At 36.3% G+C, this 52,962-nt stretch carries 51 protein-coding genes and 1 pseudogene; 27 read left to right on the top strand and 25 right to left on the bottom strand.

All coding sequences use genetic code 11. The features are described 5' to 3' along the window. Positions 1-88: 88 nt before the first annotated feature. Together HMPREF2937_RS07850 and HMPREF2937_RS07845 are read right to left on the bottom strand one after the other, a co-directional pair. The gene (locus HMPREF2937_RS07850; RefSeq protein WP_002480451.1) at positions 89-295 is read right to left on the bottom strand and encodes a hypothetical protein; all 207 of its coding nucleotides are present in this window, start codon (positions 293-295) and stop codon (positions 89-91) included. Between the two features lie 20 nt (positions 296-315). Continuing rightward, the gene (locus tag HMPREF2937_RS07845; protein WP_002480452.1) at positions 316-522 is read right to left on the bottom strand and encodes a TM2 domain-containing protein; all 207 of its coding nucleotides are present in this window, start codon (positions 520-522) and stop codon (positions 316-318) included. 162 nt (positions 523-684) lie between these two features. On the opposite strand from HMPREF2937_RS07845, the gene HMPREF2937_RS07840 reads away from it, so the two are divergent. Next, the gene (locus HMPREF2937_RS07840) at positions 685-1,248 is read left to right on the top strand and encodes a GNAT family N-acetyltransferase (RefSeq protein WP_070864346.1); all 564 of its coding nucleotides are present in this window, start codon (positions 685-687) and stop codon (positions 1,246-1,248) included. A 42-nt stretch (positions 1,249-1,290) separates the two neighbouring features. Here HMPREF2937_RS07840 and HMPREF2937_RS07835 read toward each other — a convergent pair whose 3' ends face one another. Continuing rightward, positions 1,291-2,229, bottom strand: coding sequence for a 1,4-dihydroxy-2-naphthoate polyprenyltransferase (locus HMPREF2937_RS07835; protein WP_002480454.1), 939 nt, complete (start codon positions 2,227-2,229; stop codon positions 1,291-1,293). A 240-nt stretch (positions 2,230-2,469) separates the two neighbouring features. Here HMPREF2937_RS07835 and HMPREF2937_RS07830 point away from each other — a divergent pair, with 240 nt between their 5' ends. The 5 genes from HMPREF2937_RS07830 to HMPREF2937_RS07810 all read left to right on the top strand — a co-directional run bounded on the left by HMPREF2937_RS07830 (position 2,470) and on the right by HMPREF2937_RS07810 (position 7,879). Then, the gene (locus HMPREF2937_RS07830; protein ID WP_070864345.1) at positions 2,470-3,822 is read left to right on the top strand and encodes an isochorismate synthase; all 1,353 of its coding nucleotides are present in this window, start codon (positions 2,470-2,472) and stop codon (positions 3,820-3,822) included. Further along, positions 3,815-5,494: a 2-succinyl-5-enolpyruvyl-6-hydroxy-3-cyclohexene-1-carboxylic-acid synthase gene (gene menD / locus HMPREF2937_RS07825; protein ID WP_070864344.1), complete on the top strand. Its 1,680-nt coding sequence runs from the start codon at positions 3,815-3,817 to the stop codon at positions 5,492-5,494. The genes HMPREF2937_RS07830 and menD overlap by 8 nt, the downstream gene beginning before the upstream one ends. Further along, positions 5,481-6,293 carry a 2-succinyl-6-hydroxy-2,4-cyclohexadiene-1-carboxylate synthase gene (gene menH / locus HMPREF2937_RS07820; protein WP_070848512.1) on the top strand — a complete coding sequence of 271 codons (813 nt, stop codon included), beginning with the start codon at positions 5,481-5,483 and terminating at the stop codon, positions 6,291-6,293. The genes menD and menH overlap by 14 nt, the downstream gene beginning before the upstream one ends. Further along, positions 6,286-7,104 carry a 1,4-dihydroxy-2-naphthoyl-CoA synthase gene (menB, locus tag HMPREF2937_RS07815; protein WP_002480458.1) on the top strand — a complete coding sequence of 273 codons (819 nt, stop codon included), beginning with the start codon at positions 6,286-6,288 and terminating at the stop codon, positions 7,102-7,104. The genes menH and menB overlap by 8 nt, the downstream gene beginning before the upstream one ends. A gap of 328 nt (positions 7,105-7,432) precedes the next feature. Further along, complete coding sequence (locus HMPREF2937_RS07810; protein ID WP_002480459.1) at positions 7,433-7,879, top strand: MarR family winged helix-turn-helix transcriptional regulator; 447 nt, start codon at positions 7,433-7,435, stop codon at positions 7,877-7,879. A 163-nt stretch (positions 7,880-8,042) separates the two neighbouring features. Here the strand turns inward: HMPREF2937_RS07810 and HMPREF2937_RS07805 are convergent, their stop codons facing one another. Both HMPREF2937_RS07805 and HMPREF2937_RS07800 read right to left on the bottom strand, forming a co-directional pair. Beyond that, positions 8,043-9,206 carry an aminotransferase class I/II-fold pyridoxal phosphate-dependent enzyme gene (locus tag HMPREF2937_RS07805; protein ID WP_070864343.1) on the bottom strand — a complete coding sequence of 388 codons (1,164 nt, stop codon included), beginning with the start codon at positions 9,204-9,206 and terminating at the stop codon, positions 8,043-8,045. A gap of 156 nt (positions 9,207-9,362) precedes the next feature. Beyond that, complete coding sequence (locus tag HMPREF2937_RS07800; protein WP_002480461.1) at positions 9,363-10,373, bottom strand: acyltransferase family protein; 1,011 nt, start codon at positions 10,371-10,373, stop codon at positions 9,363-9,365. A gap of 149 nt (positions 10,374-10,522) precedes the next feature. On the opposite strand from HMPREF2937_RS07800, the gene HMPREF2937_RS07795 reads away from it, so the two are divergent. Next, a complete protein-coding gene (locus HMPREF2937_RS07795; protein WP_002480462.1) occupies positions 10,523-10,942 on the top strand; it encodes a MarR family transcriptional regulator in 420 nt (139 codons plus the stop codon). Between the two features lie 109 nt (positions 10,943-11,051). Here HMPREF2937_RS07795 and HMPREF2937_RS07790 read toward each other — a convergent pair whose 3' ends face one another. From HMPREF2937_RS07790 to HMPREF2937_RS07770, 5 genes are all read right to left on the bottom strand, one after another. Continuing rightward, the gene (locus HMPREF2937_RS07790) at positions 11,052-14,873 is read right to left on the bottom strand and encodes an N-acetylmuramoyl-L-alanine amidase (RefSeq protein ID WP_070864342.1); all 3,822 of its coding nucleotides are present in this window, start codon (positions 14,871-14,873) and stop codon (positions 11,052-11,054) included. 444 nt (positions 14,874-15,317) lie between these two features. Continuing rightward, positions 15,318-15,740, bottom strand: a complete 423-nt coding sequence (locus tag HMPREF2937_RS07785; RefSeq protein WP_070864341.1) for a GNAT family N-acetyltransferase — start codon at positions 15,738-15,740, stop codon at positions 15,318-15,320. Between the two features lie 95 nt (positions 15,741-15,835). Continuing rightward, positions 15,836-16,306, bottom strand: a complete 471-nt coding sequence (locus tag HMPREF2937_RS07780; protein ID WP_002480465.1) for a DUF2538 family protein — start codon at positions 16,304-16,306, stop codon at positions 15,836-15,838. An 18-nt stretch (positions 16,307-16,324) separates the two neighbouring features. Continuing rightward, positions 16,325-17,587 carry an LCP family protein gene (locus HMPREF2937_RS07775; protein ID WP_002480466.1) on the bottom strand — a complete coding sequence of 421 codons (1,263 nt, stop codon included), beginning with the start codon at positions 17,585-17,587 and terminating at the stop codon, positions 16,325-16,327. 208 nt (positions 17,588-17,795) lie between these two features. Further along, complete coding sequence (locus HMPREF2937_RS07770; RefSeq protein WP_070864340.1) at positions 17,796-18,713, bottom strand: DMT family transporter; 918 nt, start codon at positions 18,711-18,713, stop codon at positions 17,796-17,798. A gap of 128 nt (positions 18,714-18,841) precedes the next feature. Here HMPREF2937_RS07770 and HMPREF2937_RS07765 point away from each other — a divergent pair, with 128 nt between their 5' ends. The 8 genes from HMPREF2937_RS07765 to lacG all read left to right on the top strand — a co-directional run bounded on the left by HMPREF2937_RS07765 (position 18,842) and on the right by lacG (position 28,257). Then, the gene (locus tag HMPREF2937_RS07765; RefSeq protein ID WP_070864339.1) at positions 18,842-19,315 is read left to right on the top strand and encodes an RrF2 family transcriptional regulator; all 474 of its coding nucleotides are present in this window, start codon (positions 18,842-18,844) and stop codon (positions 19,313-19,315) included. Between the two features lie 128 nt (positions 19,316-19,443). Continuing rightward, entirely contained in the window at positions 19,444-21,096 is a 1,653-nt protein-coding gene (locus HMPREF2937_RS07760; protein WP_070864338.1) for a phospho-sugar mutase, read from the top strand. A gap of 51 nt (positions 21,097-21,147) precedes the next feature. Then, positions 21,148-22,299, top strand: a complete 1,152-nt coding sequence (locus HMPREF2937_RS07755; RefSeq protein ID WP_070864337.1) for a serine hydrolase domain-containing protein — start codon at positions 21,148-21,150, stop codon at positions 22,297-22,299. Between the two features lie 90 nt (positions 22,300-22,389). Then, positions 22,390-23,544 (top strand): serine hydrolase domain-containing protein, encoded by a 1,155-nt coding sequence (locus tag HMPREF2937_RS07750; RefSeq protein ID WP_070864336.1) that lies wholly within the window; start codon positions 22,390-22,392, stop codon positions 23,542-23,544. Between the two features lie 189 nt (positions 23,545-23,733). Further along, positions 23,734-24,348, top strand: a complete 615-nt coding sequence (locus HMPREF2937_RS07745) for a PepSY domain-containing protein (RefSeq protein WP_070864335.1) — start codon at positions 23,734-23,736, stop codon at positions 24,346-24,348. Positions 24,349-24,675: 327 nt separating this feature from the next. Then, positions 24,676-25,005, top strand: a complete 330-nt coding sequence (locus HMPREF2937_RS07740; RefSeq protein ID WP_002480473.1) for a PTS lactose/cellobiose transporter subunit IIA — start codon at positions 24,676-24,678, stop codon at positions 25,003-25,005. Between the two features lie 15 nt (positions 25,006-25,020). Next, complete coding sequence (locus HMPREF2937_RS07735; protein ID WP_002480474.1) at positions 25,021-26,700, top strand: PTS lactose transporter subunit IIBC; 1,680 nt, start codon at positions 25,021-25,023, stop codon at positions 26,698-26,700. A 150-nt stretch (positions 26,701-26,850) separates the two neighbouring features. After that, on the top strand, positions 26,851-28,257 hold the full coding sequence (gene lacG, locus HMPREF2937_RS07730) for a 6-phospho-beta-galactosidase (protein ID WP_002480475.1): 1,407 nt from the start codon (positions 26,851-26,853) through the stop codon (positions 28,255-28,257). A 76-nt stretch (positions 28,258-28,333) separates the two neighbouring features. Here lacG and arsC read toward each other — a convergent pair whose 3' ends face one another. The 14 genes from arsC to HMPREF2937_RS07660 all read right to left on the bottom strand — a co-directional run bounded on the left by arsC (position 28,334) and on the right by HMPREF2937_RS07660 (position 39,995). Then, positions 28,334-28,735 (bottom strand): arsenate reductase (thioredoxin), encoded by a 402-nt coding sequence (gene arsC / locus HMPREF2937_RS07725; protein WP_070864334.1) that lies wholly within the window; start codon positions 28,733-28,735, stop codon positions 28,334-28,336. Positions 28,736-28,750: 15 nt separating this feature from the next. Beyond that, positions 28,751-30,040: an arsenite efflux transporter membrane subunit ArsB gene (arsB, locus tag HMPREF2937_RS07720; RefSeq protein WP_057510231.1), complete on the bottom strand. Its 1,290-nt coding sequence runs from the start codon at positions 30,038-30,040 to the stop codon at positions 28,751-28,753. Then, a complete protein-coding gene (locus HMPREF2937_RS07715) occupies positions 30,037-30,357 on the bottom strand; it encodes an ArsR/SmtB family transcription factor (RefSeq protein ID WP_002480478.1) in 321 nt (106 codons plus the stop codon). Before HMPREF2937_RS07715 ends, arsB begins: the two co-directional genes overlap by 4 nt. A 111-nt stretch (positions 30,358-30,468) precedes the next feature. Next, positions 30,469-31,404 carry a tagatose-bisphosphate aldolase gene (gene lacD, locus HMPREF2937_RS07710; protein ID WP_023015960.1) on the bottom strand — a complete coding sequence of 312 codons (936 nt, stop codon included), beginning with the start codon at positions 31,402-31,404 and terminating at the stop codon, positions 30,469-30,471. Next, a complete protein-coding gene (locus HMPREF2937_RS07705) occupies positions 31,401-32,348 on the bottom strand; it encodes a 1-phosphofructokinase family hexose kinase (RefSeq protein WP_002480480.1) in 948 nt (315 codons plus the stop codon). Before HMPREF2937_RS07705 ends, lacD begins: the two co-directional genes overlap by 4 nt. Beyond that, a complete protein-coding gene (lacB, locus tag HMPREF2937_RS07700; protein ID WP_070864333.1) occupies positions 32,348-32,863 on the bottom strand; it encodes a galactose-6-phosphate isomerase subunit LacB in 516 nt (171 codons plus the stop codon). Before lacB ends, HMPREF2937_RS07705 begins: the two co-directional genes overlap by 1 nt. Positions 32,864-32,880: 17 nt before the next feature. Then, positions 32,881-33,312: an RpiB/LacA/LacB family sugar-phosphate isomerase gene (locus HMPREF2937_RS07695; RefSeq protein WP_002480482.1), complete on the bottom strand. Its 432-nt coding sequence runs from the start codon at positions 33,310-33,312 to the stop codon at positions 32,881-32,883. Positions 33,313-33,516: 204 nt separating this feature from the next. After that, positions 33,517-34,266: a DeoR/GlpR family DNA-binding transcription regulator gene (locus HMPREF2937_RS07690; RefSeq protein WP_002480483.1), complete on the bottom strand. Its 750-nt coding sequence runs from the start codon at positions 34,264-34,266 to the stop codon at positions 33,517-33,519. 81 nt (positions 34,267-34,347) lie between these two features. Then, positions 34,348-35,256: a ribonucleoside hydrolase RihC gene (gene rihC / locus HMPREF2937_RS07685; protein ID WP_070848691.1), complete on the bottom strand. Its 909-nt coding sequence runs from the start codon at positions 35,254-35,256 to the stop codon at positions 34,348-34,350. Positions 35,257-35,400: 144 nt separating this feature from the next. Then, positions 35,401-35,691 (bottom strand): cytochrome aa3 quinol oxidase subunit IV, encoded by a 291-nt coding sequence (gene qoxD, locus HMPREF2937_RS07680; RefSeq protein WP_070848692.1) that lies wholly within the window; start codon positions 35,689-35,691, stop codon positions 35,401-35,403. Then, a complete protein-coding gene (qoxC, locus tag HMPREF2937_RS07675; protein ID WP_070864332.1) occupies positions 35,688-36,290 on the bottom strand; it encodes a cytochrome aa3 quinol oxidase subunit III in 603 nt (200 codons plus the stop codon). The genes qoxD and qoxC overlap by 4 nt, the downstream gene beginning before the upstream one ends. Continuing rightward, positions 36,283-38,265 (bottom strand): cytochrome aa3 quinol oxidase subunit I, encoded by a 1,983-nt coding sequence (gene qoxB, locus HMPREF2937_RS07670; protein ID WP_002480488.1) that lies wholly within the window; start codon positions 38,263-38,265, stop codon positions 36,283-36,285. Before qoxB ends, qoxC begins: the two co-directional genes overlap by 8 nt. Further along, positions 38,265-39,377: a cytochrome aa3 quinol oxidase subunit II gene (gene qoxA / locus HMPREF2937_RS07665; RefSeq protein ID WP_002480489.1), complete on the bottom strand. Its 1,113-nt coding sequence runs from the start codon at positions 39,375-39,377 to the stop codon at positions 38,265-38,267. Before qoxA ends, qoxB begins: the two co-directional genes overlap by 1 nt. Positions 39,378-39,677: 300 nt before the next feature. Further along, complete coding sequence (locus tag HMPREF2937_RS07660; protein WP_002480490.1) at positions 39,678-39,995, bottom strand: DUF5011 domain-containing protein; 318 nt, start codon at positions 39,993-39,995, stop codon at positions 39,678-39,680. A gap of 541 nt (positions 39,996-40,536) precedes the next feature. Here HMPREF2937_RS07660 and HMPREF2937_RS07655 point away from each other — a divergent pair. Then, on the top strand, positions 40,537-41,685 hold the full coding sequence (locus tag HMPREF2937_RS07655; protein ID WP_002480491.1) for a globin domain-containing protein: 1,149 nt from the start codon (positions 40,537-40,539) through the stop codon (positions 41,683-41,685). Positions 41,686-41,845: 160 nt separating this feature from the next. Next, positions 41,846-42,922, top strand: a complete 1,077-nt coding sequence (locus HMPREF2937_RS07650; protein ID WP_060803894.1) for a M42 family metallopeptidase — start codon at positions 41,846-41,848, stop codon at positions 42,920-42,922. 138 nt (positions 42,923-43,060) lie between these two features. Here the strand turns inward: HMPREF2937_RS07650 and folD are convergent, their stop codons facing one another. Continuing rightward, positions 43,061-43,921 carry a bifunctional methylenetetrahydrofolate dehydrogenase/methenyltetrahydrofolate cyclohydrolase FolD gene (gene folD, locus HMPREF2937_RS07645; RefSeq protein WP_002480493.1) on the bottom strand — a complete coding sequence of 287 codons (861 nt, stop codon included), beginning with the start codon at positions 43,919-43,921 and terminating at the stop codon, positions 43,061-43,063. Between the two features lie 208 nt (positions 43,922-44,129). Between folD and purE the strand changes: the two genes are divergently transcribed. From purE to purH, 10 genes and pseudogenes are all read left to right on the top strand, one after another. Next, positions 44,130-44,612, top strand: a complete 483-nt coding sequence (gene purE / locus HMPREF2937_RS07640; RefSeq protein ID WP_002480494.1) for a 5-(carboxyamino)imidazole ribonucleotide mutase — start codon at positions 44,130-44,132, stop codon at positions 44,610-44,612. After that, on the top strand, positions 44,599-45,726 hold the full coding sequence (gene purK / locus HMPREF2937_RS07635; protein WP_002480495.1) for a 5-(carboxyamino)imidazole ribonucleotide synthase: 1,128 nt from the start codon (positions 44,599-44,601) through the stop codon (positions 45,724-45,726). The genes purE and purK overlap by 14 nt, the downstream gene beginning before the upstream one ends. After that, on the top strand, positions 45,726-46,430 hold the full coding sequence (purC, locus tag HMPREF2937_RS07630) for a phosphoribosylaminoimidazolesuccinocarboxamide synthase (protein ID WP_070864331.1): 705 nt from the start codon (positions 45,726-45,728) through the stop codon (positions 46,428-46,430). The genes purK and purC overlap by 1 nt, the downstream gene beginning before the upstream one ends. Beyond that, the gene (purS, locus tag HMPREF2937_RS07625; protein ID WP_002480497.1) at positions 46,430-46,690 is read left to right on the top strand and encodes a phosphoribosylformylglycinamidine synthase subunit PurS; all 261 of its coding nucleotides are present in this window, start codon (positions 46,430-46,432) and stop codon (positions 46,688-46,690) included. Before purC ends, purS begins: the two co-directional genes overlap by 1 nt. Further along, on the top strand, positions 46,690-47,361 hold the full coding sequence (gene purQ / locus HMPREF2937_RS07620) for a phosphoribosylformylglycinamidine synthase subunit PurQ (RefSeq protein ID WP_002480498.1): 672 nt from the start codon (positions 46,690-46,692) through the stop codon (positions 47,359-47,361). The genes purS and purQ overlap by 1 nt, the downstream gene beginning before the upstream one ends. Further along, the gene (purL, locus tag HMPREF2937_RS07615; protein WP_070864330.1) at positions 47,354-49,543 is read left to right on the top strand and encodes a phosphoribosylformylglycinamidine synthase subunit PurL; all 2,190 of its coding nucleotides are present in this window, start codon (positions 47,354-47,356) and stop codon (positions 49,541-49,543) included. Before purQ ends, purL begins: the two co-directional genes overlap by 8 nt. After that, a complete protein-coding gene (gene purF / locus HMPREF2937_RS07610; RefSeq protein WP_002480500.1) occupies positions 49,522-50,943 on the top strand; it encodes an amidophosphoribosyltransferase in 1,422 nt (473 codons plus the stop codon). Before purL ends, purF begins: the two co-directional genes overlap by 22 nt. A 4-nt stretch (positions 50,944-50,947) precedes the next feature. Then, on the top strand, positions 50,948-51,988 hold the full coding sequence (gene purM, locus HMPREF2937_RS07605; RefSeq protein ID WP_070864329.1) for a phosphoribosylformylglycinamidine cyclo-ligase: 1,041 nt from the start codon (positions 50,948-50,950) through the stop codon (positions 51,986-51,988). After that, a complete protein-coding gene (gene purN / locus HMPREF2937_RS07600; RefSeq protein WP_023015953.1) occupies positions 51,985-52,551 on the top strand; it encodes a phosphoribosylglycinamide formyltransferase in 567 nt (188 codons plus the stop codon). The genes purM and purN overlap by 4 nt, the downstream gene beginning before the upstream one ends. A 17-nt stretch (positions 52,552-52,568) precedes the next feature. Beyond that, positions 52,569-52,962 (top strand): annotated as a pseudogene (gene purH, locus HMPREF2937_RS07595) (bifunctional phosphoribosylaminoimidazolecarboxamide formyltransferase/IMP cyclohydrolase); the annotation flags it as partial.

Here is a 52,962-nt window from a genome sequence, read left to right as displayed (position 1 = left end):
TATCTCATCAACCGAATTTATTATAGAGCCAAAAAAGAACCTGTCAGCTTATCTCAAGCTTGGACAGGTTCTTTTTGCTATATCTTAATTAATACGTTGAACGTTCTAAAAGTTCGAAATAAGAAATCTTGGAAATATCTACTACATATTCTGATGGTTCTGTAACGTGTAATGCGCCTGCATTTGAATTCTCTTCAACGGCTTCTACTGAAATTTCATTGCCGTTGTCCATATAAAGGACAAGATATTTAGCAGGATTTTCATTTAAATACGTTAGAATCGTTGCTTTATTCATATAGTTTCAACTCCATTTAACTAAAATGTGATATTACCATGTTTGTCTGCTGGTCTGAATAGCATTGTATTGATTGCGCTGATAATCGCGATCACATGTGGAATGCCTGTCCAGAAGAACGCTAAGTGTAAAAGGCCTGAGCCGTTTTTACCTGCGTAGAATCTGTGCACTCCGAAGTTGCCGAGGAACAGTGCAAGTACAATATAAACAATTTTATTTACTTTCATGCTGATTGCTCCTTTCTCCATTTAAGTGATACCTTTATTATGAATGATGAAATACAAACTTTCCAATAATACAAATGTTAAAATAATAAGTGAACAAACAATATAAATGATTGTTAAACTATATAGTGAATGATAATAACTAAACACATAAAGGAGAAAACAATGATTAGACCTGCTAAAACAACTGATAAACGTGCTATTGCAGAATTAACATATATTATCTGGCAAGATATGGAGTTGCCGATTGTAAAACGATTTGATAAATCTCATGTCATTCAATGGCTGGAACAAAGTATTACAAAAATACCTTATCGTTGTTATTACGACAATGTACAAGTTTACGATGTTGAAGGGGAAGTCGCTGGCGTTATTATTACGTATCTTGGTAAAGATGAAATGGATTTAGAAGAAAATTGGTTGAAGTTAGATTTACCAAAAGAAGCGAAAGCAATAGGAACACCTTTACCTTTAAGAGAAGCAAAATCAGATGAGCTATATATCGAAACTGTGGCTGTTTTTCCAAAATATAGAGGAAGAGGAATTGCGACACAGTTAATGGAATCTGTCATCCATCACTCTAAAACATATAAGCTGAGCTTGAGCTGTGATTTAGTAAACACAGGTGCGTTCAGACTTTACGAACGTTTAGGGTTTCATAGTGAAGGTGTGATTGATTTATATGGCCATGATTATTATCACATGGTCATTGAACCTCAAGAAGGATAAAAAAAGAGACTGGAACGAAAAGTTCCAATCTCTTTATCATCATCAAATACCGCCTAATAACGCACTGATATAAATCCCTAATGCATACAGTAAACCAAATACTGTGTTTGTTTTACCTGTTGCTGCCATAGCTGGCATCATTTCAGCAGGTGTATCGTTCTTTTTGAAACGACGAATGGCTTTGATAGGGAACGGGAATGATAACAGTACGAGTAAGTAAAAGATTGAACCGCCAGGTACAAAGAAAACAGTATAAATGACCCATGCATAAGCGATGATGTACATGAGGGCCATGAAGCGGATAGAATTGGCTTTACCTAATAAAATCGGTAATGTTTTGCGTCCGCTTGCTTTGTCTTTGACACGGTCTCGGATGTTATTGGCCATATTAATTAAGCCGATTGTGATAATAATCGGTACACTGATCCATACAGCATAACCTTGTAAGTTATCTGTTTGAATAAAGAACGCGATTAAAATAATAATCAATCCCATAAAGACGCCGGAGAACAACTCTCCAAAAGGTGTCCAAGAAATTGGGAAGGGACCGCCTGTATACAGATAACCGACTGCCATGCACAAGATTCCGATTGGGATTAACCAATAAGAAGATTGTGAAGCGATAAATAAACCGATTAGCGCAGCAATCACATAAAAGGCGATGGCTAAGTTCATCACGAGTTTCGGGCTCATGCCGTTACGTACAATCGCACCGCCGATGCCCACTGATGTATGATCATCAAGACCTTTCTTGAAATCATAATACTCGTTGAACATATTTGTGGCTGCTTGAATTAAAAGACAAGCAAGTAACATCGCTAAAAACAAACTGAACTTAAGATGGTCTTCACTACCTAATAAGAATAACTTTGCTGTCGCTGTACCGACTAATACAGGTACTACAGCTGCAGTTAAAGTGTGAGGACGCATCAACAGCCAATATTTTCGAACGGTTGAAAATTCCTGATATTGTTTTGACATGGTTTCTCCTTCTTAACACTTAAAAATACCAAATTTCAGATTGCGGATTTTAAGACACAAAGATTCTATTATAAATTATCTGCATTCTGATTAATAAATTTATTTTAAGCAATAGAAAGAGAAAGGTCAAATCATGTAAAAATAGTAAATAATAAATGTGCAAATCAAAGTACAGATAAAGATAAAAAATGATACAATGAGATAATGTGATTAAGTAGAATGATGAAAGAAGTGAGATAGATGACTGTAAGTGTCAAGGATGATCAAATTCTCGACGCAATATATGAAAGCCGTGAAAAATGGGTTTCAGTGGAGGTTAAAATCGACCAGCCGACGAACCCAATCATGCTTTTCCAAATGACAGAAGATAAAGCAGATGACCGCTTCTACTTCAGGGAGAATACAGGAGAAACGGCCTTTTTCGGATATAACGCGCTTTTAAAATTTAAAAATGACTATGAAAATAAACAAACCATTTTCCGTGAATGGGAAAATTATAAAAATGATATCGCACTTATCCATCCAGATTCAAACAAACATCACTTAAAAGTGTGTGGAGGTTTCCAATTTTCAAGTCATAAATCAGATGACGAGTGGCGTCAATTCGGCTTGAACCATTTCGTGTTGCCGAAAGTATTAATTACGATGACAGCTTCAGAAACATTCGTCACTTATACAGTATTAAGAGAAGAGTTTAATATAGAAGACCTACATGAACTTGTACAACAAGTTGCAGAAACGAAAGTAGAACCGACACAACCTATTGGGGATGTAGTTCGCAGTGAAGATATCTATAAAGAAGAATGGTTAGAACTTGTACAAGAAGCCATAGATTCTATGAATGACGAAGAAAAAATCGTTTTAGCACGCAGACGTATGATTCGCTTTGATCGACCAATTGATATCGCATATGTGTTAGAAAATGCGATGCACAACGAATCCAACAGCTATATATTCGTAATGCAATCGGAAGGGTCTGTGTTCTTTTCACAAACGCCAGAACAGCTGATGGAAGTCGAAAACCAAGTGTTATCGACGAAAGCAGTTGCAGGGACAATTAAACGTACATCTGATGAAACAGAAGATCAAAAACACGTAGATGCTTTCTTGAAAGATGAGAAAAACTTGCAAGAGCATCATTTTGTGGTGCAAAGTATTCTAGATGATATTGAGCCGTACGTTACAGATGTAGATTATAATAAGCATCCTAAAATCTTAAAAAATGATCATTTGTATCACTTATACACAGAGATTTCAGGAGCGTTAGAAGATAATACCTATATTGGCTTACTAGACCGTCTGCATCCAACACCTGCGTTAGGCGGTTATCCTAAAGAAAAAGCCATGGACTTTATCGAACAAAAAGAGTTCGGAACAAGAGGTCTGTATGGTGCGCCAGTAGGGTATATTGATATGGAAGATAATTGTGAATTTATCGTCGCAATCCGTTCTATGCTGATTAAAAAGAAACAAGCAACTTTATTTGCAGGTTGCGGTATTATTAAGCAGTCTGATCCACAGAGTGAATTAGAAGAAACTACACTTAAATTTACTCCGATGATGAATGCTTTAGGAGTCGAAAATCATGGATAATCATCAAACTTTATTAACCAAACAAGTGTTTACGTTAGCTTCAGAAATCTATGCATACGGCATCAGAGAAGTTGTCATTAGTCCAGGGTCTCGTTCAACACCGCTTGCTTTAGCGTTTGAAGCACACCCAGATATTAAGACATGGATTCACCCAGATGAGCGCAGTGCTTCATTCTTTGCGCTCGGATTGATTAAGGGCAGCAATCGACCTGTTGCTATTTTATGTACGTCAGGAACAGCAGCAACCAACTATACGTCAGCAGTGGCTGAAAGTGATATCAGCAACTTGCCGTTAGTGGTATTAACAAGCGATCGCCCACACGAATTACGTGGCATTGGTGCGCCGCAAACGTTGAACCAGGTCAACATGTTCCAAAACTTTGTACGTCATCAGTTTGATATGCCATTAGCTGATGACACTACAGGTTCAACTGAAGATGTTATTCGTTTCCAAATGCAGATAGCAAGTCAGTATTTTGAAGGACCCAAACGTGGACCTGTACATTTTAACTTGCCGTTTAGAGAACCGTTGACACCAGATTTCGAGATGACAGAATGGTTAACGACTAACGAAAAAGTCATACCTAAATATCAAAAGACAGCTACGGTTGAAGCTATTAAGCCAATCTTGAAGAAAAAACGTGGTTTCGTTATTGTCGGCGATATGCAGCATCAAGATGTGAGAGAGTTGTTACCATTTGCGACGGTCCATGACTTGCCTATTTTAGCAGGTCCGCTTTCAGGTCTGCGTCAATCAGGTCACCCGAATATTATTTCAACGTATGACTTACTATTTCGTGCAGGTTTAGACCCGAAAGATATTGATTTTGTGATTCGTGTCGGCAAACCAGTATTATCTAAGAAATTAAATCAATGGTTGAAAGCTACAGATGCTTATCAAATTGCGGTACAAAACAGTGCGCAGCCAGATGCTTTCCCAACACCGGCAGATATTACATTTGAAATGACACCAAACGACTTCTTCCGTGCACTTGGCGATATTCCGACAGCTTATCGTAAACGTTGGTTATCCCAATGGCAAGATATGGATAGTCGTGCAAAAATCGAAGTGAAAAATTATATCGATCATGCGACAGACGAAGCGGCGAATGTCGGTATCTTATTAGATAAACTTACTAAAGAAGATGCTTTATTTGTCAGCAATTCTATGCCAATTAGAGATGTGGATAATCTATTTGTAAATAGTGAAGCGGAAATCTATGCCAACCGCGGTGCTAATGGTATCGATGGTGTCGTTTCTACTGCAATCGGTATGGCAGTGCATAAGAAAGTGACATTGTTAATCGGTGATTTAGCTTTCTATCATGACATGAACGGTTTGTTGATGGCTAAATTGAATGATATTCATTTAAATATTGTGTTGTTGAATAATGATGGCGGCGGTATATTCTCTTATCTGCCGCAAAAAGAATCAGCAGCGAAATACTTTGAACGTTTATTTGGTACACCGACGCATCTTGAGTTCAAACATGCGGCCATGTTGTATGATTTCAACTATGCCTTAATGGATTCTGTGGAAGATTTTAAATTCACGCCATTATCACAATTAGAATCATACATTTATGAAATTCGTACAGACCGTGAAGACAATCGTCAACAACACCAAATCCTATATCAGAAATTGAGTGATATTGCGAATGTTGAATTATAATTTTTATGACAGTCAAACAAGAGAAAATCATAACTTGCTTGTTTTGTTGCATGGATTTATCAGTGATGCGACATCATTTAGTTCACACATTGACAAACTGACTGAAGCAGCAGCTGTCGTAACGATAGAACTGCCTGGACATGGTCAAGATAACAGCGACAGAACTAAGCAATGGGATTTCGATTTTATTTGCGATGCGTTAGATAATGTACTCGTACAATTTAAAGCTTATGATATCTATTTACATGGCTACTCTATGGGTGGCCGTGCAGCATTGTATTATGCCTTACATGGTCAATTAGACCTAGCAGGTTTGGTTTTAGAAAGTGCTTCACCAGGCATTGCAGATGAAACAGCGCAAAAAGAACGTCAGCAAGTTGATGAAGCAAGAGCTAAAGTATTAGAAATTGCGGGCATTGAAGTGTTTGTGAATGATTGGGAGAAATTACCATTGTTTGCGAGCCAAGCAGAGATGATGACAAAAGAACAACGCCAGAAACATCGTGCAATGCGCTTAGCACAAGATCCAAAAGGTTTGGCGAAAGCACTGCGTGACTATGGCACAGGTCATATGCCGAATTTATGGCCAGAACTTGCGCAACTTCAGCTGCCGGTCTCTCTGATTGTCGGCGAGTATGACGAAAAGTTTGTGGAACTTGCGCATAAGATGCATCAGCAACTTCCAAACAGTGAAGTTCATGTTGTGGAAGGTGCTGGCCATACGGTTCACGTGGAAGAACCAACACAATTTGATATACTAATATTAGGTTTTTTAAATAAGGAGGAGCAAAATGACTAGACAATGGGAAACAATTAAAGAATATGAAGAGATAAAATATGAGTTTTTCGATGGTATTGCTAAAATTACAATCAACCGTCCAGAAGTGCGTAATGCATTCACACCAAAAACGGTTCAAGAGATGATTGACGCATTCTCACGTGCACGCGATGATCAACGTATTTCTGTAATCATCTTAACAGGTGAAGGCGACATGGCATTCTGTTCAGGCGGCGACCAAAAAGTTCGCGGTCACGGCGGATATGTAGGCGACGACCAAATTCCTCGTTTGAACGTATTAGATTTACAACGTTTAATCCGTGTTATTCCTAAACCAGTCATCGCAATGGTTCGTGGATATGCAATCGGCGGCGGCAACGTATTACAAGTCGTATGTGACTTAACAATCGCTGCAGACAATGCAAGATTCGGTCAAACTGGACCTAAAGTCGGTTCATTCGACGCAGGTTACGGTTCAGGTTATTTAGCTCGTATCGTAGGTCACAAGAAAGCGCGTGAAATCTGGTACTTATGCCGTCAATACGACGCACAACAAGCTTTAGATATGGGCTTAGTCAACACAGTTGTACCATTAGACCAAATTGAAGATGAAACAGTACAATGGTGTCAAGAAATCATGCAACATTCACCAACTGCTTTACGTTTCTTAAAAGCAGCAATGAATGCTGATACTGACGGTTTAGCAGGTCTTCAACAAATGGCTGGGGATGCAACTTTACTTTATTACACAACTGATGAAGCGAAAGAAGGTCGTGACGCATTTAAAGAAAAACGTCAACCTGACTTTGATCAATTCCCTAAATTCCCATAATAGATTAATCATTTAGATGAGGTTCTTATTAAGTCTCTCGTGTTCATACCTTTGGGTGTGAAGCGGGAGGCTTTTTATGTCGTTTTTTTACTTATTAGGTAAATAAAAAATGCACGTCCAGCGATTAAAATTATAAAGTGCATGTTAGGATTAATATATTTTTAAAGTCGGCATAACTCTTTATTTTATGTGTATTATTATGTGTTTTATTTTGCGGAGTGAGTTAAACAAATTATATAAAGCAAGCACAAATTTACTTAATAAATAAAACTATTTAATTGACATTCATTATGATGTTGAATATATTTTAAGGTAGAGGTGAAATTATATGAGTAATAGCACAAAGAAGAATTTAGATCACGACTTATGTTTTCTTTTTTATATCACAACAAAAGAAGTGATCAACCGTTTTAACAAGTTTCTGAAACAATACAATATCAGCTTCCCAAATTATATGGTCTTATCTTATATTGAAGATGATGAAGAAGTGTTTGTGAAAACACTTTGCAATAAATTGTTTTTAGATTCAGGGACAATCAGTCCAATTGTAAAGCGCTTAGAAAAGAAGAACTTGGTCATTAGAAAAAGGCTACCTGAAGATGAACGAAAAGTGATGTTAAGTTTAACTGAAGAGGGAAAAGAATTAAAAGCACAATTCAAAAACATTTCAACACAAGTAATTAATCAATTGAATTTAGATTCTGATGAAAAAGAAGATTACTATAACATGATGCGTGGTTTCGCACAAAAGAATCTAAGTCAACCAGAAGTTTAGCCAAGTCAACAAGAAATACTGAGAATAAAGAGGGAATGTTATGCTCATAAGAGAGGATAATTTTTTTAGGGATAATATTAAGATAACTCGCACATTAAAAAGAATAAAAAAGAAAGTGGGGTAGAACTAGCGAACTAGTCTATCTCACTTTCTTAATGATGATTTATTTTACATACTGATTTAAATAATTTTCAAGACGATCCATACCTTCTTTGATGGTATCTAAGTCATAAGCATATGAAATACGAATATGACCTTTACCTGCATCTGTAAAAGCAGAACCAGGTACCATCGCAATATGACCTTTTTCTAAGGCATCGACACAGAAATTAAAGTCATCTTCAATACCGAATGGCGCAAGGCTAGGGAAAATATAAAATGCACCCTCAGGTTCGGCATCAATTTTAAAGCCCATATCAAGTAAATGTTGTTTTAAATAAGCTAAACGTTCTTTGTATGCTTTATTCATTGCTTTTGGTGCATCGATACCATCTGTTAACGCAGCGATACAAGCGATTTGAGCGGGTACATTGGCACAAATCGTATTATAGGCATGCATGAATGTCAATTTCTTTATTAAGTACTCAGGGCCTAGTAAAAAGCCAATACGGATACCTGTAGCTGAATGGGATTTACTTAAACCGCTGATTAATAATAATTGATCACGTAAACCTTCAAATTCCGCAAGGGATGTGTGTTTACCTTTAAAGGTATTTTCAGCATAAATTTCGTCACTTAACACAAAAATTTCGTGTTGTTGTAATTCTTCAGCAATCGCTTCAGCTTCTGTTCTATTTAAAATAACTCCTGTTGGATTGGTAGGGTAGTTTAAAAGAATCGCTTTTGTTTTATCGTTTACATGTGAACGAATTGCTTCAGGCGTAATTTTAAAGTCTGTTTGTGTAGTATCTACATAAACAGGATGACCGCCTAATGTTTCAATCAATGGAATATAGCCTGCATAAATAGGACCAGGAATAATGATTTCATCTCCAGGTTCTAAGATGCTGCGTAAAGCTGTATCAATAGCTTCACTTGCACCATTCGTCACAATAATTTCTTCCTCTGTGTAATCCACATTATAACGAAGGTTGAAGTATTGACGGATGGCACTTCTTGTTTCCATTAAGCCTTTATTATGAGAATAACTCGTTTCATCATTTTCAATCGCTTTAATGTACGCGTCTTTAACCACATCAGGCATAGGGAAGTCAGGTTGACCGATTGTTAAGTTGATACAATCTGGTATATTTTTAATTCGGCTTGAAAATTGTCTGATGCTTGGCGCACGTAAAAATTTAGAATTTGTATTTAAAGATAATTTCACTCTGTTAACACCTCAATTGATTACTGCACTATGTAAGTAAATGCTATCTTATCATATTGTAACACTGAAAACCGTCAAAAAGTCTGAATTGCTTTAATTTTAAGTCGATAATTGTCAAAAGAAAAGTGAGGCAATGTTGATTTGCCTCACAATGCTTTATAATTTAGATTTAAATTTTGATGGTGACTTGAGGTTGATGACTGGATTGGTCCATTTTGCTACAAAGTTTGTGGATAACAGATAGACAATGAGTGCTGTTAAACCAATCAAGTATAGGTAAGTCCACAACGTAACTGGGTCTTGGAAAGGATAAAGTTTAAAGCCTCGAATCAATCCAATCGCAATACCGTGTAACAGATAAATGTACATAGTACGTTGGCCAATATACGTAAACCAATGTAATCCTGAAGGGATTAAGTTCAAGAATGAGAACATCGTGGCACAAATAATGATATAGAGCAATAGACGTTTCAATGGACTATAGACGTCAGGACCATCTAAAGAACTATATGGTGAGCTGCCAAGCAACCAATCAGAATTAATCGGATGAATCATATATACGATATAGAATCCAACTAAAATCAATAATGAAATTGGAATTAACTTCTTATTTCTCAGTAACATCGCTTGATGTTTATTCATTAAGAACCCTAGATAGAAAATAGGGAAGAACACAATCGTTCTTGAATAACTCATATAGCCGTCGATATCAGAAGAGAATCCTGCCAATAAAGACACTATTACAGCAATCGGTAATACGTAATAAGCTTTATAGTTCTTTACAATCACTAAGACAACATGAAAGATAAAGAGCGTAATTAAAAACCATAACGCAAAGACAGGATCAAATGGATCCAACTGCAAGTGACTGCTTTTACCTGTCAGATAATAATAGATTGAGAAGAAACTAAAGAACACAAAATAAGGTACTAATAGTTTTTTCGCAACTTTTTCTAAATGATCCGGCTTACCGATATTTTTCGCAAAGTAACCACTTATAAATAGGAAAGAGGGCATATGGAAACTGTATATTAATAAATACAGTGCACCCATGTGCTTATGTCCTTCTACATAAGGGTTTAATAAATGTCCGAATACCACTAAATAAATTAAAAAGGCACGGGCATTATCAAAATAATAATCTCTATGGGATAGTGATTTATGCATATGTAAACTCCTTTTGAGATTTTAGATAATCTTAACGTATTATACATACCAACTTAAATGCAAGATAAACAACTTTTGCAAGTTAATGTTGTGTATTTTCCGTAAAAAACTTATAATATGTATATTAAAACTAGCGGGGTATAACATCTATGTTTAAACAACTTGAACAACAAATAACACTGACACACAATGATTTGATTATCGTAAATAAACGTTTTGGGCAACGCGCTAATTTAACAACTGAACAAATTGAACTTTTACGAATTTTGAATGAGCATCATAGTTTATCACAATATGATTTAACAATGAAAATCGGAAAGGAACAATCTATTGTTTCAAGATGGATTAAAAAACTCGTCAATTTAGGTTATGTGATCAGTATTCAATCGAACCATGATTTACGTTGTAAAGTATTAAGTGTCACACCGAAATCCGAAGAATTAATCAATCAAATTAATGACGCTCGCCGAGAATGGTTACAAAAACACTGTGAAGAGTTATCCGCTGAAGATGTGGAAACATTATATAACTTACTAGCAAAATTAAATAAAAAAACCTTTTACATTTAAAAAGAATGCGGTATACAGAACTTGTATACCGTATTTTAATGAATAAGGACCTGCAGCATTTTATTATTACGCTGCAGGTCCTTTTCAAATATCAAAATGATAATTTGGATTAAACGCGATAAATATCTGTATCGAAGTATTTACCAGTTTCACCGATTTTATCATACATTTGTTTCATTCTTGTCGCATTGTGGCTTGCCCAGTTGATGTCAGTCGCATATTGATGCGTAGCTGGTTCGCTTGGATTCCAACGCATGCGGTAAAGTGTGTTTTGACCTCTATCTAAGTAGTCGCTTGTGATGAACTTAGCTCCGCCGATAATCGCTTTTTCTACAGTATCCCAGCCGTAGTGTGCTGCTGTTTTGAAGCCGCCACGTACTGCATCTGTGTCAATTGCACCGATACCGAACATATTGTAGTATTTTTTAGGTTCGTTTGTCACAACTTTGTTGGCGTTGTTGACATAACCGCCATTAGCTAAAGCAGATGTACCGTTACCAGTTTCAAGTAAGGCATGTGAGATTAAATAGATTTCATTAATGTCATATGTTTTAGCTGCTTGTGTGAAAGCTGCACCTTGTCCTTCTAAAATACCTTTACCTTCAAGTAATTTGTTTACACTGCTTGCTGAAAGGGCTTGTGCTTTGTCTAAACGTAAGAATTGATATTTTTGTGTCGCATCTTCTGTGATAGTTCTAGGATCCATTGCTGTTCTAACTTCATCTTCAGATGCATCGTCCCATTGACCAGGCACGTGTTGAACTTTAGGTGACCAAGGTAAGTTCATTTGTTTTGCGACTGCTTGATCAAATGAGTAGTCAGAAACATTTGTACGTGTCAATGTATTACGAACATCTGCAGCTTTAACCCAAGCTGTTTGTCCGTTAGCTAAGACACCATGATACCAAGTCACACCATTAACTACTTGTCTTTCGAAAACTGTAATGATGTTACCGAATTGGTCTTTTAATGAACCTAATACTTGGCCATTCGGTGTTTTGTAGTAATAACCTTTATTGCTTGTCACGATATAGTCGTGGTTGTATTTCACAGCTGGTTGTTGTTTTTGTGCTGAAGTTGTCGCAGCTTTAGCTGTTGTTTTAGGTGTTAATGTTTTTTCAGCGACCCAACCAGTTTTACCATTTACAGTACCGTATACATAAGGTGTTTTGTTGACTAAAGTACGTTTAATTGCTTTGAATGTACCATTTTGTTTTGTTAATGGATCAATTAATTGTTTTGCTGTACCCCAAGGTGTTGTGTACAGACCATTTGATTTTGTATTAACGCTGTATTGTTGAGATGTAGGTGTTACAAGACCTTTATCCGCAACTCTTACATCTTTTGCGTTAACCCAACCAAGTGGCGTAGTTAAACCGATATTTTGTAATAGGTAGTATAATGTACCGTCTTGGTTACGTTCTCTAGTGATGTTGTAAGTGTAACCTAAGAATTTCGCAGCTTTCGCACCTTTTTTATCATAAACACTTGCACGTAAACCGTAGTTATCAGATACATATTGACCTAATTTGTTTACTGTAATTGTTTTGTTTAATGGTGCTTTAGTTGTTTGTGTTGCAGCTTTTGTTGTTGCTGGTTTTGAAACTGCTTTAGTTGTTGTAGCTGCTTTTGCAGTAGGTTGAACTTTTTGAGCAGTTGTTTTCGCTACAGATTTTACTGTATTAACAACTTTCTTAGCTGCAGGTTTAACCGCTGTTTTAGTAGTTTTAACTGCAGTAGTTGGTTTAGTTGCTGGTTTAACAACTTTTTTAGTTGTTGTAGTTGCAGGTTTAACTGCAGTTTTAGTTGTTGTTTTCGCAACAGGTTTAGCAGTAGGTTTAACTGCAGTTTTAGTTGTCGTTTTTGCGACAGGTTTTGTCGCTGGTTTCACAGCTTTTTTAGTCGTTGTTGTTTTAGAAGGTGTTGTAGTACTTACACCTTTTACTTGTGTTGTTGGTTTGTTGACTGTTGTTTTAGGTGCAGTGTAGTTAGATAATTTAGCGATATCTACCCAACCAGATTTACCATTTACTGTACCGTATACAAATTGAGTAGGGCTGACTTCTGTTTGTTTAGAAGCTTTAAATGCTTGTGCACCTGTACCTGAAACAGTTGCGACAGCTTGTTTATCAGTACCCCAAGGTGTGCTGTATAATTTAGTGCCTGATTGAACACCATAAGTTTTAGTGTTAGTTGTAACAGGGTGGCCGACTTTGTATGTGATGTCGCCAGTTTGTACCCAACCATAATTTGTACCTTTATTATAATCACTGATTAAGTAGAATGATTTGTCACCTAATAACGCTTTTTTAGTTAAGCGGTATGTTTGGTTATTTAAGTTTGAGTTTTGAACACCAGCTTTATCATAAACTGTTTTATATAAACCGTTGTTAGTGTTGTTGAGACGACCTAGTGAATCTACTGGAATTAATTTTAATTGAGACGTATTTGTGCTAGGTTTAGTTGTTGGTTGAGTCGGTTTTGTTGTTGTATTTGATGCAGTACCCCAAGGTGCGACAACGCCTTCTTTGATTAAATATTTTTCATTGATTAAATCATATAATGCATCATAGTTATAGCCGCGTGATTGTAAGTAACCATGTGGATCGACATGGTCTGTACCACCTAAGAAGTTTGAAACTGCACGGTGAGTCCATACTGTACCACGACCATCATATTCAGCACTATCTGGTTTTAAACCATAATATTGTAGGTTTGTTGCCGCATAGTCAGCGATATTGTTCATTTGACGCGCAAATGAATCTTTATCATGTGTATGCACAAGTTCCATGTGAATGTAACGTTCGTTGGCTACTGGACCAGCACCCCATGCAAGGTAGTCTGTGTTCGCTGTTTCAACAATACGATTACCATCTACGAAACCATGAACAAAGGCATTTTGCCAGTTGTTTTTCATATAAGCAACTTCGTTATTCAATGTTGAATTTTCATTCGCTGTATCATGGATTACGATACCTTCAGGTTTACCATAACGATAATTATATTTAGGAATGTATGAAGAATAATCTTGCTCATACGTTGGTACTTTGTAATTTTGTTGACGAATGTAATCATTGATTGATGATTTCACTGTTGGTTTATATTTTGGTAGTGATGGTTTAGGTGCACTATAAGTTGTTTGTGCAGGTTGCGCAGAACGTGTTGCAGTTTGTGTAGTTTGTGCTGAACGCGTTGCTGTTTGCGTAGGTTGTTGTACTGAACGTGTTGCAGTTTGTGTTGGTTGTTGTACTGAACGGAAAGTCGTTACAGGTTCAGTTGAACGTGCTGCATATGTTGTTGCTTTAGGTTGCTCAACTTTTTGAGGTGTTGTTTGATTTACTGATGTTTGTGCTTCAGGTTGAGAAGCTTTGTTTTGTTCAGATACAACTTGTTTTTGAACAGCTTGTTGTGTTTCTTGAGTTTGTTGTTTATTTGCTTGTTCTTGTTGTTGAGCAGCTTGAGCTTGTCGTTCAGCTAATTTTTGTTGTTCTGTTACCTGCGCATTTTGAGCCTGTGCATTTGTTTGTTCTGTATCTTGTTGTGTAACATTAGCAGGTTGATCAGTTGTATTGTTTTGAGCATCTGCAGTTGGTTGTGCATTTGCTTCATTACTTGGTTCTGCTTGATTATTTAATTGATCAAGTTTAGAATCGTAACTCAAATTCTCATCATTTTCTTTTGGCTGTACTTGTGTAGGGTCTTTGTATTGTTGTGTACCAGCAATAGTTTTAGCTGTATCCTGAGTTGCTTGTTGATTTTGAGCCGTTTGATTACCTGTCGGCTGTTGATTCTGGTTTACATTGCTTGTAGTATTTGTAGGTTCTGAAGTTTCTGAATTACTTTGCGCATATGCTTGGTGCGTTGTAATAGCAGATCCTGCGATTGTTAATGCAATGATTGCTGGGGTTTTGTAATGAAACTTTTTAGACATAAAATGATACTCCTTTTAACAATATATTATTTTGAATATATTACAGTCTGTAGATAAACGTCTGGATTGGTAATTCTGAATTTCCTAGATGTTTGATTCTTAACGTCAGTGAAGTTCAAATCTGTGGGTGACGTTAGAAAATAGATGACTTGATGATGTTATTAACACATTGGTAGTTGTTGAAACGCATTATTAACATTTATCCAGGTCATATCATTTCTACACACAAAGCTACTAGCAGACTGAATGAATATGACACTATGTCAAAACTATGTAATATATCATTTTCATATATTATAATACGACTAAAGTAGGATAGAGAGGTTTTTAATCGATTTGTAATCAAACCTTAATGTGAGTACTCAATTGTTTATAAAGTAAATAGTTACTAAAGGTTACATTAATATGGCTTTTAATCTATAAAAATTGTAAATTTCATAGAAATTATAACGCTTTCGACATTGTTATATGTTCAATATTTTCCTCTAGAAATACGTAGCCCTCGGCTTTATAACCTAGTGATTCATAAAAAGCTTGTGCTTGAATTTGACCATTTAAAACTGCTTTTGAAAATCCATCATTTTTCGCAATTGTTTCAATATATTTCATTAAATCGCGACCAATCCCTTGTTTTCTGTAATCTTTCAAAACTGCAACACGTTCCATTTTTGCAACACCATTGTAATCTCTGTAACGTGCAGTCGCAATAGGGCGTTGGTTATCATCATATCCGATAATATGTTTAGAGACATCTTCGAATTCATCCAATTCATTTTCTAAAGGTACATTTTGTTCATGCACAAAGACTTCGATTCTTACATCAAACACATCTTGCATTTCCTTTTTGCTTTTTGCGATTTTAAACATTTTCATCATCCTCATATTTATTTTTTAGATACGATATAAGCGTACAAAAAAATCGTTACAGATGCATGCATTCATGCGCTGTAACGATTAATTAATTATTGGGCATATTTACGCACAATGGCTGTATATTGCCAGAATATACGCATTTGCGCAATATTCCAGTTATTCATACCCATTGTGAAACCTGATGGTTTAAAGATATTAACGTCAGTCACTTCAAGAGCTGCCGCAATTAAATATTGAATTGGAACACTGATGCTTTTCATGGTTTCAGTAATTCCATTTTGATCATAAACCCAAGAGAAGGGTAGTTCAGATTCGAATACGTCTACACGATCAAAGATTTCAGGCAGGGCAACGATATAACAAGCACCATCAATAAATGGATTTTCAACACTATCTTTATAGTAAAGCAGTAACGCTTCATAATTCTCTCTATGCGCATGGTTCACATAGAAGAATTCATTTCTGAAATGTGCCATATCTTTACTGTGGATGATTTGTTGCTCTAAAATACCGAACATTCCATTGATATTATTTAATTTCTCATAGGTTTTACGTGGCATACGTTATCGCTCCTCTTTCTAATAAAAGTCTTGACCAGAAGGCGCTTGTTGCTGCGCTGGGTTATTATTCATATTCGGATTTTGTTGATTACCTGGGTTCTGATTTTGATTAAAGCCGTTATTTGGATTTTGTTGGTTATTCCACTGTTCATTACCCGAATTATCGTATTGTTGATTATTATTTGATTGTTCATCTTGAGATTGGTCATCAGATTCTTCATCTTCAGTCGTATCTTTTTGATTTTCTCTTAATAAACTGTCATCAATTGGTGTTAATGGTATTAACTCACCATATTGTTTGATAACGCGTTCGTTTAAGAATTCATCTTTATCTTTGATTTTAGATAGACCTAAATCCGAACGTAGTAAGTTCGCATATTTCTTGATGCTTTTGATATCTGGATTGTAATAATAGATACCATTAAGTAATTCGTTATCTCCTTCGATTTGGGCTGTTTTAATATCTAAATCAGCTGGAAGGTAAGTCGTAAGTAATTTTTGGATATCTTTGTTTGAAAGGTTATGTTTTGAGTTTTTACCTACAATTTTAATTAAGTTATCAAGTTTGTTTACTTTATCTAATTTTTGCGCTTTTGTTGCGAGGATTTTAATTAAATCCATTTGACGTTGTCCTCGTTTTAAATCGGAATCATGATATCTTGTTCTAGCTACAGCTAATGCTTGATCGCCATTTAATTTATGATAGCCTTTTTTGACTTTAATACGACCATCATCGCCTGTATTCGGCTCATTTAAATTGTATGGCACATCATAATAAATACCGCCAAGTTCATCAACAGCTTGTACGAAAGCGTCCATATCAATACGTACATAGTAATCGACTGGTACATTTAATGTAGCTTCTACTGCATCCATTGAAGCATTCGGTCCACCAAATGCATGCGCATGTGTGATTTTATCAAAGTAACCGACTTTAGGAATATAACTGATAGTGTCTCGTGGAATACTTAACATTCTGACCTGTTTCTTATCAGGATTGAATGTTGAAAGAATCATTGCGTCTGTGCGTGACTTCTCAGTGGCTTGACCGCCTTCTCGTCTGCCTTTGTTATCATCTATTCCTAAAAAAAGTATAGAAATCGGCTCCTTTGCAGGATTGACTTTACCATCACGTAAATTCGATACTCTATTGGAATTATCGCTGAACGATGAATCGATTGCGCTTCTAGAAGTTTTATATAACATCACTGCGAAAATAATAGGAATAATGACCAGGACGAGTGAAAGAAGTATTAAAAAATACTTGAAAATTTTATTCATTAGTCTTGCTCCCGGTTTCAATTTTAAGATGTAGCAATCCTATAAATAGGCAGCTAATGCACCGCTCATGGATTGCCGATAATTTTGCTCATTATAACCATATATTTTAATACTAATATGGCTAAATTACAAACTTTGTATCCCACTTATTATTTCACAAAACAGCAGATTACTAAAGATAAATCAGAAAAACTTCTAATAAATTACATCACTCGTTTGACTGTGCTGAATGATGATTAACGATTATTAAAGCAATCACTACAAATAAACCGCCGATTACTAAGCTGAAAGTAAATTTCTCATGTAACCAAATAATAGAGAAAATTGTTGAAGAAACTGGGACTAAAAATAAGAAGCTGCTTGCGACTGTAGCTCCACCGATACGAAGACTTAAAAACCACAAGCCGAACGATCCGATAGATGCTGGGATAATAAGCCATATTAAATTAAACCAGCCAAAAAAGCTTAAGTCGAAAATATGGTAATGTTCATTGGAAACAGCAGAAATAATCAACATGATAAACCCGCCGATAAATAGTTGCCAACCTGTGAGGACCCATGGCCCTTTATCGAAAGCAACCATTTTAGTGACTACTGTATTGACAGCCCAACATAAAGATCCTAAGAGTGCATAAAATGCACCGATACCTAAAGTTGATTTATCTAACCCTAAACAGATTACTACACCTGTAATACCTAGAAATAATGCTAATACTTTTAATTTTGTCAATTTATCATTTAATAGAAAATGGGCTAAAAAAGCTAACCATAAAGGGTTTGTAAATAAAATGATAGATGACATTGAAGATGACAATCCTTTAGCCATTGATAAATTTAAAAAGCCCATTGTACCAGCTGTTTGCAGTAAGCCAATAACAATGACAAGGGTTGTTCCTTTAGTAATGTTTTGATTAGAAGCGGGCACGAGCGGGCGCCAACCACGAAAAACAAGGGTGATTAATAACATAAGTAGACCTGCGATTAAAAAACGCCATCCGCCAATATAAAATGGAGGTGTAACATCAACGGATATTAAATATTTTCCTGTAGGAAACGAAGACCCCATAAAAATTGTTGTGAAAATTATACTGAAAAGAAACGTATGTTTAGAACTTAGCTTTTCCATGGTATATTTCCTCACTTTCATTTAAAAAAATTAGAAAAAATTATACAATAATTGTAAGTATAAATCTCTATTAGGGATATTGTTTATCTCTAATGTATAAATTAAAACTTTAAGGATGGTGTGTCAATATGAAATTATCATCAGGATGGGAACAATCTATCTATGTTTTACTTATATTAAATGAATTACCTGACGGAAAAAGTATCAATTCACTTGCTTTAAGCGAGCGATTAAATACTTCACATTCATATTTAAAGAAAATTATTAAGTTACTCGTAAATGAAGGACTGATTATTTCAACGCCAGGTAAAAATGGTGGGTTTTCATTAGAAAAACCTCTAGAAGAAATTGCATTTTATGATGTGTTCATGGCAATAGAAGGCAGAGGAAAAATATTCGCGAGCCAACACTTGTTACGTAATTTTTTAGGTGAAAATGAAGGTGAAAAAGCACAAAAATGTGCGGTAACTGAATCATTAACAATTATTGAGGAAACTTTAATAAATACTTTAACTAGTATTACACTTGAAAATGTATCAAAAGATATAAAAAACCATTATGATTTAACAGAACTTCAGTCTTGGGTCAGTGAGAATATTTAGTCCAGAGATGTATGTCAATCTGAAAAACATAAGTTATAATAAAACTATTGAAGTGAAGTAATAATATCTATTATTGAGGGCTATTGACTTATAGTAGATTTAAATCATAGAGAGGAGCATAAGTAAGTATGAAATTGAATTGGGAAAACAAGATAGATGAAAGTTTAGTTTCAGCGTTTTATAAAGATCAAACTGAAAATATTAAAAATGAAGGATTTGAAGACACACTCGCTTTTGGTACAGCAGGTATCAGAGGGTTAATCGGTTTAGGACCTGGCCGTTTAAATGCCTTTACAGTGCGTAAAGTTGCGGTAGGTTTAGCTAAATATTTAAGTGAACACAAACCTGAATCATTAGTCGTGATTTATTTTGATACACGTTTCTTATCAGAAGAATTCGCACATGAAATTGCAGCAGTACTAGCACAATATGAAGTGAAAGCTGTAGTAGGCAAACGTTATAATTCTACACCTGAATTATCATTTGCGGTACGTTATTTAGAAGCAGATGCAGGTGTTATGATTACAGCGAGTCATAATCCTAAAGAATATAATGGAATTAAAATTTATGGTGCAGACGGCGGTCAATTATTGCCTCAACCTTCTGAGATGTTGAGTAGTTATATTAATCAAATTGATGATCCATTAGACATTGAAGGCGGAAATTTTGAAGAAGGACTAAACAATGGCTTCATTACACACTTATCAGAGGATGTTACAGAAGCTTATAAAGCAGAAGTAATTAAATTAGTTGATTCAATTCCAACGCAAACTGAAAAAATTGTGTTAACTAGTTTACATGGTACAAGTCTACCAATTCTATCCGAAATCTTTGAAAAATTAAATTACAGCAATTATGTCATCGAAAAAGAACAGTCACAACCTGACGGCAGCTTCCCGACAGTTGCTTATGCGAACCCAGAAGAAGAACAAGCCTTTACGTATAGTTTACGTTTAGCGGATCAAGAAGATGCCCAATTGATTTTAGCAACGGATCCTGATGCTGACCGCTTCGGCATGATTGAACGCTACAAAGATGGCACACACCGTTACTTCAACGGTAATGAAATCGGCTTAATCTTATTAAAATTACGTTATGACCAATTAAAAGCAGAAGGTACAAACCAACCGTTATACATGGTGAAATCTATTGTCAGCAGTGCAGCAAGTGATCGCTTAGCACAAGCATTAGACTTAGAAAGTAATACAGTTTTAACAGGATTCAAATTTATTTCTGAAATTCTTCAAAACAAACAAGATACTGATGAACAATTGGTATTAGGTTATGAAGAAAGCCATGGTTATCTAGCAGCACCATTCTCAAGAGACAAAGATGCGATTCAAATGATTCCATTAGTGGTTAAATACAAAAATGAATTAGCCCAACAAGGTAAAACGTTTAAAGGTGTCTTAGATGAAGTTTATGCTTTGACAGGTATCTTCAAAGACAAAACGATTTCACCTAAATTTGAAGGTGCTTCAGGCAGACAAAAAATAAATGATTTACTTGAAAGTTTCAGAAAAGAACAACCAGATACATTACTTGGGCTAAAAGTGAAACAAATTGAAGATTATCAAACGAAGACCATTACAGATTTAGTCAATCATCAAACAGTGGAAACAACATTACCACAAAGCAACTTAATCCGCTTCATTTTAGATGAAGGCTTTATCGCGTTAAGACCTTCAGGTACAGAACCTAAAATCAAAGTGTACTTCTCATTGAATGTTGAAGATTTAGAAGCTGTTGTTACACAATTTGAACAAACGTATTTGGATTAATAAAAATGAATTAAACTAACAAGAAAGACATATCGATAAAAGAGGAAATGAATGAATAGAAGAATAAAGAACGGCATTATCTTTGTCGTTGTAGTTACGTTGTTGGTTGGTGTATTTTCGGTTTATTTAAATTGGAAACATCATCAAAGCTATAGTCAGCATCAACTACCGAAAATAAGTGGAAACGCACAGTCAAAAGAAAAAGCAAATTACTATACTGTAATGAAAGATAATGCAGTAGACCCTAAAATTGATGCATATTTAAAAGGAAAAGGTTTTAACGGTACAATTACGATTTTTCATAAGGGTCAGTTAATTATGGACAAAGCGTATGGCTATCAAAATTTTGAAGAGAATAAGAAAAGTACACCGAACTCTATGTATTTGATCGGTTCTTCTCAAAAGTTCACAACAGGCTTATTATTGAAACAATTAGAAAGTGAAGGCAAAATAAATATTAATGACCGATTGGATAAATATTTGCCGTGGTTTAAAACAGAGCAACCCCTTTATTTGAAGGATTTAATGCTGCATCGAAGCGGTTTAAAGAAATTTACTGGCAGCAATACAGCACACAGTAATGAAGATGTTGCGAAAGAGTTACAGCGTGCAGGCATTCAGCCGGGTAAATATCATAAACATCAATATAATGATGGGAACTACATTATATTGTCTGATGTTATCCAAAAAGTGACACACAAGTCATTTGATCAATACTTTGATGAAAAATTAAAAAATCCGAACCAATTATATAGAACAGCTTTCTATAATGAAACACAATATCAACCCTTTATGGCACAAGGTTACAATGCTGAAAAACAACCGATGACTTTAAAATTTATGGACCATTACTACGGTGCAGGTAATTTGTTTATGTCAACGAGAGATATGGCAAAGCTGATCGCAAACTTGCAAGAAAATAAAATCTTATCTCCAAAAGATACGGAAGGGTTATTATACGAATTACACACACCAACTTACAATGAACCTTATCGTTACGGCTTTTATAGTTATGATAATGGTAATCGTGTTAATGGTATGTTTTTCGGTCATCAAATGACCAGCTATTTTAACAAAGATTATATCGTGGTAATGGGAACGAACTATCAATATCCGAAATACGTTAATGAACACTATATAAAAGATATTTTTGTGAAACAATTACATCAGCCAGATCCAACTAAAAAAAGCAGAGTCATTTGATTTAAACCGTTTTTTAATATCAAAACAAAAACGATATCAAATCAACTAACGTATCATTTCAAGACGTGACATCAAGTGAAGAGGACAACAATGAAGAGAAAACTAATAAAGATAATGATATTTATACTAATGGTCGCACTTATAGCCGGTGTGATAACTTATTATTTAAATTGGAAACATTTTCAACAATACGGACATCATCATAACCTTTTGAAAACTAAAGATAATCATCCATCAGTTCAAGTTGGAAGTTATAAAACTGTAATGAATGAAAAGAATGTGCGCTATACAGCCATTGATGAATATTTGAAAAAACAAAAGTTCAATGGTGATATTGTGATATATTACCAAGGTAAACTCGTGATGGATAAAGGATATGGTTATCAAGACTTTATCAATCGTAAAAAGACGAATCCTAATTCAATGTATTTGATTGGGTCAGCGCAAAAGTTTATGACAGGTATGATGCTTAAAAAGTTAGAAACAGAAGGTAAACTCAACATCAACGATGAAGTGACAAAATATCTACCTTGGTTTCAAACCAATGAACCTTTGATTCTGCGTGATTTTATGCTGCATCAAAGCGGTATACAAATGTTTCGCCCGAAAACGAATATCCATAGTATAGATGGAGCAGTTCATATGTTGCAGGAACAAGGGTTGCAGCCGGATATGTTTAGAAAGCATCAATATAATGATGCGAATTATATTGTGTTAGCGCGGGTGATTGAAGCGGTCACTAAGATGTCATATGCAGATTATTTCAATCAAAACTTTGTACAACCATATGAATTGAACCAAACAGCCTTTTACAATAACACTGCTTATAAACCTTATATGGCTAAAGGCTATAATGAATTGAAAATACCAGAGTTTCCTGCATACATGGATCAATATTATGGGGCAGGTAATTTGTATATGGCACCTAGAGACATGGGGAAATTTGTCTTAGCATTACAAAATCAGAAGATGTTTAATGCACATACTACAAATCAACTCTTACATGAAGTGAACACCAAAGAGTTTCCACATGCATATCGTTATGGCTTTTACAGTTTTGGTCAGAGTGCGCGCGCAAATGGTATATTTTATGGGCAACAATTTACTTGCTACTTCAATAAGGATTATATATTAGTGATGGGCACTAACTATCAAAAACCAGTTGGTAAGAATGAAACATTAATGAAAAAGATTTTTATGGATTATCTGAAACAACCAGATCCTACTAAAAAAGCAAAACAGTAGAATAAAAAAGTGAAGTAATAGACTGTTTCATCTACAGTGATATGTAGAGCGAGACAGTCTATTTTGTTTGGAAACAATTTCTCAAATAAAGAGAAAACAATATATTTAAATGTATAATAACACAAAATATTGGGAATAATTTAAATAATTCATGGCGTAACGGGTATATAAATACAAGGAGGAATCGATATGCAGAAAAAAATGCTTTCTTTATTAGTCGCTTCCGGTTTAGTACTTGCTGCATGTGGGCAAGGCGGATCAAGCGATGAAAACAAAAATGATTCAGAACAAAAAGCCAATCCAGACCAAAAACAAAAAGGTGATACTTCTGGTACAAGCGAGACTGGTAAAAACAGTAACGTTATTAAACTAGGAGATATTAAAACTCAACCTGAAGATGCAGTAAAAACTGCTAAGAAAGAATATGATGGTGAATTAAAAGAAATCTCATTTGAAAAAGAACAAGGCAAATGGGCATATAAAATTGATTTACAAAAACAAGGTGAAGAAGGAGAAGTTATCATCAACAGTAAAGATGGTAAAGTCATGAATAAATCAACTGAAAAAGAAGATGATTATGACAAAGCAAAATCATTCAAATATGAAGACTTCAAACCTTATGATGAAATCATCAAAAAAGCGAAAGACAACTTCAATGGTGATATCCATGAATGGTCATTATCAAGAGATAGTGACGAAGGTAAATTCGTTTACGATGTAGACTTACAAAAAGGCAACTCTAAACAAGAGTTCAGCTTGGATGCGAAAACAGCTAAAATTTTAAAAAATGAAAAAGATGACTAATCTTTAAATACGAAATGGACTACTTAGGTTAATGCCTAGGTAGTCTTTTTTTTTACGTCAAAATGAAAGGGAATTCATTCAAATCTTTAAAGCGCTGTCAATTTTATGTAGATTATGTAACTTATTTGTCATAAATCGCTTGAAACAACTATAATTTTTAAAATTTGAATTGACTAGTACGAGTTAAAAAGTTACATTATTATTGTGAACAAAAACGAACAATAACGAACATAAAAAGCTGCGATAATTTTTTATATGTTCATGTTGTATCGTTGGCGTTGATAATTGTAAAATACACATTTTAATTCAACCTAAGGGGGAAACACCATGAGCAACAAAGAAGAAAACATGATGATTGGTTTCACAATCGTTGCGATTGCAGGTGATGCACGTCGAGAAGTAATGGCAGCTTTAGCCGCTGCTAAAGAAAACGATTTTGAACAAGCACGTCAACACATTGTTGAAGCCAACAACTTTATCACAGAAGCACATAAGGAACAAACGCAAATGTTAGCGAAAGAAGCAGCAGGAGAAGCATCTGATATTAGTTTTATCATGGTTCACGGTCAAGACCATTTGATGACTACAATGGCTTTGAGAGACGCAGCAAACTACATGATTGACTTATATGAACAACTCCGTGATTTAAAACACTAATAAGCAGGTGACAGCATGAATAAAATTATTAAAATGATTGAAAAAATGAAACCTTTCTTTGAAAAGATTGCATCTAACCCGTATTTAACTGCAATCCGTGATGGTTTCGTAGCTTTAATGCCAGTCGTTTTATTCTCATCTTTATTTATCTTGGTAGCTTATGTACCAAACGTATGGGGATTCCACTGGCCTAAAAATATTGAAGACATCATCATGAAAGTTTATAACTTCACGATGGGTATGTTAGCCGTCTTCATGGCAGGTACTGTAACTAAATCACTTACCGACAACAGAAACTTGAAATTACCTAAAACGAACCAAATCAACGTAATTTCAACTTTCGTAGCTGCTGAAGCTTCGTTATTAATCTTAGCAGTTAAACCAATCAAAGATGGTATCAGCATTGAATTATTAGGTACTAAAGGATTAATCGCAGCATTCTTAGTCGCATTCATCGTGCCGAACATCTATAAATTCTGTATTGGTAGAAACATCACAATCAAAATGCCTCCGCAAGTTCCAGGTAACATCGCGCAAGCATTTAAAGACATGATTCCATTCGCACTTTCAGTAACATTCTTCTGGATCGTTGATATTGTCGTTCGTGCATTATCACACGGTAACACAGCAGAATTGGTAACTACATTGTTATCTCCATTATTCAGAGCAGCAAACGGTTACTTAGGATTCGCGATTATCTTTGGTTTCATGGCATTCTTCTGGTTTATCGGGGTTCACGGTCCTTCAGTAGTTGGTCCGGCAGTAATCGCGATTATGTACAACAACCAAGTAGAAAACTTACGTTTATTCAGAGCGGGTGAACATGCGCATTACGCATTAACTCAATCAACACAAGACTTCGTAGCATTAATTGGTGGTACAGGTGCAACTTTATTAGTACCTTATATCTTCATTTTCCTATGTAAGTCCCCTGAATTAAAAGCGGTGGGTAAAGCTTCGGTTATCCCGACTACATTCGCCGTTAACGAACCATTATTATTTGGTGCACCGATCATCTTGAACCCAGTGTTCATGGTTCCATTCATTATCACACCAATTTTAAACTCTTGGATTTTAAAATTCTTCGTAGATAATCTTGGAATGAACGGATTTATGCACTTCTTACCATGGCCAACACCAGGTCCAATCGGTATCTATATGGCGTCTAACTTCTCAGTATTATCATTATTATTAATCGCCATTATCTTAGTATTAGACTTTACAATTTGGTTCCCGTTCATCAAAGCTTATGACAAATTAAAACTTGATGAAGAACATGAAATTGAATTACAAAAAGCTGCAGCTGCTACAGCTGGCGGCGGAACTGCTGCACCAATTGAAGTTGAAGAAAACACTCCAGACTTCAATTCTCGTGAACATACAAACGTATTAGTTGTATGTGCCGGCGGTGGTACAAGTGGTATCTTAGCAAACAGCTTAAACAAATATGCGAAAGAAAATGACATTCCGTTAGAAGCAACAGCGCGTGCTTACGGTCAAGATATGGACTTAATCAAAGATATGGACATCGTAATCTTAGCACCACAAATGGATGCGATGAAAGATGAAATGAGAAAATATACTGATCAATACGGTGCTGTATTAGTACCAACAACTGGTAAGCAATACATTGGCTTAACTCGTGATGGAGAAGGCGCAATGAAATTGATTTTCGAAAAAATCAACGAAAAATAAGCAATAATTTAATGTAAGACACACACTTAGCCCCTTGTCGCATTTACACACGACATCTTAAGTATCTACACAAGCGGCAAGGGGCTCCATTTGTGTGTGATGTAACTAGTAATATTGAAGATATTAATTAACTAAAAAGGAGACAATTTAATGAGTAAATTACCTAAAGACTTTGTATTAGGTGCTGCAACTGCTGCATATCAAGTTGAAGGTTCAAGTACTGTAGATGGTAAAGGTCGTGTATTATGGGATGGTTTCTTAGAAAAACAAGGACGTTTTTCTCCAGACCCAGCAAGTGACTTTTACAATCGTTATGAAGAAGATATCAAATTAGCATCAGAATATGGTATCAAAGCAATCCGTATTTCAATTGCTTGGTCACGTATTATTCCTGATGGTACAGGTGAAGTAAACGAAAAAGGTTTGACATATTATCGCAAAGTATTCGAAACTTGCCATAAATATGGAATCGAACCTTTTGTTACACTTCACCACTTTGATACTCCAGAAACTTTATTTGAAAAAGGTGACTGGTTAAACAAAGATCAAATCGATGCATTCGAACGTTATGCTGAACTTGTATTTGACGAATATCATGATGTTGTTAAATACTGGATCACAATCAACGAACCAATCGCGTATGTTCAAGGACAATATATTACAGGTGCTTTCCCTCCTGGTGAACAGTACAACACTTTAAAATGTTTACAAGCACAACATAACCAAATCGCTGCACATAGCCGCATTGTAAACTTATTTAAATCAAAAGGTTATGAAGGTGAAATTGGTTTAGTTCACGCATTAACACAATTCTACAGCATCGATGATCAACCATTAAACCAAATCGCTGCTTACAAACATGATATCTTTATGAATGGTTTCATGTTAGACGGAACATTCCTAGGTTACTATACTCCAGCTAAATTAACTGTAGTAAGAGAAATCTTAGGTGAAGAATTCGAACAATTAGATATTCGCGAAGAAGAACTAGAAGAAATCCGTAAAGCTGCACCACAACTTGACTTCTTAGGTATTAACTATTACCAAAGTAACTGGATCAAATACCATAATGAAGAAAGCTATATTCACCATAATGGTACAGGCGATAAAGGAACTTCTGTCTTCCGTGTTAAAGGTATCGGAGAAGTTGTTAAAAATGAAGCAATCCCTACAAATGACTGGGATTGGTACATTTATCCAGAAGGTCTATATGACATGATGGAACGTATTAAAAACGACTATCCTAACTACAAAAAAATCTATGTTACTGAAAACGGCCTAGGCTACAAAGATGTACTTGAAGATAACGGTGAAGTACATGATGACGAACGTATTGACTATGTAAGACAACATATTGAAGCAATCGAACGTGCATACGCAGACGGTATCAACGTTAAAGGTTACTTCATCTGGTCACTACAAGATATGTTCAGCTGGTCAAACGGCTACAATAAACGTTATGGTTTATTCTATATCGATTTCGAAACTCAAAAACGTTATGTTAAAGACAGTGCGAAATGGTATAAACAATTATCAGACGACATTTATGGAAAGTAAATAAGTAAGGCAAAACCCCTCAGAATTTTCTGAGGGGTTTTGTTATATAAGTTGGTATAGAATATATGTTTGAAAGTTATTGCTTCGTATCTTTAAACTGCAGAATACGTTGACCAATTTGGTCTCTGACCTTTTGGAAAACAGACCAATCTTTGCCGGCAGGGTCTTCAAAGCCCCAATGTACTTTTTTAACATGCTTAGGGACGACAGGACAATGTGCCTCCGCATGATCGCATAACGTCACAACGAGTTTGGCTTTGTTTAATAAATCAATATCGATTTTATCAGAGGTTTGATCGCTGATATCAATGTTAACTTCTTGCATCGCTTTAACCGCAAGAGGATTCACACCATGTGCTTCAATCCCTCCAGATATAACAGTCCAGTCGTCACCAAGTATCACTTTTCCGAAACCTTCTGCCATTTGGCTGCGACATGCATTGCCTGTACAAATAAAGTAAATAATAGGTTTATCCATATGTGTTCCTCTTTTCTAATTAAGTAGTAGTGAGAGATATAGACCAATAAGTGTGATGAATAGGACAGGTAATGTCACAATCACACCTGTTTTAAAGTAAACCCCCCATGAGATTTTGACGCCTTTTTGGGCTAGAACATGTAACCAAAGTAATGTTGCGAGCGAACCGATAGGGGTCATTTTCGGCCCTAAATCAGAACCGATCACATTCGCATAAATTAAACCTTCTTTGATGATACCTGAGGCATGTGCTTGATTAATCGCAATCGCATCAATCATGACAGTTGGCATATTGTTCATAATTGCGGATAAGACAGCTGATAAGAAGCCCATGCCCATAATACCACTCAATAAACCATGTTGTGAGAAGTTATCTATGATGTTTCCTAACAACGCAGTAATGCCTACATTTTTAAGTCCGAAGACAACTAAATACATACCAAGTGAAAATAAGACAATGTTCCAAGGTGCGCCTTTAATAACTTGTTTTGTGTGTACAGCTTTAGAGCCTTTTGCGAGTACTAAGAAAGCTAACGCAACTACGCCTGCGATGAATGATACAGGAATATTTAATGACTCGCTGATGACATAACCTATGAGTAATACTGAAAGCACAATCCAAGCTATTTTAAATAACTTATCATCTTTAATCGCACTACGGGGTGACTTGAGTGTTGTATCATCGAAATGTGTTGGGATGGCTTTCTTAAAATATAGATAAAGCACGATAATACTGGCTACAAGCGCAAAAAGGTTAGGGAGCATCATATGTTTCATATACTCAACAAAACCAATATTAAAGTAGTCAGCAGAGACAATATTGACTAGGTTACTAACGACCAACGGTAGGGAAGTCGCATCCGCAATAAAACCACTTGCGATAATGAACGGAAAAATTACACGTTGATTAAAGTTCAAATGTCGCACCATCGCAAGAACGATAGGCGTTAATATTAATGCTGCACCATCATTGGCAAAAAGTGCCGCAACCACAGCACCTAATAACATGATATAAACAAACATCTTAATCCCGTTACCTTGTGATGCTTTTACCATGTGTAAAGCTGCCCATTCAAAGAAGCCAATCTCATCAAGGATTAAAGAAATGATGATTAAAGCGATGAATGTGAGTGTCGCATTCCATACAATCTGTGTCACTTCACCGACATCGCTTAATGTGACAACACCAGTGATCAAGGCAAGCACAGCACCTACAAGCGCTGTAATACCAATATCCAGCCCTTTAGGCTGCCATATCACAAAAATTAAGGTAAGTATAAAAATCGTAATGGCTAGAAAAGTCAAAGTCGTTCTACTCCTTTATGAATGTTGTGACATGCACAACTAGGTTGAGATGTACCTATATCATGGAGTTGATCTAAGAGGGAAGTATAGGTTTCTGTATTCAAATGATAATAATGTTTATTACCATCTTGGCGTTTATTAACTAAATGATTATCCATTAAAGCTTTCATATGATGACTTAAGGTAGGTTGTGTCACTTGAAAGTAGGTCAATAAATCATTAGCACATAATTCCCCACAAGACAGTAAATTGAGTATTTCTAAGCGAATAGGGCTCGATATCGCTTTTAAGTATGTAGATAATGTTTGATAGTCCATTAAATCATCCTTTCTTTAATAGAGTATCAACTATATAGATAACTGTCTATATAGAAAACATAAAAAAACCTAGCAACTTTTGGTTGCTAGGCAAGATAGTGATTCGATTTATTATTTAACTGGGTTAGCAGTTTCATCTAATACTTTGTTTAAGCTTTCGATGTTTGCTTTACCTTCAGTACGGAACCATTCTACAACAGCATCTTCGCCTTCTGAGAAGTGATCAGTAGCACCTCTCCATGTAGCACGGCCACATAATACACCATTGAATGTAGAACCAGATTCTTTAGCGAAGTATAAAGTTTTTTGGAATAAGTCTGCAGATACACCTGCGCTTAAGTAGATGTAAGGTAAGTTAGTTGAAGCAGCTTGTTCTTTGAATGCTTGAGCAGCTTCTTCTTTAGTGAATAATGCTTTTTCACCGAAACCTTCAACATAGTTCATGTTTACAGGAACTTCTACTTTTAATACGTCTACGTTGAAACGAGGTTCAGAGTATTTTTTCATTGCTTCGTTTACTTTGTGTGCTTTTACTTTCGCATATTCTTCAGAACCGCTGTCTGCGTTGTTAGCGTCATAAGAAACGATTTCTAAGAATAATGGTAAACCTTCAGCTACACATTCAGCACCAACACGTTCAACGAAAGCTTCTTTTTGATCGTTGATTGCTTTGTCTTCGTCGATGTCAACATAAACTAATAATTTAACAGCATCTGCGCCAGCTTCTTTTAAACGTTTAACAGACCATACATTTAATAAGTCAGGTAAACGTCCTGGTTCTGAAGCATCGTAACCAGTTTTTTCATAAGCTAATAATAAACCAGCATTTTTAGCACGAACTTTAGTTGCTGGAAGACCATATTCAGGGTCTAATAAGATACTTGAAGCGTATGGTGTTAACTCTTCAGATACATGTACTTTGAATTGTTCTAAATCTTCTGTTTTAGCATCTTCACCTAATAAGCGTTTTAAAGCGCCACGTTGGTCGATTGCTAATGCAGCGATGTAGTTTTTGTCGTTTAATAAAGGTTTAATTGATTTTGTCATGATGAATGCTCCACCTTTTCAATAGTTATTTGATTACTGAATTTCTCAAAGTTATTTAAGTCAATGTGGCCAGTTCGTGCTTCTAATGCATTGGAAATACCAGCAGCCATAGCGTATGTTGCTGATTCTTGGATAGAAGCGTCTTTAGAGATGCCATAGCTGAAACCAGCTAAACTGCTATCTCCAGAACCTACTGGGTTAATCGCAACGACTTTAGGAATATCAACGTTATAGACTTGTGCTTCATGACGTAGTAATGCACCATTTTTACCTAAAGATAATAAGATATATGGAATATGCGCTAAGCTTTCGTCTAATAATTGATTGGCTAAGTCGATGTTGTCTGAATTAGTAATTGCTTTGATCTCTTCATCATTTGGTTTGATTAAGAGAGGAGGGCAATGTTTTGAATGATTAACAGTATAGTTTAATACTTGTCCTGAAGTATCTAAACAAACTGGTACATTCTGTTCATTTGCGACTTCTAACAATTTGACGTAATAGTCTTCAGGGAAGCCTTTAGGTAAGCTGCCTGAAATCGTAATTAAGTCAAAGTTAGAGATAATCGAATTGAAGTGTTCTAAGAAGCGGATTTGAATTTCTTCTGGTTGCAATGCACCGCTTTCTAGAATTTCAGTTTGACTATTTTCGCTTGTAACGGCGATACATAAACGAGTTGAAGCTGGAGAAACAGTGAAATCATGTTGGATTTTTGTTTCATCTAAGTTGTTAGTTAACCACTCGCCGAATTTACCGCCGATAATTCCTGTACATGTAACATCAATTCCTAGTTCACTCGCAACACGTGCTACGTTGATGCCTTTACCGCCAGCTGATTTGTAATCCTCGGTTGCACGTTGAACTGAATTGATTTCGAAGTGTTCTAATGGGTAATTGATATCAATTGCAGGATTTAATGTAACGGTTAATAGTTTGAATGTCATTAGTCGTGATATTCTCCGTTATTCCATTTAGTTAAGAAATCATCGAACATATCTGGAGTGTAATGAACATCTTCAGGTTTTAAAGTTTCATCCATTGCTTTGATAATCGTTTCTTTTTCTGGAGTTGGTTCATATTCTGTTTCTGCAAATGTATCAACGATGTTTTTGATTAAGTCAACACCTGTAACCATACCGCCAGCTGCGATGACATTACAGTTGTATTCGCTTCTTGCTAAACGTGCACTTGTTGCATCACGAACTAATGCAACACGAGTTCCAGGTACTTTAGTTGCACTTGCACTAATACCTACACCAGTACCACATAATGCAACACCAAAGTCTACTTCACCTGTAGCAACTAAATGACCGATACGTGTACCGTAGATAGGGTAGTGTGTACGTACATAGTCATAAGTACCGACATCAATAACTTCATGTCCGTTATTTTTTAAATAAGTAGCAACTTCTGCTTTAATATTTGTAACAATATGGTCACAACCAATAGCAATTTTCATAATTTAATATCCTCCTATTAACATAAAGAATTCAACATATCTACTCTGATTTGGTGTCGTCCAGCGTCGTAGCCTGCTTTTAAGAATGCTTTTACGCAGTTTAATGCGTTTAATTTACCTACAACTTCGCTACCTAATACGATAACGTTTGTATTATTGTGTCTATGAGTCATTTTTGCTGATTGCTCATCTGAAACCGTTGCTGCAATAATATTTTTTTGTTTGTTCGCAAAGTTGAAAGGTGCAATACCGTATTTGTCGATGACAATGGCTTTAGTACCTTCGTGTTCTTGGACATATTTAGTAACCTCAAGTGTAATTTCAGCAATGTTAGTTGCTTTACTGTTTACTGATAAGTCCTCGATTTCGTACTCAGCATCTGCTAAAGATTCTAAAATGAAATCTTTTAATTCTTTTGACTGTGAATCACTATGAATAACAATAGACATAATAAATCCTCCTGTTCGAAAATGTTTGATTTTGTTCTTATCTAGAATATACACTTCAAGGGGTAATTTGTCAATTTGATAGATTGTAAAAAATAAGTAAATCTATTGATAAAAGGGAATTTATAAGAAGATAAGAGGGGATATTTCAATAATTAGACAAAAAGAAAACGCACACGTTTCGTGTGCGTTAATGTTCGTATTAAATTATAAGATATCAGTATAGTTTTGATAATTCTCTCTGATTGTTTGCGAAATATCGTTATCAGTAATAATCGCATCTAAATGATCGATTTGATAGAAAACTGAAAAAGCACGTGTATTGAATTTTGAACTGTCCGAAACAAGATATTTCTTCGAAGATTGGTTCAAAATAATTTCATTGGCTTTTCCTTCTTCTTCATTCGCAGTTGTCGCATCATTATCGCTGATACCATTGACGCCAATAAATGCTTTATCAATATGTAATGACTCCAGCATTGTATTTGCGAGACGTCCGATAAATGAACCTGTTTTCTTTCGATAACGGCCACCGATTAAAACAATATCCATATGTTCTAAGCCTTCATATTGTTCGAAAATATACAGTGAATTGGTAATGATATGTAAACGCATATCTTTAATGAAAGGGAAGATGGCTTCATTTGTTGTACCTGAGCCAATAAATACCGTATCTTCATTTTGAATCAGTCGGCTGGCTTTTTCAGCAATCATACGTTTTTTATCACTATTCAGCTGTTGTTTTTCTTCATTTGCAAGCTCGTTATAAAAGGTATGAGGTAAGACAGCTCCGCCGTGAACACGTACAAGCAAGGCTTTATGTTCAAGCTCTTTTAAATCACGTCGGATAGTCATTGCAGCCACGTCCATATCATTAGATAAATAACTGACGCTGACGCTTCCGTTTTCTTTTAAGATGGATAGTATTTTTTGATGTCGCGCTTCTTTTAAATTCATTATATTTCACAACCTGTATATTTTTTCGATTTCGTCATTATTATAGCATAATAATTTATTGGGAATGTACCATATTTAGTTTTATTTTGCATATGAGAGTGCCTCAAAGAACAGCTGTTTAAAGCGAGTTTTGTCTACTGCTAAAACAACGTTTATTGACTTTTCTTGAGCATTGTAATTCACAACAGTAGCACCGCGTGTGTAAGTGCCGTTTAATTCAATCGCAACTGCTGCATCTGCAGTTTTAAAGTGTTCTGGATGCAGTAGGTAAAGCATGGTATAAGCATCGTATACAGCAATGCCTGTATCGAATTCATCGCCGTGGTAATGATTAAACATATGATACAACATATGGGTAGTTTGATTAATAGATTTCAACTCGTTGATTGCAGTACTTGATAAACTAGCACCTCTTGCTACATCAAGTCCAACCATTGTGATAGGGAGACCTGTTTTAAAGACAATATCTGCAGCTTCAGGATCACAGTAGATATTAAATTCAGCAGCAGGTGTAACATTACCGCGTCCAGCACTGCCACCCATTAAAACAATCGCTTTGATATTAGATTTAACTTCTGGATACGTTTTAAAAAGCAAAGCGATATTTGTTAGAGGACCAATTGGCACAAGTGTAATGGGCTCATCAGATTCTAGAATAGTTTCTCGCATAGCTTCTATAGCTCGATTAGAGGCAAGTAATTCTGGTGAGGGTTCTGGAAGTTCATAACCACCCATACCTGTTTCACCATGTACGTGAGAAGCATCAATCGGTGCATTGATTAAAGGTGCGACTGCACCACGATGTACTGGAACATCGCTTTCAAAGAATGCTTTGAGTTGTAGGGCGTTTCGTGTAGTTTTATCTATATTGACATTACCATGTACGGTAGTAATCATCTTCACATCAATCTCAGGATGATTCAGCGCAATACTAATAGCTGCTGCGTCATCAATACCTGGATCAGTATCTATGATAATAGGGGTTGTCATATCTCTTTCTTCCTCCTTTTAAAAATAAAATAAGCTACTTATATATTTTATAATCCTTCTGCAAAATAGTCTAAAATTATGTATAAAAAAACTGGCAGGGGAGAAACCCCAGCCAGTTTTTTGTGCATCATATAAATACTGATATTACATATGAGCACTGTGTCCGCCGACCATAACCCAATAAGAACCGATAACAGTAATTAGGGTAATGATAATGGCGAAGATAACTTTGAATAATTGTGTGCGTCCATCTTTACCTTCAGTTAAATGCATGAACATTAATAATTGAAGGGCAGCTTGGATGAAAGCAAATCCAAAGATAATTGTAATCTTAGCGTTAAGTGCTAAAGATGTGTAAATCGTCACGTATACTGCTAATAGTGTCAAGACAATTGAGGCAATAAAGCCAACTGTATGTTTTGCTATTGTATTCATCCGCTATACACCATCCCTATCAAGTATACTGCAGTAAAGATGAAGACCCAAACAACATCTAAGAAGTGCCAGTATAAACTTACGATAAATAATTTTGGCGCATTGTCTTTATTAAGTCCACGCATTGCTACTTGGATTAATAGACAAATCACCCAACCGATACCCAACGAAACGTGGACACCGTGTGTTCCTAACAAGATGAAGAAACTTGACCAGTAAGAACCGATTTGTGGTGTTACACCTTGGTGTGCATAGTGTGCGAACTCGTAAATTTCTAAACCTACGAATAAGATACCAAGCAATACTGTGATAATCATCCAGATCATCATTAGTTTTTGCTTTTCTTTTCTCATGTAATAAATTGAAATACCACATGTATATGAACTGATTAATAACGCAAATGTCATTAATAATACTAAAGGCATTTCGAATAAATCAGTTGTTAACTTACCAGCGTAATCACCGCCGTGTTGCATGATAAGCAACGTCGCAAATAGTGTACCGAATAAAGAGAATTCAGCTGTTAGGAAGATCCAGAAGCCAAACTTGTTCAAATTACCTTCATGCGATTGCGCATCAATTGTTTTTGTATCATGCATGACTTTCAGCCTCCCGTTCTTTTTCACGAGCTTCACGAAGTTTTGCTTCAGTAGCAGCTACTTCAGAAGCTGGGATATAGTAACCATGGTCGACTTGGAAACTTCTGTAAATCATTGTACCTAATGTACCGATTAAGCAGATAATCGCTGGTACGATAGTTTCGAATGTTAAGAAGAAGCAACCAACAGTTAAGAAGATAGCCATGAAGAAACCAACTGGTGTGTTGTTCGGCATGTGGATATCTTTATAATTATGGTTGTCTAAGTAATGACGACCTTGTTTTTTCATATCTACAAATGTGTCTAAATCATCCCAGTCTGGAGTGATTGCGAAGTTGTACACTGGTGGAATTGATGAAGCAGTACTCCACTCAAGTGAACGTCCGATACCCCATGAGTCGCCTGAAGCGATACGTGGTGATTTAAGGTGACTGTAAACAATGTTAGCTACTAAGAATAAGAAGCCGATTGACATTAATAGTGCACCGATTGTAGAAATTACGTTTAACATGAACCAACCATCTGATGGCATGTAAGTGTATAAACGACGTGGCATACCGTCTAAACCAAGAATGAATTGTGGCATGAAACATACGTTGAATCCGATTACGAATAACCAGAAGAACGGAATGTTCAAGCGTTCATTCAATTTGTAACCCATCATCTTAGGATACCAGAAGATAAGTGCTGCTAAACAAGCGAACACAACACCACAAACTAATGTGTAGTGGAAGTGGGCTACTAAGAAGTACGTATTATGGTACTGATAGTCTGTTGAAGCCATTGCTAACATAACCCCTGTTACCCCACCGATTGTGAACGTTGGGATGAACGCTAATGAGAATAGCATTGGCGATTCGAAAGAAATTCGACCTTGGTATAGCGTAGCTAACCAGTTGAATATTTTAACACCGGTAGGCACAGCGATTAACATTGTTGAGATTGAGAAGAATGAGTTGATTAAAGGACCATTACCCATAGTGAAGAAATGGTGAACCCATACTAAGAAACTCAAGAATGCGATTGCTGATGTTGCCCAGATCATACTCTTATGACCGAATAAGTGTTTACGTGCGAACGTTGAAATAACGTCTGAGAAAATACCGAATGCTGGAAGGACAACGATGTAAACCTCAGGGTGCCCCCAAACCCAGAAGAAGTTAGCCCAAAGCATTGGCATACCACCATTAGCAACTGTGAAGAATTGAGTACCGAAGATACGGTCAATTGTCATCAATGCTAATGTAACTGTGAATACAGGGAATACTAGGATAATGATCAATGCTGTAACGAAAGTTGTTACTGTGAACATTGGCATTTCCATAAATTTCATAGTTGGTGTTTTCATTCGTAAAATTGTTACGAAGAAGTTAATACCTGTCATTAATGTACCGATACCTGAAAGCTGAATAGCTAATAGGTAGTAGTTAACACCAGGACCTGGACTGAACTCACCAGCAAGTGGTGCATAGTTTGTCCAACCTGCAGCAGGTGAACCACCAATGATGAATGACATGTTGAATAGTAACATTGCTCCGAAGAATAACCAGAAGCTAATGTTGTTCATTACAGGGAATGCAACGTCGCGTGCACCAATTTGTAAAGGTACAACTACGTTCCATAAACCGAAAATGAATGGCATTGCCATGAAGATGATCATGATAACACCGTGTGTTGTAAAGATTTCGTTATAGTGGTTTGATTCCAAGAACGGGTTGTTCGGAATTGTTAATTGCGTACGAATTAAAATTGCATCAATACCACCACGGACGAACATTAATACAGCACAAATCAGATACATTAATCCGATTTTCTTGTGGTCAATTGTTGTAAACCACTCTCTGTAAAGATATTTCCATAACTTAAAGTACGTGATTACTGCGATTACCCCGATAACTAGGAATGGCGCACCAATTTGTGCCATTGTGATCATCCAGTTACCTTGAACGAGTAATTCATGCCATGGGAAATTCATTAATGTTCACCTCCATGATTTTTCTTGTTAAGCTCTTCAGCTTTTTCATCTTTAGCGCCTTTTTGAGCTTTTTCCATTTCGTCCATATTATGAGATTCTTCTTTCTTGAATTCATTATTATATGGTTTGTCGTTAGGTAAGATCATAGCATCCATACCGTGTCTCTTATACATAGCGTTTGTAATTTGAGATTTACGAGCAGGATATTTTGAATCTGGTTTGCTTAATACGCCTTCAGTTACATCATAGAAGTTTGGATCTTTTGGAGTGTAATGGAAACGTTTATAAGCGTAGAAGATGTATTCAGGGTCAGCAGCTGGATCTACGAAGTCCATGTGAGTACCACTGAATGTCAACTCTTCATTCTTAGTTGTAGGTAGTAATTGTTTATCGAAAGTATCTTGAGAAAGTTTAGGTTCTTTCTTAGCTTTTTCTACCCATTTGTTGAATTCTGAGTTGCTTACTGCATGTACTGGGAATGTTTGACGAGCGAAACCTTCACCATTGAAGTTTGAGTTACGTCCACGGAACGTACCTTCTTGGTCAGCTTCTAATGTCCATTCCATTGTCATTGCAGTCATTGCATATTTTTGACCGCCAAGTTGTGGAATCCAGAAACTTGTCATTGTATCCATAGATTGCAACTTGAATACAATCGGACGATCTTTTGGAATCGTAATGTGATTCACTGTTTCAATTTTTTGCTCTGGATAAGCAAAGAACCATTTGAAACCTGCGCTTGTTGCATAAACGACGACAGGGTCTTTGTCTTTTGCAGGCGGTGCATCGTACTCATAAAGTGTTTTGACTGTTGGAATAGCCAAAGCAAGTAAGATGATAAATGGTACGGTGAACCAAATAGTTTCTAATAAAGCACTGTGATGTACTTTACCTGATTGTGTTGTATTTGTGTATCGGTATTTGTAAGCAAATACAGCGAATAGAATAAATACAACCGCAACAATAACAAGCATAAAGATGATTGAATAAATGATCAGCCATTTTAAACTGCTTGCCATTGGCCCTTTTGGGTTAAGTACTTCCATATGTTCACAACCACTGAGTAAAATCAGTGAGCCGAACAATAGAAGCAAAGACTTAATTTTTGACACTTTATTGACCTCCTAATACTACAATTGTAGGGCTTAACAATAATTTTAGTTTATTATGCAATATTTACAAGTGGGTATCCGCAACTTTTTTACATAAAAATAAAGAAAGCCTTACAGACACTAGGCCTGACGGGCTTTCACAGATTTGTTAAATTTATGTGTCCATTTTGTGAATACTGACAAAAATGACAGAAAGCACAAAAAAGGGCGCTGTAGTTGAGAATGCTTATCAATTAAGGGGTTGAAAGCGCTAGCGCCAAAAAACAAAATAATTATTTTTAAATAGATTTTATCGACAAGTTACTTGACTTCTATGTAGCGTTCAGAAATATCTTTCGCTCCATCTGAATCAATGACTTGATATTCGACTTTGTATTTACCAATTTTATTTGTATCGACATGACCATTGACGATAATCTGATCAGTCAAATCTCCGTCTTCTTTATCATAAGCGCTGATTCCATTCAGTAAGTTGTAATTTTCGCCTTTTTGAATAATCGCATCTTCAACACCTTTAAGCTTTGGTACAGAGTTATCTGTAGCTTCAGCGTTTAAATTGGGTGTTACTAATGTAGCAGACACACCAAGTGCTGAAAGTGACTGTAATAGTTTGTTCATTGTTTAGACCTCCGTATTCAATGGCTAATCATTAAAGCGTCATATTAATCAGTTCAATCACGAATATTTGCGATTGAACTTTGTATTAGGTTCAATATACCGTGTTTGTTTCTTTATTACATCCTACTACGGACCTAATCTTTATTACAAGACTAATTTTACAGAATAATTATGAAAATCAGATTAAAATAACGTTAAGTTTTCTCAGTTGTCAAATATTTACTGAGAAAAAAGCGGGAATATTTAGAAACACTATATAGGAAAGAAGTTAAAGGAGGGATTTATGCTAAATAATAATGTGGGTCGTACTTTATTTCATTACTAACACGGGATTTTGAGTCCCGCACATGTAAGAAGAATGCTTTAAATAAAAATCATTATAATACGTTTTAAGTTTGTCATATTGTTTATACTTAATTGTGAAAAGAATATGAAGAAATATGAAATAAAATTGTCTATTATGTGAACTAGGTTCTTAATTGTTTTAATTTCGTCATATTCGTATTATGATGAAATTGAGTCGAAGAGGGAGTGAAGTTAAATGTTATCTGAAAAAGATATGGATATTATTAAACAAACAGTACCAGTTCTTCAAGAAAAAGGTGTGGAAATTACGTCATTCTTCTACAATAGAATGTTCAATGAACACCCAGAGTTACGCAACATGTTCAACCAAACTAACCAGAAAAAAGGTTTGCAATCCACAGCCTTAGCTCAAACAGTCTTAGCTGCAGCAGCAAACATTGAACAGTTAGGTGCAATTATGCCTGTAGTTAAAGAGATTGCTTACAAACACGTTGCATTACAAGTACCTGAATCAGGTTACAAAATTGTTGGTGAAAATTTAATCGCAGCAATTATGCACGTTTTAGATTTAAAAGAAGAAGATCCAGTGATTCAAGCTTGGATTAACGCATACTGGGAAATTGCAGATGTATTCATTCAAGTAGAGAAAGACATGTATGCTGAAATGTTATGGGATGGTTTCCAACCATTCACAGTTACAAATATTGAAAATGTCGCTTCAGATATTAAAGCATTTACAGTTTCATCAGATAAATATGATTTACGCAACTTTGAAGCAGGTCAATATATTACAGTTGATGTTTCAAGTGATAAATTACCATACAGAGCAAAACGTCACTATTCAATCGTTGGCGGAGACGAAGATACGTTAACATTCGCAGTTAAACGTGATGTTTCTGAAGACAGTGAAGGTGAAGTTTCAACTATCTTGCATGACGAAGTAAAAGTTGGAGATGATATCAACTTAACTGCGCCAGTAGGTGCATTCAGATTGCATAACACTGACAAAAACCAATTATTCTTAGCATCAGGTATTGGTGTAACACCATTAGTGTCAATGTATGAAAAAGCAATTGAAGTCGGTGTACCGAACATTCAATTCATTCATAATACAACTGATGTTAATGATGTACCATTCTCACAACGTTTATCTAACGATGCAGCAGAAAATGATAATGTGACTTATGAAATCCATGATCGCAAATCAAATGGCTACATCACTCAAGAAGATTTAAAACAGTATGTTACAGAAGATACAGAAGTTTATGTATGTGGCGGTATTTCATTCTTGAAATCAATCGTCAATGAATTATATGAATTAGGTTTAGATAAATCACAAATTCATTTCGAAACATTCATTCCACGTTTAAGCGTAGACGTTTAATTTTTACTGAAATAATAATCTGAATGATAGAGAAGGAGCTGTTCATTCCGAATTTTCGGAAGAGACAGCTCCTTTTTGTTTGGTTCATGAATCGAGCATAAAAAGTGTTCACACGTCTTGAATATTGATATGATGATAAGAAAAGAAGGGGGACATATTCATGGATAAAACAGTTAAATTATTAAAGGACTTAACAGACGTGAACGGAATTGCCGGTCACGAATACAAAGTAAAACAACTGATGAAAGATTATTTGAAACCTGTTTCAGATGAACTGGTTGAAGATAATTTAGGTGGCATCTTCGGAAAGAAAAAAGCAGAGAAAGGTTCAAAAACTTTAATGCTTGCCGGTCATTTAGATGAAGTTGGATTTATGGTAACTAAAATCGACGACAAAGGTTATTTGAAATTCACACCTGTCGGTGGTTGGTGGAACCAAGTAATGTTATCTCAAAAAGTAACTGTAACAACAGATGATGACAAAGAGATCAGAGGGATCATCGGTTCTAAACCTCCACATGTCTTAACGCCTGAACAACGTAAAACACCAATTGATATCAAGGATATGTTTATTGATGTAGGTGTAGCTTCAAAAGAAGAAGCTGAAAAACTTGGTATTGATATCGGTGACATGGTAACACCATACTCTGAGTTCGAAGTATTAGGTGATGAGAACTACTTAACAGCAAAAGCATTTGATAATCGCTTCGGTTGTGCACTTGCTGTAGATACTTTAAACAACTTAAAAGACGACGCAATCAACGTTAACTTAGTATCAGGGGCAACTGTTCAAGAAGAAGTTGGTTTACGTGGTGCGAAAGTTGCGGCGAATAAAATCAAACCAGATTTAGCTATTGCGGTGGATGTCGGCATTGCTTATGATACACCAGGAATGGGCGGCGGTGATCATGAAGCTGAACTTGGCAAAGGACCATTAGTCGTACTTATGGACGCGACAGCAATCGGTCATTCTGGATTTAGAAAGCACGTGAAAAAAGTAGCACAAGACAAAGGTATTGAAATCCAATGGGATACAACACCAGGCGGCGGCACAGATGCAGGCAGTATCCATTTAGCACATGAAGGTATTCCTTCAATCGTTGTGGGTGTTCCGCTTCGTTACATGCATTCAAATGTTTCTGTTATGCATAAACAAGACTACTTGAACGCTGTACAATTAGTGACAGAAATCGCTAAATCACTAGACGACGAAACAATCGAACAAATTATTTGGTAAACCATTTTTCAATCGTCTATTTCACGCAAATGATTATAAATAAAAAAGAGCGGTCGGTACTTGCTTCAACATGAAAGCAAGCCGACCGCTCTTTTCTTTAGGTACCCCTCAATGTACCTTTACTGAAAAGTTAAGATTTTATTTATCTAAACCTCTACGCATTTTTTCAGCTAATAACGTATTGTTTAACACCATTGTAATTGTCATTGGGCCAACGCCGCCTGGAACTGGTGTGATTGCGCCAGCAATTTCTTTTACTTCATCATATTCAACGTCACCTTTAAGTTTGCCGTTTTCATCTGGTGTGTTACCCACATCAATGACAACTGCACCTTCTTTAACGTCGTCTTTTGTGACTAAACCTGGACGACCTACAGCGCTGACAATAACGTCTGCATTTTTAAGATGTTTGCTCATGTCTTTTGAACGAGAGTGTAAGATAGTCACTGTCGCATTTTGTTGTAATAATAGTTTTGAAACAGGTTGTCCAACGATATGAGAACGTCCAATAACAACTGCTTCTTTACCTTCTAAATCAATATCCGCATTTTTCAATAATTCCATAATACCTAGTGGTGTACAAGGTACGAATGTTTGTTCATCAATATACAATTTACCGATGTTTGCTGGGTTGAAACCGTCAACGTCTTTTGCTGGGTTGATAGTTTCTAGAACTTTTTGTTCGCTGACTTGTTTTGGAAGAGGTACTTGAACCAAGATACCGCTGACAGAGTCATCGTTGTTTAAACGTTCTAATTCATTTAATACTTCTTCTTCTGAAGCTGTTTCTTCTAAATGAACAATTTCAGAAATCATGCCGATTTTTTCAGCAGCTTTCTTTTTTGATCTTACATAGCTCATGCTTGCGCCATCGTTACCTACAAGAATAACTGATAGTTTCGGCGTATAGCCCTCTTTTTTCAACGCTTCAACTTGATCTTGCAATCCTTGACGATAATCTTTAGCAATTTGTTTGCCATCTAAAATTTTTGCAACCATGTGTAAATTCCTCCTAATAATTTTTCGAACTTTCATTAGTGTTTTGAAGTGTAATACAACTATTTTACATGAAAATCCGGAATTTTAATTGAATTTTCATGAGAAAGTTCGATTTTTGATTGAAAAAGCATGACTTGATTTGTTATGCTATATCTGTAATATACAACTTACTAGATTAAAATTTCAAATAATTGAAAGGGTGTTCAATTTGAAAGTGGCAGTTATTATGGGCAGCTCATCTGACTGGGATATGATGTCAGAAAGTTGTCAGATGTTAGATCAATTTGGAATCCCGTACGATAAGAAAGTCGTTTCAGCACATCGTACACCAAAACTGATGTTTGATTTTGCGACAGAAGCAAGATTGAACGGTTATGACGTTATTATTGCAGGCGCAGGCGGTGCAGCACACTTGCCTGGTATGGTTGCTTCAATGACGACATTACCAGTAATCGGCGTTCCGATTGAATCTAAGAGTTTGAAAGGTTTAGATTCATTACTTTCAATCGTCCAAATGCCTGGCGGAATTCCAGTTGCAACTACTGCAATTGGTAAAGCAGGTGCGAAAAATGCTGGAATCCTTGCAGCGAGAATCTTAAGTATTCAAAGCGATGAAGTGAAAGAGAAATTAGAAGCTTATCAGCAATCACTAGTAGATAAAGTAGGAGAGATGCAAAGTGAACTTCAGTAAATTAAAGTTTGGATCAACTGTCGGTATTATTGGCGGCGGACAACTTGGCAAAATGATGGCACAATCTGCTCAAAAAATGGGCTTTAGAGTCATCGTCTTAGATCCAGACAAAGAAGCACCATGTCAATATGTAGCACATGAATTTATTAATGCAGCTTATGATGACCTAGATGCATTAAGACAACTTGGTGAAGCTTCTGATGTTGTAACATATGAATTTGAAAACATTGCTGCAGATCAATTAGAAACACTCACAAAAGAATTTAATGTTCCTCAAGGCTATCAAGCCATCCATTTATTGCAAGACCGTTTAACTGAAAAACAAACATTAGAATCAGCAGGTACGAAAATCGTTCCGTATGCACAAATCACAAATGCTGAAGATTTAGAGCATGCTGTTGAAAAATTAGGTTATCCATTTATGGTGAAAACGCGTTTCGGCGGTTATGACGGTAAAGGTCAAGTGCTAGTACGTTCAGAAGAAGATTTAGCAGAGGCTGAATCATTAATCAAAGTACAAGAATGTGTAGCAGAAAAATTCTTAGACCTTTATAAAGAAGTGTCATTAACTGTGACAATTGGAAATGGCGGTCAAATCGTTTATTTCCCATTACAAGAAAACGAACATCGTCACCAAATTTTATTTAAAACAATCGTACCCGCACGTTCTGATAAAGAAGCAGAAGCACGTGCAGAAGTGGATAAAATTAAAGAAAAAGTGCATTTTGTGGGTACATTTACAGTAGAGTTCTTTATTGATAAAGATAACAACTTATATGTAAACGAAATTGCACCAAGACCTCACAATTCTGGTCATTATTCTATTGAAGCTTGTGACTTCTCACAATTTGATACACACATCTTAGCGGTTACGGGTCAAAAATTACCAGAACGCATTGAAATTTTAAAACCAGCTGTCATGATGAATTTGCTTGGTAAGGATTTAGATTTACTTGAAGATGAATTCGGCGATCATCCTGAATGGCATGTTCATATTTATGGCAAAGCATCTAGAAAACCAGCACGAAAAATGGGTCACATGACAGTTTTAACTGATGACATTGATAAAACTGAACAAGACATGTTGGCAACCTTTAGAGGAGGAGCAAAATAATGTCATTATTATACGAAGGTAAAGCAAAACGAATTTTCTCAACAGATGAAGACGGCGTATTACGCGTGGAATACAAAGATGAAGTGACTGCCGGCAATGGTGCGAAAAAAGACCATATTGACGGTAAAGGCCGCTTAAATAATAAAATCACTTCAATCTTGTTTGAACACCTTAAAGAAAAAGGCATCAAAAGCCACTTTATCAAACAAACGTCTGAGACTGAACAACTTGTTCAATCTGTAGAAATCATTCCGTTAGAAGTGGTCGTACGTAATATTGCGGCAGGTTCTATCACAAGACTCTTAGGTTTTGAAAAAGGACAAAAATTTGAAACACCACTTGTAGAATTCTTCTATAAAAATGATGCTTTAAATGACCCTTTAGTGACAGATGACCATGTAAGATTATTAAACATCGCAACAACTGAAGAAATTGCACAATTGAAAGAAATGGTATTAGGCGTTAATAAAGCGTTAGTTGAATTGCTTGATAGTATCAACTTACGTTTGATTGACTTCAAAGTAGAATTCGGCCGTACAAAAGATGGTCAAATTCTTTTAGCAGATGAAATTTCACCAGATACTTGCCGTATTTGGGAAAAAGACAGTGACACTAATTTTGACAAAGACGTATACCGTGAAGACCGCGGTTCAATTATCGAGACTTATCAAACTTTCTTAAATAAACTGGAGGATCTTAAATAATGAAAACTATCGAATTGCACATCACATTACAACCACAGGTATTAGATACACAAGGACAAGCACTTAACCGTGCCGTACATGACTTAGGCTATAACCAAGTGAATGATATCCGTGTAGGTAAATTACTTTACATGACAGTGGACGAAGCAACAGATGAAGCGGTTCATAATATCGTTACAACTTTAAGTGAAAAATTATTTGCGAACACAGTCATTGAAGAGTACAGCTATAAAGTAGTTGACGAAAAGGAGAATGCATAATGAAATTCGCAGTACTTGTATTCCCTGGATCAAACTGTGACAGAGATATGTTGAACGCAGCTTTGAAAACAGGCGTAGACGCAGAGTATGTTGATTATCGTGAGACATCATTAGAAGGATTTGATGGGGTGTTAATCCCTGGCGGTTTCTCATTTGGTGACTACTTACGTTCAGGTGCGATGGCGAGTGTTGCACCAGTTATCAAAGAAGTGAAACGTTTTGCAGATGAAGGCAAACCAGTATTAGGTGTATGTAACGGATTCCAAATCTTAACAGAAATCGGTTTATTACCAGGTGCGTTATTACACAACAGTTCACATTTATTTGTGAGCCGTAACGAATCATTAGAAGTTGTAAATAACAACACACCATTCACAAAAGCATATGCTGAAGGTGAAACAGTAGTATACCCAGTTGCACATGGTGAAGGCAGCTACTACTGCACAAAAGAGATGTACAAAGAATTAGAAGATAATAATCAAATTATCTTGAAATATAAAGATAATCCAAATGGTTCTTACCACGATATTGCTGGTATTGTTAACGAAAAAGGTAATGTGTGCGGCATGATGCCTCACCCAGAACGTGCATTAGAATCAATTTTAGGAACAGACGATGGCGTGAAATTATTTGAGTCAATGGTAAATAGTTGGAGGGAACAAAATGCCTAAGTTTATTGAACCAAGTATCGAAGAAATTAAATCAGAACATTTATACCGTGATATGGGATTAACAGACGCTGAATATGATAAAGTTGTCGAAATTTTAGGTCGTCAACCAAACTTTACTGAAATTGGTATTTTCTCTGTAATGTGGAGTGAACACTGCTCATACAAACACTCAAAACCATTCTTGAAACAATTCCCTACAACAGGCGAACATGTCTTAATGGGACCTGGTGAAGGTGCTGGTGTTGTAGATATCGGTGATAACCAAGCGGTTGTATTCAAAGTTGAATCACATAACCACCCATCTGCGATTGAACCTTACCAAGGTGCAGCAACAGGTGTCGGCGGTATTATTCGTGACATCGTATCAATCGGTGCACGTCCAATCAACTTATTAAACAGCTTACGTTTCGGTGAATTAGATGAAATCCAAAACCGTACATTATTACGTGGTGTTGTAGCAGGTATCGGCGGATACGGTAACTGTATCGGTATCCCAACTACAGCAGGTGAAATCGAATTCGATGAACGCTATGATGGTAACCCATTAGTTAACGCAATGTGCGTAGGTATCATTGATCACGATAAAATCCAAAAAGGTACAGCTAAAGGTGTCGGCAACTCAGTCATCTACGTTGGTTTAAAAACAGGCCGTGACGGTATCCATGGTGCAACTTTCGCATCTGAAGAATTAAGTGAAGAAAGTGAAAGCAAACGTCCATCAGTACAAATCGGTGACCCATTTGTAGGTAAAAAATTGATGGAAGCAACACTTGAAGCAATTACTTACCCAGAATTAATCGGTATCCAAGATATGGGTGCAGCTGGTTTAACATCATCTTCTTCGGAAATGGCAGCTAAAGGCGGCAGTGGTTTACACATGCAGTTAGAAAAAGTACCTGTACGTGAAGAAGGAATCTCTCCATACGAAATGATGCTTTCTGAAACACAAGAACGTATGTTGCTTGTTGTTGAAAAAGGTACGGAACAAAAATTCTTAGACTTATTTGACAGACGTGAATTAGATAGTGCTGTTATCGGTGAAGTTACGGATACAGATCGTTTCGTATTAACTTATGATGATGAAGTTTATGCAGACATCCCAGTACAACCATTAGCAGATGAGTCACCTGTGTATATTTTAGAAGGTGAAGCAAAAGAATATAACACATCTAAAAACGACTACAGCAATGTAGATGTTAAAGATGTATTCCATAAATTATTAGCACATCCGACAATTGCGTCAAAACGTTATTTATACGAACAATATGACCAACAAGTTGGTGCAAACACAGTTGTTAAATCTGGTTTACAAGCATCTGTAGTACGTGTTGAAGGTACAAACAAAGCAATCGCTTCTACAATCGATGGCGAAGCACGTTATGTATTCAACCAACCATACGAAGGCGGTAAAATGGTCGTTGCTGAAGCATACCGCAACTTAATTGCTGTAGGTGCAACACCATTAGCAATGACAGACTGCTTAAACTACGGTTCACCAGAGAAAAAAGAAATCTATCAACAATTAACTGATTCTACAAAAGGTATGGCAGAAGCATGTGAAGTTCTGAAAACACCAGTTGTTTCAGGTAACGTTTCACTTTATAACGAAACAAAAGGTACTTCTATCTTCCCAACACCTGTAGTAGGTATGGTCGGCTTAATTGAAGACATCGATTACTTAAATGATTTCCACCCACATGCAGGCGATAAATTGTATGTTGTTGGTGAAACACGCGATGACTTCGGCGGCAGCCAAATCGAAAAATTATTATATGGTAAAGTCAACCATGAATCAGAAGCACTTGACTTATCAAATGAAGTTGAAAAAGGCGAACAAATCAAAGAAGCAATCAGAAGCGGCAAAGCGTCTCATGTACAAACTGTCGGTAAAGGCGGCTTATTGATTTCGTTAGCTCGAATCAGTGCACACTACGGTTTAGGTGTAGATGCAACATTAGACGTGACTGATGCACAATTATTCAGTGAATCACAAGGTCGTTACATTGTTGCAGTTAAAGCAGGACAATCATTAGATATTCCTAATGCACAAGAAATCGGAACTATCACTGAGGATGACAAGTTCAAAGTTACAAACGGTCAAACAACTGTAGAAGAAAACGTGTCGACGTTAAACGAAATTTGGGAAGGAGCAATTCCTCAATGTATGACATCCGCGGATTAAACGAAGAATGTGGAGTCTTTGGAATTTGGAATCACCCCCATGCAGCAACTTTAACTTATATGGCGTTGCATAGTCTGCAACACCGTGGTCAAGAAGGTGCTGGGATCGTGTGCTCAAACGGCGAATCGCTGTTTGGGGCACGCGGCATGGGTTTATTAACTGAAGCTATTTCAGACGCGCAATTAGAATCTTTACAAGGATTCCAACATGCGATTGGACATGTACGCTATGCGACAACAGGTGCCAGTGAAATCGCCAATGTTCAACCTTTCTTGTTCAAGCATTCAAAAGGTGATTTAGGACTTGCGCATAATGGTAACTTAACGAATGCTGTCCAAATTCGTAAGGCTTTAGAATCTGAAGGCAGCGTCTTCCAAACAACAAGTGATTCAGAAGTATTAGCGCATTTATTAATCAGAGGCAAATCTCCAAGCATTAAATCAAACCAAAAAGCAGCATTGAATCAAGTTAAAGGTGCATTCAGCTGTGTCATGCTGAATACTAATCAACTTGCTGCGGTTAGAGATAACAATGGTGTACGTCCACTCATGTTAGGTGAAGTAGATGGTGCGTATTGTGTCGCAAGTGAAACATGTGCGTTCCAAGCAATCGGTGCAACATATATTCGTGACATCGAACCGGGTGAATTAATTACATTCAGCGGTGACCATGACATAGATTATGATACGTACACGAACCAAATTCACCATAATATGTGTTCAATGGAATATGTATACTTTGCACGTCCAGATTCAGAGTTCCATAAACACTCTATCTATAATGTGCGTAAAGCTTTAGGTAAGAAGTTAGCAAGTGAGATGGGTATTGACGCTGATATTGTTATCGGTGTACCAGATTCATCTTTACAAGCAGCAAAAGGCTTCTCTGAATACTCAGGTATTCCAAACGAACAAGGTTTATTGAAAAACCGTTATATCGGCCGTACGTTTATTACACCAGACCAAAGCGTTCGTGAAAAACAAGTACGTATGAAACATGCGCCGATCAGAGACGTCATTGAAGGCAAACGTGTCGTTGTCATTGATGACTCTATTGTGCGTGGTACGACAAGTAAATACATTGTGAAAGCATTAAAATCTGCTGGTGCGAAAGAAGTGCATATGGGTATTTCATCACCACCATTAGTCGATCCATGTTATTACGGTATCGATGTGTCTACACATGCAGAATTAATGGCAGCACAACATAGTGTCGACGAAATCAAAGACATGATTGGTGCAGACTCACTTACGTATTTATCTGTAGAAGGCATGCATGAAGTGTTTAAAGAATTTGACTCAAAAGGCGAGTGTGACGCTTGCTTTACAGGCAATTATCCAATTGAAATTGTAGATCATCAATTACCAGAAGTTAAAGAACTGAAAAGAAGAGGAGTGTAAAGCTGTGGCAGCAGATTCTTATAAAAATGCCGGTGTGGATATTCATGCTGGATATGAAGCAGTTGAGCGAATGAAGAGCCATGTGCAACGTACAATGCGTAAAGAAGTACTAGGTGGACTAGGAGGATTCGGTGCAGCGTTTGATTTATCACAATTAAACATGCAAAAACCTGTCTTAGTTTCTGGTACAGACGGTGTCGGTACTAAGTTGAAACTTGCGATTGATCACGACAAACATGACACAATCGGTATCGATGCAGTGGCTATGTGTGTCAACGATATTTTAACAACAGGTGCAGAGCCGCTTTATTTCCTTGACTATATCGCAACAAACAAAGTTGTACCTGAAGTCATCGAACAAATTGTTAAAGGTGTCAGCGATGGTTGTGAAGAAACAAATACAGCTTTAATCGGCGGTGAAACTGCTGAAATGGGCGAAATGTACCATGAAGGTGAATACGATTTAGCTGGTTTCGCAGTGGGCGCAGTTGAAAAAGATGAATACATCGATGGTTCAACAGTTAAACCAGGACAAGTAATTATCGGTTTAGCTTCAAGCGGTATTCACTCTAACGGTTACAGCTTAGTACGTCATTTAATTAAAGAATCAGGCGTTGATTTAAATGCTGAATTCGATAATGGTCGTACGTATTTAGACACTTTCTTAGAACCGACTCGTTTATATGTTAAACCTGTATTAGCTGTGAAAGAACAAGTGAAATTGCATGCGATGACACATATCACAGGCGGCGGTTTCTATGAGAATATTCCACGTGCTTTACCTGAAGGTGTCACTGCTGAAATTGACGTTCAATCATTCAATACACCTAAAGTATTCGATTGGTTACAAGAAGCAGGCAAAATCGCAACTGAAGAAATGTACAATATCTTCAACATGGGTATTGGTTTCACATTAGTTGTAGATGAAGCGGACGCAGATAAAACATTAGATATCTTAAAAGGTCAAAATGTTGAAGCGTTCAAAATCGGTAAAATCGTTGAAGGTAAAGAAGAACCTATCGAGTTAACGGGGGTTAAAGCGTGACTAAAGTAGCCATCTTTGCGTCAGGTTCTGGCAGCAACTTTGAAAATATTGCACAACGAGTTCAAGACGGCAGATTAGATAATATTGAAATCACAGCGCTTTATGTTGATCACGACGATGCATTCGCGATTGAACGTGCAGAGAAATTAAACATTCCTGTCCATGTGACACTTCCTAAAACTTTTGATTCTAAAAGTGATTATGAACAACGTTTATTAGAATTGTTAAAAGAAGAAGAAGTGGAATGGATTATACTTGCAGGCTATATGCGTTTAATCGGTCCAGATTTATTGAATGCGTATGAAGGCCGTATTTTAAACATTCATCCGGCTTTATTACCGAAATACAAAGGCATTGACGCAATTGGTCAAGCCTTTGAAAGTGGAGATAAAGTGACAGGTTCTACTGTTCATTATGTAGACAGTGGCATGGATACAGGTGAAATCATTGAACAAAGTCAATGCGACATCTATCCAGATGATACAAAAGCACAACTAGAAGAACGTATTAAAAATTTAGAATATGAACTTTATCCTAGAGTCATCGCAAAAATTATTCGATAAGAGGGGCAATTTCTAACATGAAAAAAGTAATTTTAAGTGTATCAGACAAAACTGGCATTGTAGACTTCGCGAAGTCATTAGTTGAATTAGACTATGAGTTGTATTCTACAGGCGGCACAAAGCGTGCATTAGATGAAGCGGGTGTTCCTGTAAAATCAGTTTCTGATTTAACGAAATTTGATGAAATCATGGATGGCCGTGTAAAAACATTACACCCAGCAGTACATGGCGGTATTTTAGCTGATCGCGATAAACCTGAACATTTACAACAATTAAAAGAAAAAGGCATCGATCTTATCGACATGGTTGTCGTGAACCTTTATCCATTTAAAGAAACTGTCGCAAACCCTGACGTAACTGAAATGGATGCGATTGAAAACATTGATATCGGTGGTCCGACAATGTTACGTG

Source organism: Staphylococcus sp. HMSC061G12, from assembly GCF_001838465.1.
GTDB classification, from domain to species: Bacteria; Bacillota; Bacilli; order Staphylococcales; family Staphylococcaceae; genus Staphylococcus; species Staphylococcus simulans.
The sequence above is the reverse complement of the archived record's forward strand: the minus strand, read 5'-3'. Positions and strand labels throughout refer to the sequence as shown.

Coding starts and splice junctions, on each gene's coding strand:
- HMPREF2937_RS07850 (WP_002480451.1), bottom strand. CDS start 295: ATGAATAAAGCAACGATTCTAACGTATTTAAATGAAAATCCTGCTAAA.
- HMPREF2937_RS07845 (WP_002480452.1), bottom strand. CDS start 522: ATGAAAGTAAATAAAATTGTTTATATTGTACTTGCACTGTTCCTCGGC.
- HMPREF2937_RS07840 (WP_070864346.1), top strand. CDS start 685: ATGATTAGACCTGCTAAAACAACTGATAAACGTGCTATTGCAGAATTA.
- HMPREF2937_RS07835 (WP_002480454.1), bottom strand. CDS start 2,229: ATGTCAAAACAATATCAGGAATTTTCAACCGTTCGAAAATATTGGCTG.
- HMPREF2937_RS07830 (WP_070864345.1), top strand. CDS start 2,470: ATGACTGTAAGTGTCAAGGATGATCAAATTCTCGACGCAATATATGAA.
- menD (WP_070864344.1), top strand. CDS start 3,815: ATGGATAATCATCAAACTTTATTAACCAAACAAGTGTTTACGTTAGCT.
- menH (WP_070848512.1), top strand. CDS start 5,481: ATGTTGAATTATAATTTTTATGACAGTCAAACAAGAGAAAATCATAAC.
- menB (WP_002480458.1), top strand. CDS start 6,286: ATGACTAGACAATGGGAAACAATTAAAGAATATGAAGAGATAAAATAT.
- HMPREF2937_RS07810 (WP_002480459.1), top strand. CDS start 7,433: ATGAGTAATAGCACAAAGAAGAATTTAGATCACGACTTATGTTTTCTT.
- HMPREF2937_RS07800 (WP_002480461.1), bottom strand. CDS start 10,373: ATGCATAAATCACTATCCCATAGAGATTATTATTTTGATAATGCCCGT.
- HMPREF2937_RS07795 (WP_002480462.1), top strand. CDS start 10,523: ATGTTTAAACAACTTGAACAACAAATAACACTGACACACAATGATTTG.
- HMPREF2937_RS07790 (WP_070864342.1), bottom strand. CDS start 14,873: ATGTCTAAAAAGTTTCATTACAAAACCCCAGCAATCATTGCATTAACA.
- HMPREF2937_RS07785 (WP_070864341.1), bottom strand. CDS start 15,740: ATGTTTAAAATCGCAAAAAGCAAAAAGGAAATGCAAGATGTGTTTGAT.
- HMPREF2937_RS07780 (WP_002480465.1), bottom strand. CDS start 16,306: ATGCCACGTAAAACCTATGAGAAATTAAATAATATCAATGGAATGTTC.
- HMPREF2937_RS07775 (WP_002480466.1), bottom strand. CDS start 17,587: ATGAATAAAATTTTCAAGTATTTTTTAATACTTCTTTCACTCGTCCTG.
- HMPREF2937_RS07770 (WP_070864340.1), bottom strand. CDS start 18,713: ATGGAAAAGCTAAGTTCTAAACATACGTTTCTTTTCAGTATAATTTTC.
- HMPREF2937_RS07765 (WP_070864339.1), top strand. CDS start 18,842: ATGAAATTATCATCAGGATGGGAACAATCTATCTATGTTTTACTTATA.
- HMPREF2937_RS07760 (WP_070864338.1), top strand. CDS start 19,444: ATGAAATTGAATTGGGAAAACAAGATAGATGAAAGTTTAGTTTCAGCG.
- HMPREF2937_RS07755 (WP_070864337.1), top strand. CDS start 21,148: ATGAATAGAAGAATAAAGAACGGCATTATCTTTGTCGTTGTAGTTACG.
- HMPREF2937_RS07750 (WP_070864336.1), top strand. CDS start 22,390: ATGAAGAGAAAACTAATAAAGATAATGATATTTATACTAATGGTCGCA.
- HMPREF2937_RS07745 (WP_070864335.1), top strand. CDS start 23,734: ATGCAGAAAAAAATGCTTTCTTTATTAGTCGCTTCCGGTTTAGTACTT.
- HMPREF2937_RS07740 (WP_002480473.1), top strand. CDS start 24,676: ATGAGCAACAAAGAAGAAAACATGATGATTGGTTTCACAATCGTTGCG.
- HMPREF2937_RS07735 (WP_002480474.1), top strand. CDS start 25,021: ATGAATAAAATTATTAAAATGATTGAAAAAATGAAACCTTTCTTTGAA.
- lacG (WP_002480475.1), top strand. CDS start 26,851: ATGAGTAAATTACCTAAAGACTTTGTATTAGGTGCTGCAACTGCTGCA.
- arsC (WP_070864334.1), bottom strand. CDS start 28,735: ATGGATAAACCTATTATTTACTTTATTTGTACAGGCAATGCATGTCGC.
- HMPREF2937_RS07715 (WP_002480478.1), bottom strand. CDS start 30,357: ATGGACTATCAAACATTATCTACATACTTAAAAGCGATATCGAGCCCT.
- lacD (WP_023015960.1), bottom strand. CDS start 31,404: ATGACAAAATCAATTAAACCTTTATTAAACGACAAAAACTACATCGCT.
- HMPREF2937_RS07705 (WP_002480480.1), bottom strand. CDS start 32,348: ATGACATTCAAACTATTAACCGTTACATTAAATCCTGCAATTGATATC.
- lacB (WP_070864333.1), bottom strand. CDS start 32,863: ATGAAAATTGCTATTGGTTGTGACCATATTGTTACAAATATTAAAGCA.
- HMPREF2937_RS07695 (WP_002480482.1), bottom strand. CDS start 33,312: ATGTCTATTGTTATTCATAGTGATTCACAGTCAAAAGAATTAAAAGAT.
- HMPREF2937_RS07690 (WP_002480483.1), bottom strand. CDS start 34,266: ATGAATTTAAAAGAAGCGCGACATCAAAAAATACTATCCATCTTAAAA.
- rihC (WP_070848691.1), bottom strand. CDS start 35,256: ATGACAACCCCTATTATCATAGATACTGATCCAGGTATTGATGACGCA.
- qoxD (WP_070848692.1), bottom strand. CDS start 35,691: ATGAATACAATAGCAAAACATACAGTTGGCTTTATTGCCTCAATTGTC.
- qoxC (WP_070864332.1), bottom strand. CDS start 36,290: ATGCATGATACAAAAACAATTGATGCGCAATCGCATGAAGGTAATTTG.
- qoxB (WP_002480488.1), bottom strand. CDS start 38,265: ATGAATTTCCCATGGCATGAATTACTCGTTCAAGGTAACTGGATGATC.
- HMPREF2937_RS07660 (WP_002480490.1), bottom strand. CDS start 39,995: ATGAACAAACTATTACAGTCACTTTCAGCACTTGGTGTGTCTGCTACA.
- HMPREF2937_RS07655 (WP_002480491.1), top strand. CDS start 40,537: ATGTTATCTGAAAAAGATATGGATATTATTAAACAAACAGTACCAGTT.
- HMPREF2937_RS07650 (WP_060803894.1), top strand. CDS start 41,846: ATGGATAAAACAGTTAAATTATTAAAGGACTTAACAGACGTGAACGGA.
- folD (WP_002480493.1), bottom strand. CDS start 43,921: ATGGTTGCAAAAATTTTAGATGGCAAACAAATTGCTAAAGATTATCGT.
- purC (WP_070864331.1), top strand. CDS start 45,726: ATGTCATTATTATACGAAGGTAAAGCAAAACGAATTTTCTCAACAGAT.
- purS (WP_002480497.1), top strand. CDS start 46,430: ATGAAAACTATCGAATTGCACATCACATTACAACCACAGGTATTAGAT.
- purQ (WP_002480498.1), top strand. CDS start 46,690: ATGAAATTCGCAGTACTTGTATTCCCTGGATCAAACTGTGACAGAGAT.
- purL (WP_070864330.1), top strand. CDS start 47,354: ATGCCTAAGTTTATTGAACCAAGTATCGAAGAAATTAAATCAGAACAT.
- purF (WP_002480500.1), top strand. CDS start 49,522: ATGTATGACATCCGCGGATTAAACGAAGAATGTGGAGTCTTTGGAATT.